General features: G+C 37.8%; 43 protein-coding genes (1 of these 43 running past the window's edge). 30 read left to right on the top strand and 13 right to left on the bottom strand.

Going from position 1 to position 57671, the window contains the following annotated elements:
- From PHV30_02170 to PHV30_02145, 6 genes are all read right to left on the bottom strand, one after another.
- The coding region annotated (locus PHV30_02170) for a hypothetical protein (protein ID MDD5455820.1) crosses the window boundary (this coding region is incomplete at its 3' end): on the bottom strand, window positions 1-11259 show 11259 of its 12925 nt. The annotated region extends 1666 nt beyond the left edge of the window.
- A gap of 164 nt (window positions 11260-11423) precedes the next feature.
- Window positions 11424-12134, bottom strand: coding sequence for a rubredoxin (locus PHV30_02165; GenBank protein MDD5455819.1), 711 nt, complete (start codon window positions 12132-12134; stop codon window positions 11424-11426).
- A gap of 2 nt (window positions 12135-12136) precedes the next feature.
- The gene (locus tag PHV30_02160) at window positions 12137-12652 is read right to left on the bottom strand and encodes a ferritin (GenBank protein ID MDD5455818.1); all 516 of its coding nucleotides are present in this window, start codon (window positions 12650-12652) and stop codon (window positions 12137-12139) included.
- The gene (locus PHV30_02155; protein ID MDD5455817.1) at window positions 12649-13029 is read right to left on the bottom strand and encodes a desulfoferrodoxin; all 381 of its coding nucleotides are present in this window, start codon (window positions 13027-13029) and stop codon (window positions 12649-12651) included. Before PHV30_02155 ends, PHV30_02160 begins: the two co-directional genes overlap by 4 nt.
- Window positions 13030-13144: 115 nt before the next feature.
- Window positions 13145-13720 carry a rubrerythrin family protein gene (locus tag PHV30_02150; protein ID MDD5455816.1) on the bottom strand — a complete coding sequence of 192 codons (576 nt, stop codon included), beginning with the start codon at window positions 13718-13720 and terminating at the stop codon, window positions 13145-13147.
- A gap of 9 nt (window positions 13721-13729) precedes the next feature.
- The gene (locus PHV30_02145) at window positions 13730-13987 is read right to left on the bottom strand and encodes a hypothetical protein (GenBank protein ID MDD5455815.1); all 258 of its coding nucleotides are present in this window, start codon (window positions 13985-13987) and stop codon (window positions 13730-13732) included.
- Between the two features lie 160 nt (window positions 13988-14147).
- Here PHV30_02145 and PHV30_02140 point away from each other — a divergent pair, with 160 nt between their 5' ends.
- Window positions 14148-15965 (top strand): HAMP domain-containing sensor histidine kinase, encoded by a 1818-nt coding sequence (locus PHV30_02140; protein MDD5455814.1) that lies wholly within the window; start codon window positions 14148-14150, stop codon window positions 15963-15965.
- A gap of 7 nt (window positions 15966-15972) precedes the next feature.
- On the opposite strand, the gene PHV30_02135 is transcribed toward PHV30_02140, so the two are convergent.
- Window positions 15973-16095, bottom strand: coding sequence for a hypothetical protein (locus tag PHV30_02135; GenBank protein ID MDD5455813.1), 123 nt, complete (start codon window positions 16093-16095; stop codon window positions 15973-15975).
- 218 nt (window positions 16096-16313) lie between these two features.
- On the opposite strand from PHV30_02135, the gene PHV30_02130 reads away from it, so the two are divergent.
- From PHV30_02130 to PHV30_02090, 9 genes are all read left to right on the top strand, one after another.
- On the top strand, window positions 16314-17171 hold the full coding sequence (locus PHV30_02130) for an SLBB domain-containing protein (GenBank protein MDD5455812.1): 858 nt from the start codon (window positions 16314-16316) through the stop codon (window positions 17169-17171).
- Window positions 17172-17180: 9 nt separating this feature from the next.
- A complete protein-coding gene (locus tag PHV30_02125; GenBank protein MDD5455811.1) occupies window positions 17181-19319 on the top strand; it encodes a GNVR domain-containing protein in 2139 nt (712 codons plus the stop codon).
- Window positions 19320-19325: 6 nt separating this feature from the next.
- Window positions 19326-20153 (top strand): ABC transporter permease, encoded by an 828-nt coding sequence (locus PHV30_02120; protein ID MDD5455810.1) that lies wholly within the window; start codon window positions 19326-19328, stop codon window positions 20151-20153.
- A gap of 2 nt (window positions 20154-20155) precedes the next feature.
- Window positions 20156-21418: an ABC transporter ATP-binding protein gene (locus PHV30_02115; protein MDD5455809.1), complete on the top strand. Its 1263-nt coding sequence runs from the start codon at window positions 20156-20158 to the stop codon at window positions 21416-21418.
- A gap of 83 nt (window positions 21419-21501) precedes the next feature.
- Window positions 21502-22182 (top strand): methyltransferase domain-containing protein, encoded by a 681-nt coding sequence (locus PHV30_02110; GenBank protein ID MDD5455808.1) that lies wholly within the window; start codon window positions 21502-21504, stop codon window positions 22180-22182.
- A 33-nt stretch (window positions 22183-22215) separates the two neighbouring features.
- Window positions 22216-22776, top strand: a complete 561-nt coding sequence (locus PHV30_02105; GenBank protein ID MDD5455807.1) for an acyltransferase — start codon at window positions 22216-22218, stop codon at window positions 22774-22776.
- Window positions 22773-23906, top strand: coding sequence for a DegT/DnrJ/EryC1/StrS family aminotransferase (locus PHV30_02100; GenBank protein ID MDD5455806.1), 1134 nt, complete (start codon window positions 22773-22775; stop codon window positions 23904-23906). Before PHV30_02105 ends, PHV30_02100 begins: the two co-directional genes overlap by 4 nt.
- A 4-nt stretch (window positions 23907-23910) precedes the next feature.
- Window positions 23911-24837: a glycosyltransferase gene (locus PHV30_02095; protein ID MDD5455805.1), complete on the top strand. Its 927-nt coding sequence runs from the start codon at window positions 23911-23913 to the stop codon at window positions 24835-24837.
- A 2-nt stretch (window positions 24838-24839) separates the two neighbouring features.
- On the top strand, window positions 24840-26768 hold the full coding sequence (locus PHV30_02090) for a glycosyltransferase (GenBank protein MDD5455804.1): 1929 nt from the start codon (window positions 24840-24842) through the stop codon (window positions 26766-26768).
- On the opposite strand, the gene PHV30_02085 is transcribed toward PHV30_02090, so the two are convergent.
- From PHV30_02085 to PHV30_02075, 3 genes are all read right to left on the bottom strand, one after another.
- Window positions 26748-27530, bottom strand: a complete 783-nt coding sequence (locus PHV30_02085; GenBank protein ID MDD5455803.1) for an FkbM family methyltransferase — start codon at window positions 27528-27530, stop codon at window positions 26748-26750. The genes PHV30_02090 and PHV30_02085 overlap by 21 nt on opposite strands.
- Before the next feature lie 87 nt (window positions 27531-27617).
- Window positions 27618-28706, bottom strand: coding sequence for an acyltransferase (locus tag PHV30_02080; protein MDD5455802.1), 1089 nt, complete (start codon window positions 28704-28706; stop codon window positions 27618-27620).
- On the bottom strand, window positions 28707-29693 hold the full coding sequence (locus tag PHV30_02075; protein ID MDD5455801.1) for a class I SAM-dependent methyltransferase: 987 nt from the start codon (window positions 29691-29693) through the stop codon (window positions 28707-28709). It abuts the gene before it with no gap.
- 73 nt (window positions 29694-29766) lie between these two features.
- On the opposite strand from PHV30_02075, the gene PHV30_02070 reads away from it, so the two are divergent.
- The 13 genes from PHV30_02070 to PHV30_02010 all read left to right on the top strand — a co-directional run bounded on the left by PHV30_02070 (window position 29767) and on the right by PHV30_02010 (window position 45169).
- Window positions 29767-30657 carry a glycosyltransferase family 2 protein gene (locus PHV30_02070; protein MDD5455800.1) on the top strand — a complete coding sequence of 297 codons (891 nt, stop codon included), beginning with the start codon at window positions 29767-29769 and terminating at the stop codon, window positions 30655-30657.
- On the top strand, window positions 30644-31876 hold the full coding sequence (locus tag PHV30_02065) for a glycosyltransferase family 4 protein (protein ID MDD5455799.1): 1233 nt from the start codon (window positions 30644-30646) through the stop codon (window positions 31874-31876). The genes PHV30_02070 and PHV30_02065 overlap by 14 nt, the downstream gene beginning before the upstream one ends.
- A 6-nt stretch (window positions 31877-31882) precedes the next feature.
- On the top strand, window positions 31883-32953 hold the full coding sequence (locus PHV30_02060; GenBank protein MDD5455798.1) for a glycosyltransferase family 1 protein: 1071 nt from the start codon (window positions 31883-31885) through the stop codon (window positions 32951-32953).
- Window positions 32950-35145 (top strand): glycosyltransferase, encoded by a 2196-nt coding sequence (locus PHV30_02055; GenBank protein MDD5455797.1) that lies wholly within the window; start codon window positions 32950-32952, stop codon window positions 35143-35145. Before PHV30_02060 ends, PHV30_02055 begins: the two co-directional genes overlap by 4 nt.
- A 3-nt stretch (window positions 35146-35148) precedes the next feature.
- A complete protein-coding gene (locus PHV30_02050) occupies window positions 35149-35688 on the top strand; it encodes an acyltransferase (protein ID MDD5455796.1) in 540 nt (179 codons plus the stop codon).
- Window positions 35689-35691: 3 nt separating this feature from the next.
- On the top strand, window positions 35692-36612 hold the full coding sequence (locus PHV30_02045) for a glycosyltransferase family 2 protein (protein MDD5455795.1): 921 nt from the start codon (window positions 35692-35694) through the stop codon (window positions 36610-36612).
- Complete coding sequence (locus PHV30_02040) at window positions 36593-37894, top strand: O-antigen ligase family protein (GenBank protein MDD5455794.1); 1302 nt, start codon at window positions 36593-36595, stop codon at window positions 37892-37894. Before PHV30_02045 ends, PHV30_02040 begins: the two co-directional genes overlap by 20 nt.
- The gene (locus tag PHV30_02035; protein ID MDD5455793.1) at window positions 37872-38963 is read left to right on the top strand and encodes a glycosyltransferase family 4 protein; all 1092 of its coding nucleotides are present in this window, start codon (window positions 37872-37874) and stop codon (window positions 38961-38963) included. The genes PHV30_02040 and PHV30_02035 overlap by 23 nt, the downstream gene beginning before the upstream one ends.
- Entirely contained in the window at window positions 38960-40069 is a 1110-nt protein-coding gene (locus tag PHV30_02030) for a glycosyltransferase (GenBank protein ID MDD5455792.1), read from the top strand. The genes PHV30_02035 and PHV30_02030 overlap by 4 nt, the downstream gene beginning before the upstream one ends.
- A gap of 50 nt (window positions 40070-40119) precedes the next feature.
- Entirely contained in the window at window positions 40120-41187 is a 1068-nt protein-coding gene (locus tag PHV30_02025) for a glycosyltransferase family 1 protein (protein MDD5455791.1), read from the top strand.
- A gap of 4 nt (window positions 41188-41191) precedes the next feature.
- Window positions 41192-41731, top strand: coding sequence for a methyltransferase domain-containing protein (locus PHV30_02020; protein ID MDD5455790.1), 540 nt, complete (start codon window positions 41192-41194; stop codon window positions 41729-41731).
- 16 nt (window positions 41732-41747) lie between these two features.
- Window positions 41748-43664, top strand: coding sequence for a VanZ family protein (locus PHV30_02015; GenBank protein MDD5455789.1), 1917 nt, complete (start codon window positions 41748-41750; stop codon window positions 43662-43664).
- Window positions 43665-43741: 77 nt separating this feature from the next.
- Window positions 43742-45169: a sugar transferase gene (locus PHV30_02010; GenBank protein ID MDD5455788.1), complete on the top strand. Its 1428-nt coding sequence runs from the start codon at window positions 43742-43744 to the stop codon at window positions 45167-45169.
- On the opposite strand, the gene PHV30_02005 is transcribed toward PHV30_02010, so the two are convergent.
- From PHV30_02005 to PHV30_01995, 3 genes are read right to left on the bottom strand one after another with little or no spacing between them, the layout of a single operon-like run.
- Window positions 45166-46230 (bottom strand): polysaccharide deacetylase family protein, encoded by a 1065-nt coding sequence (locus PHV30_02005; protein MDD5455787.1) that lies wholly within the window; start codon window positions 46228-46230, stop codon window positions 45166-45168. The genes PHV30_02010 and PHV30_02005 overlap by 4 nt on opposite strands.
- A 51-nt stretch (window positions 46231-46281) precedes the next feature.
- Window positions 46282-47190 carry a hypothetical protein gene (locus tag PHV30_02000; GenBank protein MDD5455786.1) on the bottom strand — a complete coding sequence of 303 codons (909 nt, stop codon included), beginning with the start codon at window positions 47188-47190 and terminating at the stop codon, window positions 46282-46284.
- Window positions 47191-47194: 4 nt separating this feature from the next.
- Window positions 47195-50815: a glycosyl hydrolase family 8 gene (locus PHV30_01995; GenBank protein MDD5455785.1), complete on the bottom strand. Its 3621-nt coding sequence runs from the start codon at window positions 50813-50815 to the stop codon at window positions 47195-47197.
- 127 nt (window positions 50816-50942) lie between these two features.
- Here PHV30_01995 and PHV30_01990 point away from each other — a divergent pair, with 127 nt between their 5' ends.
- The 7 genes from PHV30_01990 to PHV30_01960 form a co-directional block, all read left to right on the top strand.
- Complete coding sequence (locus tag PHV30_01990) at window positions 50943-52484, top strand: ankyrin repeat domain-containing protein (protein ID MDD5455784.1); 1542 nt, start codon at window positions 50943-50945, stop codon at window positions 52482-52484.
- Between the two features lie 55 nt (window positions 52485-52539).
- A complete protein-coding gene (locus PHV30_01985; GenBank protein MDD5455783.1) occupies window positions 52540-53133 on the top strand; it encodes a hypothetical protein in 594 nt (197 codons plus the stop codon).
- Between the two features lie 5 nt (window positions 53134-53138).
- On the top strand, window positions 53139-53657 hold the full coding sequence (locus tag PHV30_01980; GenBank protein ID MDD5455782.1) for a hypothetical protein: 519 nt from the start codon (window positions 53139-53141) through the stop codon (window positions 53655-53657).
- Window positions 53638-55359, top strand: coding sequence for a V-type ATP synthase subunit A (locus PHV30_01975; protein ID MDD5455781.1), 1722 nt, complete (start codon window positions 53638-53640; stop codon window positions 55357-55359). The genes PHV30_01980 and PHV30_01975 overlap by 20 nt, the downstream gene beginning before the upstream one ends.
- A gap of 12 nt (window positions 55360-55371) precedes the next feature.
- A complete protein-coding gene (locus PHV30_01970; GenBank protein MDD5455780.1) occupies window positions 55372-56667 on the top strand; it encodes a V-type ATP synthase subunit B in 1296 nt (431 codons plus the stop codon).
- 1 nt (window position 56668) lies between these two features.
- A complete protein-coding gene (locus PHV30_01965) occupies window positions 56669-57286 on the top strand; it encodes a V-type ATP synthase subunit D (GenBank protein MDD5455779.1) in 618 nt (205 codons plus the stop codon).
- The coding region (locus PHV30_01960) for a hypothetical protein (GenBank protein MDD5455778.1) at window positions 57283-57671 on the top strand (389 nt) is incomplete at its 3' end. The genes PHV30_01965 and PHV30_01960, both read left to right, overlap by 4 nt.

The raw sequence follows: 57671 nt of genomic DNA, 5'->3' as shown, positions 1-57671 counted from the left end.
AACTTTCCCCCAGTTAATATTAAAAAGCTTATTATAAGATGGAATGGATCTGTTATCGGTAATTATTTCCCAATAATAAATAGCGTTATTTATTGATAAGCCATATTTTATTTGTTTAAGCTGTGAACCACCACTATCGGAAAATTCAATATTAACAGCATTAAACCAGGAAGGCGCGTTCGCATACCATATATTAGAAGATGTTGGGCTGGATTTGACAATAAATTCTGGATAGATAATATCCTTTTTGATATTAAATAACGTGTTATATGTTGTATTTGCGGCGTTATCATTCATGCTGATAATAATGGAATTGATACCGTTATCCAGGTTTTCCCATTTAATATCAAATCCGCTTGAATACGTTGGAGCGTTCCACCCGGATTTGATTATATCGCTGCTGATAATTGTCCCGTTATTGGAAACCACGTAAAAAATATCTTTGATAAAGGAACCACCCTGATCGTAAAATTCAACGTTAACTTCCTGCATCCAGAGCGGTTTTTCGTTATACCATTTGACCAAATCAGGATTGCCGAAATTTATGAAGTAAGGTGGAGTTATATCTTTCTTGATCTTAAATACATAACTGTAAAGTAAATGATCCAGCTTATCATTAGCTGACACATAAATATCATTAATACCATTTTCCAGGATATTCCAGGATATCAACCAGGGCAGTTCGTAAATATTACCGCCATTTACATTGTCACTTATAGTTTTTTCCCTTAATCCGTTATTATCGGAAATAATATAATGAACAGAATTCAATCCCGAATATGTGTCATAGAAATTTATGTTTACGGCCCTGATTACCAGAGGTTCATCCTTATACCATTTACTATCATCAAACGCAAAATTGTTTATCAGGTATGGAGTTGAGATATCCTTTCTTATATAAAACAAATTGTTAAAAGTTGACTGGTTTCCTGCCCGATCGGACAATAGAATGTTTATATTGTTTGTACCCTCATATAAGGATGGCCATGATACCTGCCAGAGTTGATTATAAGTAGTACCCTGCAAGGTGGTCGACAAATACTGTGGAAGCGGTGTATGTCCATTGTCAGATATAACATAAGAAATTGTTACAAGCCCAGAAAATCCTCGGTCAACAAAATTGATACTAAGATGTTTGCTCCATTCCGGTTGAACACCATACCATTGGTCCATTGCCCCATGGCTTAAATTTTCATGGTCATCAATAGTCGGTGACAAAGTATCCTTTAGTATGTGGAAAAACGTATTGCTGATAAATGAGTTATAGGCGTTATCTGTGGCCATAACAATCACATCGCTTGTCCCTTCATTTAATGCATTCCAGTTAATGTCCCAGTTTTTTGTATAAACTTCGCTGTTCATGTCGCTGGAAATAGTAAAGGAATTATAAAGCTGGTTATCATATAAAATGCCGTACCCTATTTCTTTTAAATTACTTGATCCGGTATCATAAAAATTGGCATTTATCTGGCTCATCCAGGCTGGCTTATAATTATACCAGACATCAAAACTGCTCACCTGATTATTGTTGGCCGACGGTGGAATAATATCCTTCAGTATCTGGAAAAGAACAGAACTTGAGGTTTGATTTCTGGCGCGGTCATTGAAACTGACATAAATTTCATTTACCCCGTTGGTCAAAGTTAACCAGTCAATAGCCCAGGGAGTGTTAAATTGCTCTTTGCTTACCAAATTGCCCGTTATAAAATACCAGGACAAACCGGTTTTATTTTTCACACCGTAATATATGTTGTTCAGGCCTGAATATCCTGTGTCATTAAAAGTTACACTTATATGTTCGATCCAGGTTGGATAATTTACATTGCTGTACCACACACCAAAATTACTGTTTTCCATATTGTTATAGCTGGGCGGAATATCATCTTTATAAATTGTGAATAGTTTGTTGCTTGTAGTCAGGTTATTGGCCCTGTCGGTAATTTTAATGGTAATATCGTTAGTTCCGTCTTTCAAATCAGGCCAGTTGATAGGCCAGTTATTAGTATATATTTTTTGTACCACGTTATAGCTGATTTTATACGAATATACCTGATTGTTATTTGATACCACATACTGAAGGTTTTGTAGCAGAGAACCTCCTTCATCACTAAAATCTACATATATATGATTAAGAAAATCCGGTTTGTATTTTAAGCTATACCAAATCTGAAAATCAGGACTACTCGGGTTTTCATGAGAGGAATAGGAAGGAATTATTTCATCTTTAAGGATAGAGAATATTATGTCGGTTGTATTTACGTTTGTGGCATTGTCTTTGATTATGAACTTTATATCATTGGTGCCGTTCGCAAGTTGATCCCAGCTGATATTCCAGTTATTCAAATAATCATTCAATGATGCGGCCGGTATGTTGTCGGATATCGTCGATATGTTAACAGTGTTGCTATTCTGGATTGTTTGATAAAAAATACTCCTTAAACCTGAACCACCTCTGTCATGAAATTCAATGCCCGGTTGGCTGAGCCAGGACGGTGCCGTATTATGCCAAATAACATCCCTGCCCCCGTTATCAAAATAATCAGGTGTTGTAATATCTTTACGTAAGGGTATAACCAAATTCAAAGTGACTGTATTCAAAGCGTAGTCATTAAAAGATACAAATAAATTATTCACACCTTCATTCAAATTGTTCCAGCTCACATTTACTCCGGAATTATATGTTAAATAACCATAGTTAGATACCAGCGGATACCAGTATATGGTAGTGTTATTCGTAGCCAAACCATAATTTATATCATTCAGACCGCTGCCTGCATCATAGAAGAAAATCTGCAGATTATTAAACTGCCCTTTATCCTGGTTATACCATGTATTGAATGTTATATTTTGAGAATTTTCATGGTTATCGAGATGAGGACTTATAAAATCTTTCTTCAAGGTAAATAATAGAGACTGGGTAACCCAGCCACAATTGTCACTAACCATTACATAAATATCGTTTATGTCTTTGGAAACCAGTAAACTCCAGGAAATTTGCCAGTTTTTTGTATAATTGGCTGAATTAACGTTCTGACTAATTAAAACAATATTCTGTATCTGGCCGTTGTATGAGACCATATAGTAAATATCATCTAATAAAGAGTCGTTATCTCTGAAATCCACATCCACACCGTTTATCCAGGCCGGAGCCTCGCTATACCACATATTCAGAGCATCGGCAGATAATACTAAATTATTAATAATTTCCGGGTATTTATCATCTCTCTTTATAACAAATACCAGCTGATTATTAGTATTGCCGGCGTTATCCGTAACAAAAACATTTACTGTATTAAGTCCTCCGCCCAGATCACTCCATTTTATGGACCAGCTTGTAGTATATTCCTCAATATTACCGTTCTCCATCAGGATAGCGGTGGTTGTTGTATTGCCCAGGTTGGTTATAACATATTTAATATCTTTCAAGTGGGATAATGTATCTTTAAAGAAAACTCCTATATCTCCCAATTTATCACTGCTTGTTCTTGTCCAGTTCTGGAAGGTATTAACTTCATTATTTATTATAACCGGCTTAATCGTATCTTTTTTTAAGATAAATTGTTTATCGGAAGTGATAATGTTTTGGGCATTATCTTCTACATAAAGATAGATATTGTTTGTTGTATCCGCGCATTTATTCCAGCTGACGCTCCACGTATATGAATAAAAAGGATCACCGTTAACATTGGATGTAATATTATCCCAGACGGACAATTCGGGATTTGTTGTAATAATATAATATCTAATCTGCTTCAAATGAGAATAAAACTCGTCGGAAAATGTATAATTCAAAGACTGTGCCCAATTCGGCAGTCTGTTATACCATATATTCTGGCTCACCTGTGGTATTGGGCTAACTGTATTATAACTTGGGATTACCGAATCTCTTTTGAGTACAAACAAACTGTTGCTGGTAACGATATTTCCTGCCCTGTCCTCAAGCCTGACGATTATACTATTTGTTCCGTTCTCTACCTGGTTCCAGCTTACTGCAAATGGTTCTGTATATGTTTCCAACCCGTCATCATTTTTTGTAATCGTAATATACTTGATATTTCCGCTGGCGTTAATCAGACCGTAATCAATCTGACGCAAATGAGAATAATCCTGATCGATAAAGTTAATTTCTATTGACTGGGCCCAATCCGGCAAATAGTTATACCATCTATTCTGGCTAATGGCAGGAATATCGCTAATTACATTATAAGATGGCAATCGGGTATCCTTCCGGATAACAAACATAAAATTGGTAATTAAAACATTATTGGCCCGATCCTGAGCGCGGAAATAAATATTATTTATACCGTCACTCAAAGAATCCCAGTTGATGGGAAATAAGGCGTTAAAAGTAGCTATACCATTAACATTCTGGGTTATGATATTTGTTGTTATTACATCCTGATTGTTAACGCAATATTCAACCTTGAGCAAATTTGATATGTTGTCGAAAAAATTTGCGCTTATTTGCAGAGCCCAGGCCGGAAGAGCGCAGTACCAGCTATTTTGACTGACAGACGGAATGTTCATATTGAATTGATATGTAGGATTGGTTATATCTTTTTTTACAAAAAATAAGCTATCGATTGTTGTGCGATTGCCAGCGTTGTCCTCTGCCCTGAACAATATATTATTGGTTCCGTCTGCCAATAAATTCCAGTCCATTGTGGTAATCTTGTCATAAGTCGGTGTGCCCTGATTGTTTGTGGTAACGTTTTTCCAGGATGTATTTCCATTTACGGTACTTACTCCGTAATCAACTTTTTTTAATAAAGAATACTTGGTATCAAACACCTGGACGTTAATCTCTGTAAGCCAGGATGGTTGATAGTTATACCACATAGCCTGACTGGCCACCGAGGGAATGAACACGACATTATATGTAGGTGGAATTACATCTTTTTTTATATGGAATAAACTATTGGTAGTTGTAACATTTCCGGCTATATCCTCCAGGCGAACAAATATGTCATTATAATCATTGGTTAATGAGTTCCAGTTAACAGCCCACTTGTCATAAAATCCCATCATACCATTACTGTTTTGGGTTATTAAAACCGGATTTAATTCTTGCTGACTGCTGGACACAAGATATTCAGCTTTATACAAATTTGAATAAAGCAAATCGGTAAAATCAATATCCAGATCAGATAACCAGTTTGGCGCAGCGCAATACCAAGCATTCTGGCTGCTGGCATTAATCGGTGTGCCGATATTGATGGTAGGAGCAACCCTGTCCAATCTGAAATAAGCCAACGTCTGGCTTTCGGTCTGATTGCCCGCCAAATCAGTGATTCGCACTTTTAAGTCATTCTGTCCGTTGACCAAATAATTTTGAGATACTTTGATCGCATCCAGATATTGTGGAATCCTCACATTGTCCGTAATAACATACCAGGTGCTGTTAACGCCGGATTCTATTTTTTTAATATTGGAATAATCAAGATCATAACAATTTACATTTAAAGTATTTAACCAATCGGGGAAATAGTTGTACCATTTATTCTGGCTGACTACCGGAACAACTATTAAGGAGGTAAAAGTTGGCAGAATTTCATCTTTCAATATCTGAAATAAAACATTGGACGTGAAGCTGTTCCCGGCATTATCTTTAGCGGCAACCTTGATATCATTGGTACCGTTAATTAAATCCGTCCAGAGAATGGGCCACTTAAAGTTATAAACATTCATATCAATAGCATGCGCAATCTCTACCCACTTGGTTGATTCTGTAACTATACCGTAATACACATTGCTCAGTTTCGATCCTTCATTATCATAAAAGCTTACATCAACAGCGCTTAACCAGCTGGGAGATGTGCAGTACCAGTGATTAAAGCCATAATTGCCATTATTATTGGCGCTGGGAACCGTGGTATCTTTTAATATATGAAAAAGTATTGGGGTCTGTAAACAATTTCCGGCGTTATCGGTAATACGTAGTTTGATTTGATTTATTCCCTGATCCAATAAATTCCAGGAAATAGAAAAACTGTTGATTGTTATAGATAACCCACCTAAATTGGAGGTTATAACATATTCTTTAATAGTATTATTACCCGACACTAAAAACGCTATATCCTGCAAACCTGAATATCCCTGATCAAATATTTGAATATTTATAGTTTCAAACAAACCCGGGTCAGGCCCATACCATGTATTAAACTTGCCGGCTGATGGATCTTCCAGCAGATTATAAGATGGCAGCAAGGAATCTTTTCTTATATGAAAGAGAACCGGGCTTGTTACCATGTTTTGGGCATAATCAAAGCCTTTCACCAAAATATCGGATGTACCCTCATCCAAATAATCCCAATTTAAACTCCAACTGGGGGTATATTCATCCTGGTTTAAAGGCGAACTTTCAATCAGGTAATAATTAGTCGTATTATTTGCTGAGATTCCATAGTAAATATATTTCAGTTTTGAATTCCCTGTATCATAGAAATCTATATCCAGGTTCCACATCCAGGTTGCTTTTTCTTTGTACCAGAGATTGAAATCAGCGCTGACACGGCAATTATATGATGGCGCTATTGTATCTTTTTTAAGAGTGAATATTTTATCCAAACGTTCGTTGGTAGCATAGTCGTTAATTGAAATATAGACTTCATTGGCACCATTTGTAATCTGGCTCCAGGTTATATTCCATGAGGTGGTATAATATTTTTGATTCAAATTATTGGTCAGGGTAACTTCCTGAATAAATTCACCATTGGCTTTTATCTTGTAAACGATATCTTTTATATTGGAAATTTTACCTTCATCACCTGTATCCTCAAATTTTACATCCAGGTCGGACAACCAGCCGGGCACAGAATTATTCCATTGGTTATCGGCAGGTACATTGTTAATGATATAGGGAGCTATGGTATCCTTTTTGATAGCAGCAAATGTAGGTGATTGAACGGTATTGCCTGCATTATCAATGGCTTTCACCATAACTTCGTTGTAACCTTCGGCTAAAGAATCAAAATTTATCATCCAAGGGCTGTTCATAGTAACCAAATTCGGATTATTGGTTATCGAAAAAGGGTGTTCATTGGTACTGTAATCATCATAAAGAATGATATATTGGCAATCTTGTAATCGGGACAGGTCCTGATCATAAAATTGTGTTTGAATATCTGAAAACCAGGAGGGGGCTTTATTTAACCATGATGCGGTCGTTACATTTGAAAGCAAATTGGAGTATGTCGGAGGAATTGTATCCTTTTTAATATAAAACAGAACATCGCTTATCACACCGTTCCCGGCATTATCGCTTACGGCTACTCTGATACTATTGGTACAATTGGCCAATGTATTCCAGGAAATAGCCCAGGTAGAATAATAGCTGGTTAAAGAAACATTATTTGTAATCGTATAACGAGCAGAACCGGATACACTGTCCACAATATAATAAATACTTCCGATATTCGAAAATCCGTAATCCTCAAAATCGACATCTATATTATTCAGCCACTCCGGAGCATCCTTATACCAGGGTGAAAATTTTTCATCGATTGATATTTCGTTACAAGAAATAATCGGAGGAATGATATCTTTTTTTATCCAGAAGAGCAGAGAGGAAACATTGCCGTTTTTAGCATTATCCGATACCCGGGCATAAATGTTATTGGTACCGTTGTACAAAACATCCCATGATATAATCCAGGTTTGATTTAAAGTATTATTATTAATGGGGTCGCTGATCAAATACCAGTTTATTGAACTTCCGTTTGCCACTTCATAGAAGGCATTTTTTAGTCTTGATCCACCTTCATCATAAAAATTCACACTCACGGCGTCTGCCCAGGCAGGTTTAAAGTTATACCATTTATTATATGTAGCCACGGGCAAGATCATTTTGTTATCAATTGACGGGTTCAATACATCTTTCCAGACTTCTATGGCCTTGGTTAAAGTCCGGTTGTCGGCATTATCGTTAAATGATATCCATATTTCATTAGTCCCGTTTACCAAATCATTCCAGCTGATATTCCAGTTATTCTGATAACTATATGCGTTCACCTGATGCGCAATTGTTATTGTCTTTTGATAACCGTTTGCTGAAATTATGTAATCGAGATTGTTTAATAATGAATGTCCCTCATCAAAAAAATCAATGTCTACGGATGATATCCAGGAAGGTGGTGTATTTTCCCACACATTTGAATAACTGATATTATTAGCGAATGAAGGAACTAAGATATCTTTTCTGATTGCGAATATTTGAGTATTAACTAAATTTTCAGCATTATCCGAAATAACAACAAAAATGTTGTTTACTCCATTGTCCAACTCATTAAAACTTATAGACCAGTTATTATTATAAGATGCTAAATTAAGATTCGTGGAAATATCCCTGTAAAAAACTCCGCTTTCTCCATTACTGACCAGAAAGCCGACATAATTCAGTTTGGAATCTCCGCTGTCAACAAAGTTCCCGCTGATATGATTCATCCATTCCGGGCTTGTATTGTACCATTTATTGAAATCTGCTGTTTCATCATTAATATAGCAGGGAGGCAGTACATCTTTAAGGATAATAAAGGAAACACTATTTTTTGTATTCCCGGCATTATCATTAAAAGAAACTACATATTCATTCACACCATTGTCCATCCAGTTCCATAAAACATCGTTAAGAGTTTTACTATATGTGTCTTTACCCAAATTACTTGTTAATAAGTGTTCGTGAATTCCGGTATAATTATTGGAAATAATATAGGATATATCTTTTAAGTGAGAGAAACCTTCATCATAAAAAGTATAAGTTATAGATTGTATCCAGTTTGGAAAATTCGAATACCATTTGGCAAATTTGGGATCGCTGGAAATTTCCGTGCAACTGTATGAAGGAATAAGTGGGTCTTTTTTAATCGAAAATAAAACCGGACTTGTCCGATTATTCCCGGCATTATCATTAAAGGAAACTATAATATTATTTGTTCCTGTTTTTAACAAACTCCAGTCAATCGGCCATTTGGTATTGTACGCGTCCTGATTTGTCGCGTTGCTTATTACCCCGGTTGTCAGCGTCCCGTTTGAAACCATGTAGGTTATATCTTTTAATTTTGAATAGCCGACATCAACGAAGGTAACGTTTATGCTGGGCAGCCATGCCGGTGCCTCATGATACCAGGACAAAAATTTTGCGTCCGTCGAATTTTCCTGACAATTATAATTGGGAGAATTTGTATCCTTATAAAAAGTAAAATACAGCTGTGTATAAGAATTGGTAATAATATCATCTACCGAAATAATTATACTGTTGTATCCTTCAACTAAGTTATTCCAGCTTATACCCCAATTATTTAAATAAGTATTTTGTTTTACATTACGGGAAATATCATGCCAGTTAATCCCCGAATTATTAGAGATCGCATATTCTATATTGTTTATACCTGAATTCGGATCATAAAAATGTATGCTGATATCACTTAACCAGGCCGGTTCTTTGTTATACCAGGCCAATAAAACATTGGGGTCACCCATATCATTAGCTATTTGGGGGGGCTGATCATCTTTTATAAAAGTAAAAACATATTGACTGGTCTGGTTCCCTGCGTTATCTTCAGCCGATACATAAACATTATTTGTCCCGGAGATAGTGTCGTTCCACTGTATTCCCCAATTATAATTATAGGAAGATATATTTAAATTATCAGAAATAACTCGGGCACCGTTTATGTTGTTTTGAATTTCGTATTTAACGTTTTTTAGTTTGGAAAATTGCTCGTCTTTAAAATCAACATCAATGTTTTGCATCCAGCTAACCTGTGCTTTGTACCACTGTTTAAATTTAACATCTTCTGAATTCTCATTGTTCTGTATAATAGGTACGGAAATATCTTTTTGCAGATAAAATGCTTTTTGTAAAACTTTATTGCCTGCATAATCATTCACTGACACATAAATTTCGTTAACACCGTTTGTCAGTGAGTTAAAATTAATAGAAAAATCATCCTGATATTGTATTTTCGAATAATTTCTGGTTATTACAACCGAATTTTGAAATTGATTATTATATGAAACCAGGTAGTCTATATTCTGGATCATGGACTGGGTATCGACAAAATCTATATTTATGGACTGATCAAACCAGTTATACCATTTATTTACATAAATTCCGCTATCAACATTATTTATAACCTGAGGTGCTACAGAATCACGTTTGACTGATGCCAGATATAATGAACGACTATTCGCAGCATAATCGTTCGCTGACACATAAATTTCATTTGTCCCTTCACTAAACTGATTCCATGGTATGCCCCATAAACTGTTATATACATTCTGATTAAGATTCGTGGTTATAGACGTCCAGATAAGCTGTCCGTTTGAAGAAACCCCGTAATAAATATTTCGCAGATGCGATCCCGAAAAATCTGAAAAATTTACGCTGATTACATCGTAGAAACCGACATTCGCTGTTTGCCAATCGGTGAAATATGTAGATGAAAAATTTTCTGAAATATTCATACTCGGCAGTTCTGTGTCTTTCTCAATATAAAAAACCGAAGAACTCACAAAGTTGCCGGCATTGTCGCTAACACCTATGCTTATTGTATTTTTGCCTTCATTTAGCGCTGCAAAAATTACAGCAAAATGAGCGGTCATATTTAAAAAGTTAAAGACACCGGGCATTAGTGTCTGTTGAACATTCGGATACTCAAAATAGGCAGCATTGAGGCTGGACCCTCCGCTATCCCAAAAATTAATCGTAATATAGCTCATCCAGTTGGCGGTTGTTTTATACCATTTGTCATAATCCTCTGTAGAAATATCTACCTGAAATGAAGGTTTTATTTCCTCGCTGTAACGAAAAAATACATTTTCGGTGCTCCAGGGCCCGATATTGTTTTGATTATCAATAAATCTTATACGCCAGCTATATGTAACACACCATTGCAAATCGGATGGTGAAAAATCCAATAGCGCGCTTTGAGTATTTGCTGATAATATTCCCGTGACATTTACTGTCCCGCTATCCCAAAGGACCATGGCCGGATTAAATGTTTGTCCGGGTGCTATCTGGATGCGATATGATTTGCAGCTATCATTTGCATCAAGATCATTATATCTGGCTGAAAAATTTACATAATTAGGAGTCAAAGAAGTAGGATTAATAAGACCTCTAACGTTAAGCTGAGTAGGTTCAGTCGGAGGATTGTCCGCAAAAACCAAAGAACCGATTAAAATGCCTGCAACTAAAAAAGATTTAAAGAAAGCAATGCTTTTATTTTTCAAATTAAAATTCCACTTTGTTAACCGCAAAAATATCCCCTGTAATTAATCTGTTTTAATTGTACTAAAAATTTTATTTAAAATTAAGAGAATCGGGGAAAATTATCCCCAAATTAATAACTTATAAAAAAATATTCCCTGTAGAATATCCTTTTAAACATTTCGAGGCTGAAATGCTTGTAAATACTAGGCTTTTATTCTTCCGGATTAAACTGGTCCTTACTTACACCACATACAGGGCAGGTCCAGTTGTCAGGCAAACTCTCAAAAGCAGTTCCTGGCTGAACCCCGTGATCAGGGTCTCCTACCGCCGGATCATAAATATAACCGCACACTCCGCATACATATTTTTTCATATTCATTCCTCCTTTATTTACAATATTTTTTGTTTCCGGGCTAATATAAGTTGGAGCATTTACGGCTGTTTTGCCTTTTTTGATTTCATGGTAATAAGCATAGGTCATGCTCCTGGCACTCTTCAGTTTTCTGGAAAAAACAATCTCTCCCATAAATAATGTATGGCTTGCAGCATCTATCTGTTTTAGAACCTTGCCTTCCAAAACACTGATTGCGAAATCAGTTACCAAAGGAACATTATTAGCCGTAATTAATTTATTTACTTTCTCAAACTTATCCATCTCACGGCCTGACCTGAAGCCGAAATGACCAATAAAAGGCATATCCGCTGCTTCCTCCAGGATTGATATGCCGAACATTCCGCTGCTTTCAATATATTCATGAGTTAAATTTTTTTTGTTGATACATAGGGCTAGTTGTATGGGCTCGGAAGTTACCTGAAACACAACATTGGCTATTTGCGCATTATAACGGCCTTCTTTCTGCGAGCTGACAATATACATGCCGTAACTAATGTCATTCAGAACTTCTCGTTGAATTTCTGCCATAATTATATAGTTACTCCTATTGGAGGTATAAAAGTTCTCGCAGCCAAATCCTTGTCTATCAGGAACCAACCGCTGGCTTGGTTATCAACAAGCTTTAGGCTTTGTATTACCTCTTCAACAGAAGCCTCTTCTTCCACCTGCTCGTTGACAAACCACTGCAGAAACGTGTTGGCAGCATGATCGTGAAGCTCTATAGCCATATCCACCAAACCGTTTATAAGTTTAGTCACTTTTTGTTCATGTTTGGCCGCTTCCGTAAAAACATCCAGAGGGTTATTCCACTCTGCTGGTGGGGTATCAATGGCAGCAAGCTTGACTCTGCCTCCTCTATCAACGAGAAAGGCATAAAAACGTTTGGCATGAGTGAGTTCTTCCATAGCCTGCACACGCATCCAGCTTGAAAATCCTTTTAAATTATTATGATCAAAATAAGCTGCCATTGATAAATAAAGATATGCAGAGTACATTTCAGCATTAATCTGTTCGTTTATTGCTTTCTGAATTTTTTTATCTATCATTGTTCTGCCCTCCATAAACCATGCAGATTACAATATTCTCTGGCCGTAATTTGTTTGGCTTCAACACAAAACAAAGCCTCAGGAGCTTGTCCGGGCTTTAGGTATTGACGGTATGCTTTGCCGTCTGCCAAAAGCTCTATCCATTCTATATAATGTTTCTCTTCCATCGGATGAGGGATACTGCCTATCTTTACTTTATAACCTTCAGCAATTTTTTCTATAACAGGGACATGTTTTTCCCTAGCAGCATCGACAGAATTTTCTTTTAACATAACCATCGGTTGCCCGCAGCAAACAAGTTCTCCGTTCCCTGAATGTAATACCTCAACAATATTTCCGCACAATTCACATTTATAAACACCTTGAAATTCTGCCATTTTTACGCCCCTCTCTATATTTAATAAAGTCCCTCAATTCAGAGCCCCGAGATCCTATGCACCGAGCTCTGAGCTCTGAGCACAGAAAACGAAAAAATTTCGTTTTCTGTATTTTTTACCAGTTCTCACCCAGCATCTCGAAATAATCTTTAGGATGTAAACATGCAGGGCAAGCTTCCGGAGCTTCCTTGCCTTCATGTATATATCCGCAGTTCAGACAACGCCATTTTAAGCTGTCAGATTTTTTAAAAACTGCACCGTTTTCTATATTGGCAGCCAGTTCCTTGTAACGTTTGCCATGCTGTTTTTCGGCTATGGAAATTGCCTCGAAAGCTTTAGCCACGATATCAAAGCCCTCTTTTCTGGCAACTTCAGCAAAACCCGGGTACATAGTGCCCCATTCATAATCCTCGCCCGCAGCAGCTGCTTTTAAGTTATCCGCTGTTTTTCCTATTATACCCGCCGGGAATGTTCCGATTATCTGGGCTTCTCCACCTTCTAAAAATTTAAAAAACCGTTTGGCGTGTTCCTTTTCCTGGTTTGCGGTTTCTTCAAATATCAGCGAAATTTGAATAAAACCCTCTTTTCTGGCCTGGCTGGAAAAATAAGTATAACGATTTCTTGCCTGCGATTCTCCCGCGAAAGCCGTAAGTAAATTTTGTTCTGTCTGTGTGCCTTTTATACTTTTCATTATATTCTCCTATACCATTAATCTTTGAATAATAGACGCAAGCTTTCTATGGTCTACCTGTTTGCTGTCATTTGATGTCAAGAGTTGTTCTTTTATTCTTAACAGCTCAAACTCGGCCAATTTATAACTGCTGAATTTTTCGTCTTTTTTTATCTGTAAGTCGGGATTCTCAATAACCTTTTTTTCATTGGGCTGAATATCCTTTCCTGATTTATTAGAAATATTTTCTTCTCTTTTATTTTTTCCCATAAATAATTCATTCTCCATAACTTAACTCCTTTCTTACATAAGGATACTCAGTTCATAGGTGTGCTTATCATAATACATTTAAACCCCTTAATTCAAACAATTTTTTTAAAAACTGCAATAATCTGCAATTTTATCTTTTTGCTGCCGATAATAATAATGGCTTTTAGTGGAGTATATTATGTTTAAAAAAACTGTTTCTTTACAATTACAAATTATCGCGGATTATCAAAGTCTGAGCAAAACAATTACCCATCTGAAAAAACAGCAGAATTCAAATGTAACTGCTCAATCATATATATATTTTTACAAACAGCTAAGACAATATCTTTGTTCAGTAGGCATTAAAATTTCCTGCGCAAAAAAAGATGGAACCACTTCTGAAAACATTCAGAATGCGGTTTGGTTCGGCGACTCGCATATCCTTAAATTTAGTTTCAGGCAGGGATATTCTGAACAGACGATACAGGATGTCCTGGATTTTTTCCAGGAAAATGTTGTGGATAGTATTTTGGAAAAATATCATGCGTTTATGTCCGCGAAACTAAAACAAACCGAAATCAAGCTAAGACGAATAAGCCGGCAGTCCATCACCGACCAGGAACATCTGGCTAAAGGCTATTTGACTGAAATTGTTAATATAAGTGATTGCTTCATTGCCATTGATGAGCAACAACAATTAAAATTTCATTCTTCATTTAGGGGCGCGATATATCTGGTAGACAAAGCAACCGGTGAATGGGAGATGGTCGATCAGGTGAATCTGCAGGCGGGCAAACTTTATAAAAAGCCCAGACCTGCCAGACAGGACAAAAAATATTTTGAAGATATAGTTAACAATAAAATAAAACCCTTATCGTTAACCAATCAGAAAAAATATAGTGAAATTGAACATGTGTTCTGCGAACCGGGAAACAGAAATAACAGAATCGGTCTTTTTATCAGCAATAGAGGACTTCACCCGAAATTTAAAAAACAATTTCTTTATGACATAGAAGAAAAGAACTTTAAACCGTCCGAATGTACATCCAGTTGTTTTCTGAAAATTGACGAAACTGAAAACCATCAGATGATCCTTATGCTTATCGGTCCGACATTAGTTGACCCCATTGATAACTTTCGTACTTTGAAAAACGCGATATTTGACATCATCGACATCAATAAAGAATTCCGAAAAGATGAAAAGGAAAAAAACTCGCTCAAAATAGCCTTACGCCAGGCCCACCAGGCCAATGAAGCCCAGAAACATTTCAGCAGCATTATTGTGCATGATTTAAGAAGCCCTTCTATGGTTGTCGGAGGATTTATTCAGCAGGTCAGAGCTGTAATAGATAAAACTTTACTGCCCTATTTTGAAGCCCTCATGGAAAATGATGCCAATATTCCCAAGCTTATTGAAAAAATAAAAATGATTTCCTACAAACTTGGCATTGGTATTTCAGAAATCAAAAATATGGAACTTATGATTAATACAATCATGGAATTTCGAGAAATTGAATCTCGAAACTTTACTATTAAAAAAGAAAAGATATCTATGGTTGATATTGCCCATAAAGCTATATCATCGTTTCAAGCTGTTTTGCTGAACAGTCAGGTTGAATTAAAGGCCAACATTAATCCTGACGATGTACCTTTAATTAACGGTGATGCTCACGCTTTAACCAGGGTTTTGACAAACCTGATATCCAACGCCCTGAAATTTACTAAAGAAGGAAGCATTACTGTTACCATGAAAACAGAAAATGACATGCTTAAAATTAATATCATCGATACAGGGATCGGTATGAACCAGATGGTCCAGGAAAAACTCTTTGGAAAATTTCAAAAACATTCCGAGGCAGTAGGAATACAGGTAAAAGGAACAGGATTAGGATTATATATCTGCAAATCATTTGTAGAAAAACATGGTGGCTCTATTTCAGCTTTCAGTGAGGGTGCGGGTAAAGGCAGTACATTCAGCGTATTGCTGCCAATTGACGGAGATGAGAATATCCCCTAACCTCGCACTAAATATCCAGCAATAACTTCAGTTTTAAGTTCCGGTTGATAATTTGCTTCTCAATATCATACTGACTGTTTTTTATACGCGGGTTCAATTGATCCTTGGCTAACAGGTTTTTTTTGCTCATTTTTACCCCCTTATCCTAGGTTTAAGAATAATATTCCCAGTTTTTGCCGGAATTAAACATAACAAAAACCTAATAATTTTTGTTATAGTCTTATAGTTATTGTATTTTTTTTGTTATACTTTAATAAATCAATTATGTTGTTGGGGGATACTATTAAACACATATTTATTGTTTTGTTTTTCTTGTTTGCCTTCAGTTTTGGCGTCACGGACAAATATATGCTGGGCCCCGGAGACAAACTGGATATTTACATTTACTCTATAAAAGACAATGGAGCGCTGGAGAAATTATACAAGAATAAAACCACCGATGAAGTATCTCTCAGTGGATTTATTGAGTTACCCAATCTGGGGCTTGTTAACGCGCAAAACAAAAGCATCGAAGACTTCCGGCAGGAACTCGTCAAAAAATATACCGATTATTTTACCAATCCTTATATAGTAATTTCTTTGGTCACAGCAAAAAAAATCCCTATTTATGTTCTGGGCCAGGTTTTTTATCCCGGTGTATATTATGTAACAGACAGCGATGATGCAGCAAAAAAAATCCTTTTTTTAATCCATGAAGCCGGAGGTTTTACGGAAATCGCCGACAAAAATTATATTACGGTGAAAAGAGGACAACAGGCAATTCCCGTAAATCTCATCGAATCGCTACAGAATAACGTTTCGTCTAACATCTCGTTGCAACAGGAAGATATCGTAATTGTGAACAGCAGGGTAAATAAAGTTTATATACTGGGTGAAGTCAAGGCTCCGGGAGCGTTCACTTATGTTGAGGGAGCTACGTTGCTGGATTATGTTGCTCAGGCGGGCGGCCTTACACAATATGCCGGCGACGAGATTGGGCTTATTTCCGATGCTAAAACAGAGAAAGAGATCCAGGTCGTAAAAGTAAATCCTCAACTTCGTTTGCCAGTCTCCGATGTTCGAGTAAACGCCGGCAGTATTGTTTTTGTACCCAAAGGATTTATCGGCAATTGGGAATTCATCCTGCGGCAGATGCAGAATCTGCGGGATACCTTCTATTATCCGAAGAATGTTGTTGATGTTATCCGCAATACCAACACGGAATAAGGAATACTCATGAAGTGGCTGGATCTTAAATTACTATATAAACTTATTATTCTCAGAATAAAAATGATACTGATTATTGTGGGTATATCCACATCGATTGCCTGTATCTTGCTGTTGTTGGAAAAACCCATATATTTATCAGAGGCCAAACTGCTGTTTATAGAAGAAGACAAAATGGGCTGGCTGGACAAACTGGCACCGTTGGTAGAGGAATCGCGGGCTCAGGCTTCTGAAAAATTCGATACCGAGCTTCAACTCATGAAATCCAAAGATACAATAAAACGAGTTGTAAGTGAAGTAAATCTGCTGGTCAGAAAAGACATTGCCATCAGTGAAGCAAATTTTAAAAACAATGTCAAAATATTCAGACAATCAAATACGAATATCCTCAATGTTCAAGCCATCACCAACTACCCACAGCTTTCTTTTATTATCGCTGATGTATATTCCAAACACATTCTGAAGCAAAATGTGGATATCTATCAGGAAACAAATCGTAAAGTGGAGCTGATGATCCAGGACCAACTGGAGTTTACCAGACATAAAATAATACAATATCAGGAGGATCTCAAAAAAACCCATCTTTCAGACTCTGATGCCAACAATAAAAGGGCTGAAGATCTTTCGAACAAAATAAATTTTCTGGATTCGGAAATTTCCAAGTACAGTATAGATTTGAAAATCGCGGAAAAACGTAAATATGAACTGGACAAAGAATTTGAACAGGGAGGGGAATTTTACATTAAATATCTGCAATCCCCCATCCTCAAAAATATGGTCCAAAAACGGGAAAAAATGCAAAAAAATCATGAGGATATTGCAGAAATCAATAATAAAATTCGCGATGAACTAATAAGTTTGTCCAGAGAAAATGGCAATTCCATATCGGGTTATTATGACAATCTTTTAACTAAAATTAAAAATCAGGTGGATTCTATAAAAGACCTCAAGGACAAAGTTCAGGTATATAGCGAAGAAAGAAGCAAATATTCCCGTGGCCAGTTAGCTGACAATGACAAACAAAATGCCGTTAAACAATTGGAGAAGCTTCTGCAGATTGAGCAGGAAAATTATTTTCTGCTGATAAAAAAACTGCAGGAGGCACAAATATCAAAAGAATTAAATGTAGGGAACCTGAAACTAATTGAAACTCCGGACTATCCCAAAGAAGCAATACATACAGGCCGCAAGCAAAAACTGGTACTGGTCTTTTTTGTAAGCTTACTCATCTCTATCGGTCTGGTTGTGCTCCGTGATTTTTTTGAAAATACTTTTGACGCTTACGAAGAGCTTCTTTATTATAAAGATTTTTCTCTGGCTCTTGGCTATATCCCCCTAAAGTCCAAAAAACAAAAAATTCTAACAGAAGAACTGCCCAGAAGTCCCTTTGTGGAATCATTTAAGGAAATTTCTACTCATATGCGCCTGCATTACTCCAATTACAAAGTAGTTTCTTTTGCCTCCCTTGACAACCTTGACGACTCGGCCTATGTAGCCATAAACTTTGCCATAAATGAAGCCATCAGCGGCAAATCGGTGCTTCTTGTTGACGCCAATTACAGGGCCCCATCTATTGCCCGCAAATTGAATATCCCCAACAAATACGGCCTGAATGAATTTATTAATGGCAACCCGGAAAACGCTGTATTAATTAATGATTTGCCAGTTGAAAAGCTGCAATTTGTAGGTACCGGAGATATTCCCGGGAATCCTATTGACCTCTTTATTAAAGATAAATTTACAGCTTTCATTGAACTTTTAAAACAAAAATATGATTTGATAGTTTTTTATTTGCCACCCGCAAATCTCTATACAGATGCGCTTATAGTTTCCAGCAAAAGTGATGGTATTATTTTTATTGCCCAGGAAGGATTATCCAAGGTAAGCGTGTTTAAAAATATCATCCATAAATTCCAACAGTTGAAAATAAATGTCTTTGGCACTGTAATGTGCAGCAGCCAATTTCTTATGACGGACGAGGTCAAGAAAAAAAGTTTTTTAAGTACTTTATTCTATGTTACTATAGTTATAACACTTATCAGTTTTCTTGCAGGGCTGGGAACCATGGTCCTGGAGTCTATGCAGCAAGAAAAAATGATGAACAATACCAGTATCGATAAAAAATTGCAGGAAAGGTATAAAAAATAGTTCTCAATGCAGAAAAAGCCTGAAACAACCATTGAGCCTCACAAGAAAAACCTCAGGTACTGGAAAGAAATTTGGGCGTATCGTGAGCTTTTCTTTTTCCTATCATGGCGCGATATTCTGGTTCGTTATAAACAAACCGTTTTTGGTATTGCCTGGGGTATAATTCGTCCTCTTATGACCATGATTGTTTTTACTTTCATCTTTGGGAAACTGGCTCGACTCCCTTCTAATGGAATACCTTATGCGTTGCTGGTTTTCTCCGGTTTGCTGCCCTGGCAATTGTTTTCCGGCACCTTCACCGAGGCCAGCCAATCGCTGATTAACAACTCCAATTTGCTGACCAAGGTTTATTTCCCCAGACTAATTATTCCGGCCAGCACTGTACTTATAAGCTGTGTGGATTTTCTGATCTCATTTGCCATTATGCTTGGTCTGATGCTTTACTATCATTTTTGGCCGGGCTGGCAAATACTGCTTTTACCTTTACTTCTTGTTTTTATATTAATAACTTCCATGGGCGCAGGATTTTATATTTCTGCTCTTAATGTGAAATTTCGCGACTTTCGTTATGTTGTACCTTTTATCCTGCAATTTGGTCTATACCTGTCACCCGTAGGCTTTAACAGCAGCATCGTACCGGAAAACTTGAAATTCTTTTATTCCCTTAATCCTCTGGTCGGCATCATCGAAGGCTTTCGCTTCGTGATTCTAGGGCAGTCTTTTTCTATTTACTGGCCGGGATTTATTCTGTCTGTAGTAATTACTATATTTATCTTTTTTTATGGAATTTATTATTTTAGAAAAATGGAACGTGAGTTCGCGGATTTTATATAAATATGACCGAAACAGTTATTAATGTAGAAAACCTCAGTAAATGCTATGTAATAAGGCATCAGCAATTAAAAAATTATTCCACACTCAGGGAAGAAATATCTAAAAAATTTATCGGTCTTAAAAAATTTCTTAGAAACCCTCGAACACTTCGGAAACAAAACGAAACCAGGGAACAGTTTTATGCCTTAAAAGATATCAATTTTCAGGTTCAGGATGGAGACAGGATCGGCATTATCGGGCGCAACGGAGCCGGAAAATCCACACTGCTGAAAATTTTAAGCAAAATTACTGAGCCCACTGCCGGGAAAATCTATATCAAAGGAAAAATTGCCAGTTTGCTGGAAGTAGGAACAGGCTTTCATCCGGAGCTCTCCGGGAGGGAAAATATTTTTTTAAATGGCGCTATTCTGGGCATGACGCGATCCGAAATTAAGAAAAAATTTGACGAAATTGTCGCTTTTTCTGAGATTGAAAAATTTCTGGATACTCCTGTTAAACGTTACTCCACGGGAATGTATGTAAGACTGGCTTTTTCCATAGCTGCGCATCTGGAACCGGATATTCTGATTGTTGACGAAGTGTTGGCAGTGGGAGACGCGCAGTTTCAGGCCAAGTGCCTCGGCAAAATGGAGCAGGTCTCCACTCAGCAGGGTCGTACCGTACTTTTTGTAAGCCACAATATGTCCGCTGTCCAGAGCTTATGTACCAAAGGACTGCTACTGAAAAACGGGCAAGCCCTTGAATACGGTCCTATAAATCAGATAGTTCACCATTATCTGAACCATGAAATTCAAATGATTTCAGAACAGGAGTGGCCAGTGGAGTCAGCGCCGGGCAATGATTTTATAAGAATAAAAAAAATCAAAATAGCCCCGCCCTCACATCTGAACCCCGGACAACCCCTTACCGTAGATACTCCGGTGGATATTGCGCTGGAATTCTGGAATTTAAAACCTGACATAAACCTGAATCTCAGTCTTGTCCTCTGGAAGGTAACCGGTGAATGTATTTTTAATCTGGTTACCGAATCAAAAGTGTTGCCTGAAGGTCTATGTAGTGGGACATGTCATATTCCGGGAAAATTCCTCAATGATGACAAATATTCTCTGGAAATTTATTTTGTGCGTGATCGCGGCACAATTTTATATAAAAAACCGGAAATAGCCTTTTTTGAAATACTGGACAGCGAACAAAGAGACTGGTTCGGCAAATGGATAGGTGCTGTGCGACCAAATATCGATTTCAGGTTGGACACTGCACTATGAATATTATCTCCCGTTTGCACTCTTTATTGAAACCTAAATCTTATCACTGCCCGGTATGCGGATCAGGGATAAGCCATTTTCTGATGTTAGATCAGGGTTATTTAAAGGAATTGGACAAGCAGGGTTTTGTCTATTCACCTTTCCATTTTGAAACCCTCAACATTTTTAATTACCTCTGCCCGGTATGCAAAGCTTCAGACAGAGAAAGACTTTACGCCATGTTTCTTAAAAATAATCTTAATACCAACCTCATTAAAAATTATATTAAACTTCTGGAATTCGCACCCTCCAAAGCCTTAAAAAAATTTATAGTCCGCAATCCACAGCTGGAATATAAAACAGCTGATCTCTATCTGAAACCCATAGACTATCAGGTAGATATTAGCGCTATGCCTGCACTGGCTGATAATTCTTTCGATATAATTCTTTGCTCTCATGTATTGGAACATGTCCCCAATGACAGGCAAGCACTTAAAGAACTTCAACGGATACTGAAACCTCATGGCTGGGCTATAATCATGGTCCCTATTATGCTGGACATCAATGAAGACCTGGAGTATAACCGGTCACTAACTGCTGAGGAACGCTGGAAATATTACGCGCAAGATGATCATGTCAGGCTTTACTCTAGGGCAGGGTTCCTGCAAAAGCTGGTGGATGCAGGGTTTAAGGTAAAAATGCTGGACCAAACTTTTTTTGGGGCTGATGAGTTTGCTAGTAATGGTATCCACCCCAGGTCTGTGCTCTATGTAGTAGAAAAATAAAATAAAGAGTATTATTTGAAAGGGAATAAAATCTTGAAAACATCCTTTTATACAGATTCCGAACTTAGGGAATTAGGGTTAAAAACTTTCGGAAAGAATGTTTTAATCAGCCGTAATGCCAGTTTCTATAATCCTGAGAATATCTCTTTGGGCGATAATGTCCGGATTGATGACTTCTGCATACTTTCAGGCAAAATAACCCTGGGTTCATATGTGCATATCTCTGCTTTCTGCGCCTTGTACGGCGCCAGGCAGATTATTTTTGAGGATTTCAGTGGCATTTCGGCCCGGGTTACCATCTATAGCGCGATTGATGATTTCAGCGGCAGACATTTAACTAATTCCACTGTGCCGGAAAAATATAAACAAATTAGCGGTGGGCCTGTTTGTCTCAAAAAATACGTTCAAATAGGCGCCCATACTGTAGTGCTGCCCGATCTCAACCTGGAAGAAGGAGTTGCTGTAGGCGCAATGAGCCTGGTAAATAAATCACTTCCGGCCTGGGGCATTTACGCAGGTATACCAGCCAGTTTTCTAAAGGACAGACAAAAAAATTTACTGAAGCTGGAAAAACAGCTGGAAGGAACCTTATGAGCCAGGAACCTTTTAGTGCGCCCATCTATATTACCAGGCCTATCCTGCCTGATCTGGACAAAATTAAAAACAGGCTTGCCGAAGTATGGCAGGCCAAATGGCTAACCAATAACGGTTATCAGCATCAGCAGCTGGAAGAACAGCTCAAACAGGTATTAAAAGTACCTTACATTACTCTTTTTAATAACGGGACAATCGCGCTCATTGTCGCCTGTCAGTGCTTAAGATTGTCCGGAGAAGTTATCACCACGCCATTTACCTTCCCGGCCACACCTCATGTGCTTACCTGGAACAACATTAAACCGATTTTTTGCGATATTGATCCGCAGACCATGAATATCGATGCCAGAAAAATAGAATCCATGATCACACCGCATACTACTGGAATCTTGGGAGTACATGTATTTGGAACGCCCTGCGATGTGCAGGCTATTCAGGAGGTTGCCGACCGCTACGGGCTGAAAGTTGTATATGACGCGGCCCATGCCTTCGGCACCGAAATCCATGATCAGGGTATAGGGAATTTCGGGGATATAACCATGTTCAGCTTTCACGCCACCAAGCTCTATCACACAGCCGAAGGCGGCGCCTTAACTATGAAAAACGAGCATTCAAAAAAATTAATCAACCTGCTCAAAAATTTCGGTATAAAAAATGAGGAGGAAGTGGTCATGCCCGGAATTAATGGCAAGATGAACGAGATACAAGCTGTAATCGGGCTGGAGGTACTGAGTTGTATGCAGGCGGAAGTAGAAAAACGTAGCAGGATATTACAGCAGTATCAAGATTCTTTGAAGGACGTTCCCGGTATAAAATTTTTGAACCTGGGTGAAGCCATTAAAAACAGTTACCAGTATTTTGTAATCCGTATAAATGAGGAGGAATTTGGAAAATCCAGAGATTTTGTGTATGCTGAATTTAAGAAATTTAATGTGTTTACACGTAAATATTTCTATCCGCTGTGCAGCGAATATACCTGTTACAAACAAATCCCCTCTTCCTCACCGCACAATCTGCCGGTTGCGCATCAGGTAGTTAAAGAAGTACTGTCCATGCCCTTTTACGGCGACTTGTCTGCTGATGATGTTTGCAGGATTTGCGACATTTTAAAAAGTTTCCGGAACTCGTAGCCAAATGGCCCCAAAAGTTAGCGTCTGTATGATTACTTACAACCATGAGGCTTTTATAGCCCAGTCTATTGAAAGTGTTTTGGCTCAGAAAACAAACTTCGATGTTGAGCTGGTTATAGGCGAGGATTGCTCTACAGACAAAACCCGTGAAATTATTCTCGGATATAAAGCCCAATACCCCGAGCGTATCAGACTACTTTTACCGGACAAAAATATCGGCATGGCCAAAAACTTTATACAGTGCCTGCAAACCTGTACCGGACAATATGTAGCGCTGCTCGAAGGAGACGACTTCTGGAATGAACCGGACAAATTGCAAAGGCAGGCTGATATCCTGGATGCTCATTCAGCCGCGGCCATTTGCTTTAACTGCACCAGAGTTATCTATACGGCCGCGCCGGAAAAATCGACGCTATACCCTGAGCCTGATTTTGCCGAATGGTCCAGCCTTCCTGACCTCTTAAACAAAAACTTTATGCATACCTGCTCAGTCATGTTTCGCAACCGTCTGTTTAAAACTTTCCCTGACTGGTTTGAAAAAATACTCACGCTGGACCATGCGTTACATATTTTAAATGCCCGGTTTGGCGACATCTATTATCTGCCCGAGGTGTTAAGCACATACCGGGTCCATGCCGGCGGTATCTTTTCGCCTCAAAAAACAGAACATTTTGAGAGAAATTGCCTTTCGGCTTTGCTGCTTAATGTTGAGCTGCAAAAACTTTTCAAATATCAATACACGGAAGTCCTTCAACCTAAAATCGATCATTATTATTTTGGGCTGGTCAATCACTACCGGCTGCAAAAAAAATATATGAAAGCAGCCGGACTTTTTTTTGTTTATCGTCCATTTATTAAAGCTTCCCTAAAGCATAGTCTGAAAATGCTGGTTGTACTCATTTTGTATAAACTGAAATTGCTAAAGGAATAAATATGGAACCTTTGTTTACCTTAGTAATGCCCGCTTATAACCATGAAAATTATGTGCAAAAAGCTATAGAAAGCGTATTCACACAAACCTGTAAAAATATCCAGTTCATAGTAATTAATGACGGCTCAAAAGACCAAACACATGAAAAAATTCAGGAGCTTCTGGCAAAGTATCCTCAAGGCTTTGAATATATTAATAAAAATAATGAAGGGGTCAGCACTACGCTTAACCTGGGATTATCCAAAGCCAGGGGAAAATACTTCTATTACCTTGCTTCTGATGATATGCTGCTGCCTGATACACTGACTACTATAGCCCAACATTTCGAGGTTGCCTCTCCCTCTGTCGGACTGATTTACTGTGATGTTTATCATCATGAAAAAGAACTTGCCGCTCACCAACCATTAAACATCGCGCTTGAACCCAGAGGCTATCTTTTAAAAAAAGTACTCTCAAATGAAGCGCAGCTGCTGGGGCCGTCCTGTTTTTTCAGGACCGAATCTTTAAATGCTGTCGGTGGATTTAAAAATGGCCTGCCTCTTGAAGATTTTTATGTTATTCTGAAAATGACTCATCAATTTGAAGCTGGATACCTGCCACAAAAACTTGTCCTGCATCGCCATCATGAAACCAATTCAGCCAATGCTTATAGAAAAATCGGTCCTGCGGCCCTTGAGTCCATTCAACATTTTTTCAAAGAATATCCCAGTGTTGACAAAAAACTGTACCGGCAGTCTCTGGCAATACGCTATCAGTGGCAGGCCTGGGTAGGTTTCGCGCAAAAGGACAGGCCCTATGCCTTAAAAAATTATCTGCGTTTTCTGCTACTCGACCCGGTTAAATTTCTGTCCGACCGTAATTTTGTAAAATCTTTCCTGCGCACTTTGTTTAATAAATTTTCCAAGACCATATATCTTATGCACGCCGGCCGTTCCAAACATTTTTATCAGGTTATAGAATATGACGGCCACTATAAACTGGCCATGTTTTCCTATTACGCTTCCTTAAAACACAGCTGGGCTTATTTCAAACAAAAGAAGCTCAAAGCCTTGCTCTGCAGTCTGGGAGATTATCTGCGTTTCTTATCTCTGAAATATCTCTCGAAAAACAAGACTATTATTTTTTCACTGGAACCCTTTTCAGCAGATATGGATAAAATTAAACTTTTTCTGAACAGACACAAATTAATCTATCAGACCTCCTGGCCTTACTGGACAAATCAAAATCAACCCTTACCCAATGATAACCATGATGTTCTGAACAGTTGGAAAAATATTTTATCCCGGCTAAAAATTGTTACTGTCACAGAAACAGCGAAAGCCGGTTTAGCGGAATTTTTGGGCAAATCAACCTCCATTCAGGTAATTCCGCACGCTGTGGATTATTCTGTGTTTAAAAATTCTGAAACTGAAAAACAGGGAATTTTGTTTGTGGGTCGTTTTATCGCCGATAAAAACTTTTCGTTTTTAAAGGAGCTCGTCACTGCCTTGCCGCAATATCATTTTACCTTTATAGGTGAAGGTCCTGAGATTCAGAGCCTCGAACAACTTTCTAATATAACCGTGGTAAGGTTCCAGCCCACAAAAAAACTGGCTGAATATTATAAAAAGTCCAAATGTCTGCTGCTGCCATCCAGGCCACGTCAAGGATGGGAAGAACTCTTCGGGCTGGTTATCCTGGAAGCCATGGCCTCACGCACTGTTGTTCTTGCCGGACAAAACAATGTGGGGCCAAGGTCTATTATTTCTTCCGGAGAAACCGGATTTCTTCTGCCTCTAAATACTGAATCCTGGATAGCCAAAATCAATGATGTAATGAACTCTGATATGAACTCATTGTTGGGAAAAGCCGAACAGCTGATTAAAGAGAAATATGACTATCCTGTTGTTTTTCAGCAGTGGAAAAAGGTCCTAACCAAACCGGTTATATAAACAGCATACTGTACCATACATCTTTTGCCGGAAAAACTTGCGCAGCAATTCGGCTTCCCCATTATTAATAACCTGTTCGGATTCGGAACAGATCATTTTAATATCCTTGAGATACTCTTCGTTTATTGCCCTTAAAGTTTTTATTTCCGAACCTTCTGTATCGATCTTCAGCAAATCGATCTGCTTTTCCCGATTAATAATAAGTTGTAAAACACTGTTTATATCCTTGCAGTCAACTTTTATGGTTTGCCCCAAATGCTGCTCCAGACTACCATAGCGCCCTGTGCTTTCTATACCGAAATCAAAGGTTCCTGATTCGTTTGATACTGCATATGTTTGCAGCACATACCTGGACTCAAATCCTTTCAAATTTTGTTTCAATTTTTCTACGTTACTGGGATTGGGTTCAAACAGGTAACATTTTACGTTGGGATTTTGAGTTAAAAAATAAAGTGCGCTGATACCGATATTGGAACCAATATCTGCTACTATTTGAATATCAGGCTTTACCTGATAATCTTTCCTGAAAAATATTTCATTTATGGTCAATAAATCATGAGAATTAAATGCCGTTATAGAAATTATCCCGATAGAAGTTTTTACTTTGATTTGGCAAGGATAAGTACCACTGCCGAATAAATATTTATTCAAAAATTCTTTGGGGTTCACTGCTTTAGTACAAATATTGATTAATGCCTTGTAATGCCTTAGGTCTATGAATGCCTTGACAAGTTGTGTATAGCTTCTGGTTCCGAATCTCATATTCAATCTCCTTTTGTATTACATGCTGCGAACTCTGTCTGTGGATCACAACAATTATAACATAATGTTTATAAAATACCTGTGAACTTAAGTCAGAATACCCTTTATTCTGGACGAAAAATTCATGCTAGGTCTTTCTACAAACTTATAAAGAAAATGAGCGGCAATAAATGTAGCAAAGAAAGCCAGTATATACCAGCCCAAAGCCAGAATATGATTGTCCCCTGTTAATTTATAACCCAAACGCATTACAAAAAAAATAACGATGGGATGAATAAGATATAAGCTGTAGGAGATTTTGCCCAAATATTGTAGAAAGTAATTTTTTAAGAAAACAGATAACTTATTAAAATACCCCAGAACGTAGATGGTAATAACCGTAACAAAGCCAGCCAGCAGAATGCTGAGATCCAAACCGCTGTTTTGAATAAAAATCGCAAACAATATATAATAAATATAAATGGTAATAAACAGAAAAAATAACCATTTTGATACTATATGATGTAAGGCCCAGTAACAGAGAACACCGCCTGCGAAAAAGAACCAGTCAAATATAAACCACACAAATTTTGCTGTTCCGGAATATCTGTAAATAATCAGCGAAATTACACCGGTTACAAGTACCAAGCCGACTGAAGCAAAACTTACGCTGGGATTATTTTTTGGTTTGACCAGGCGTATTCCAATGGCCAGCAATATAATAAAGAATAAATAAAATTGAATTTCCAGACATAATGTCCAGGCCACATCCAGAATTTGTGTCGTATCAAAAATCCTTTGTAAATAAAAACAATTTAATAAAACAGCTGATAAACTTGGTAATGGCTGGGTTACCAGGGGCAGGTGCGATTCAACAAATTGATAAAAAAGCATAATAATTATAACGGTCCAATAGGGCGGGTCCAATCTTACCTGTCTGCGGATAATGAACCCAAATATGGATTTAATATTTAATTTGTTGTTGCGTAAAGAATGCGCTATCACGAAACCGCTTATTACAAAGAAGATTTGAACACCATTTCTGCCGTAATCACTTATTATTTTAATAACGATTGGCATTATCTGATAATAAATTCTGGTAAAAACGGTTGTATGAAATAAATGATGCATTACAACGCCCAAGGCAGCAATACCTCTTAAGGCATCAATAAAAACATATCTGTTTGTCGTGCTCATTTAGTGTCTACGATCATTATTATCTTTTTTATATAGATAAAAACAGGCACTGTCACCTTCCTGCTTTTTGTTTAAAACGAGCGCTTTTGCTTTATAGGCTTGCAACTCATCCTGTGTAAAGATCGACATTTCTGGATTGACAGCAAAAGACTTTTCAGACCTCAAAGCGATATTTCGTATATATTGTTCACTTCCCCAAAACTGAAATTCATTGGAATCATAATCAATTTTTTTTACAATAAATCCGGTTTTCTCCGCAAGGATATTGATGCTTTTAACTGTATGCAAATAAAAATGCCGGGGTGCGTCCAACTGCACCCAGTTAGCCCCATATGCCCGAAAAGCATAGGAATCTGCAACCGGGATCCTGATCATCAGATAACTATTAGGACGCAACAAACGATAAACCTGCCGCAAGATCATTTCCTGTTCCTGCATATGCTCAAAGGAATGATTCATCATGATAAAGTCAAATTTACCATGCATTTCTTCTAAACTTTTCTTATAAATGATTAAATTCCGGTCGTATGTGATCTCTTCATTTATAAACGGGTCTGCACCGGCTAAATGCCTGAACCCATCCTTATACATAGACAATAATAAATAACCGGCACCGCATCCTGCATCCAGGATTCTGGACTTAAGGTTTACCCCAGCTTCCTGAAACCATTTTATATAAAAAGGAGCTGGCCATTTGAGCAGCTTAAACATCACATATCCCAAGGGATTAAGGCCATATAAATAGTATTTGGTAAATTGTCGCCGTATAAACTGTTTGAACCGGGACCTTCTGCTAAATTCCAGAGGCTGCAGTGAATAGTATTGGTCAGAATAAAAACCGGAAATATCTTCAGGATATTGTTTGATTTGCAGACAACCGCAATGTTCGCATTGCTGATAGGTAAATTCCTTGCCAGACCCGAACATCATTTCTTTTACTTGCAATTCGCTTTTGAAATTTCCCTTGCAGATACGACAATGTTTCATTCTTTTATTTTAGCCGCTGCCAAGATTTTTTAATAGTCAAATATAAAAATATCAATATAATGGAGATTAGAAGATGCTTGAAAAAACCTTGGTAGTTATTATAAATTTCAACAATATTGAGGATACTCTGGAATGCCTGGAATCCTGTATTAAATCCGGAATTAATAAAAAGCAACTTTTACTTATAGATAATCATTCCTCACAAATTGTGGTTCAAAATATTAAAAATGTTTTACCGTGGTTAAGTATCCTGGAACTTCCAGACAATATGGGTTATGCCGCAGGAGTTAACGCCGGTCTTAATGAAGCACTTAACAGGGGTTACGAGTATTCCTTCATCCTTAATAATGATATTGTGCTCAATTCCAGTACTTTGCCTGAATTAATTTCTGTATTGGAAAGGGATACACAAATAGGGATATGTACCCCCCAAAATATAGTATATGGAACAAATAATGTCTGTTTTGCAGGTGGTTATTATGATCACAAAAAAGGTTTGACACTTCATAACACCCGACCTCTTGCAGGCCCTTTAGAGGTTGATTTTCTTACAGGCTCGGCTATGCTCATACGTAACAACATGTTAGAAAAAACCGGCCTTTTCGATGAACAATATTTCCTTTATTTTGAAGATGCTGATTTTTGTATGAAGGTGAAACATCATGGATTTAAATGTGTTGTAACCCCAAAATCAGAAGTTCAACACAAGGTGTCTAAAACAGCAGCGCTAAACCCATTTATTTACTATTATTGTCAAAGAAACCGACTGCAGTTTTTTGCCAGGTATGGCCGAAAAAAATATATAGTGCTATTTATTTACCATTTTTTTGCTGACAATCTGCGTCTGATAATAAAGGGTTTGCTTAAGCCGGCTAAAAACAAAAATTTTAAAAATATGTCCTATTCTCTCTTGGGAATAATGGATTTTATCAAAGGTAAAAAAGGAAAAAATGAGCGCTTATAAAATTTTGCTCATCAGCCCTGTCAGAGATGTTGATATCTATTGCGGAGATATTGTTTATACCGAGTCAATCTTAAACCGACCTCCTGAAGACATTGAATATACCGATTACGTAACAGCCTTAAAAAATGAAGATATTGTTGAACGCAAACGACTGCGCTTTCTCTGGAAAAACATGAAATATAGCAAATTCTGGATATTTCAGGATTTCTTCCCGGCTTTGATAATCACTATAATTAATATTTTTCGTCGGAAACAGTGGCTTTTCGCTAATCCCTGGAAGTATTTTCATATCAGAAACCATTTTGATCTGGTCCATGTTCATGTCTTCCCTGTAAACCTGAGCGGGAAAGTGCCACCGGTAGTAATAAGCAATGCTCTCACTGCTGGGCAATTTCTGGAAACTTTTCATAACTATCCGGCATGGCGTATTACTGTTATGGAATTTATGGAAAAAGGTCTCTGTAAAATTTTTAATATTATAGAAACTTCTGTCTGTTATAAAAAAGTAAAAAAAATTATATTATTTTCCGAGGTTTTAAAAAATGAATATCTGAAAAAAGGGGCCGATCCGGATAAAATCAGGGTAATTCCAATCGGACTTCCATCTTATCCTGTAAATTATAAAATTAAAGACCCGTCTCAGATAATAATCGGCTTTATTGCCAAAGATTTTTACGCTAAAGGGGGCTGGTATTTACTTCAGGCCTATAAAAAACTTTATCCTGAAAAAAAGAATTTACAGCTATTTATTATCGGTTGTGAACAATTATTTAATAAAAAGGAACTGGAGCCTTACCGGATTGAATGGCTGAATTTTGTTCCCAGAGAAAAGTTACTTAAAGATTATTTCTCCAAGTTTGATATTTTTGCTTATCCCACTGTTGCTGACGGCTTTCCGCTTGTTGTTCTGGAAGCTCTGTCCATGAGCATACCGGTACTGACAAGCGACTTACTGGCCATGCCTGAAATGATAGGATATGGTGAAGCCGGCGAAATATCCGAGGCTCGAAACATCGAATCGATTTACAAAAAATTAAATTTAATGACAGATATGTCTTATCTGGAACACAAAAAAGCAGCTGCTTTAAAATTCTTTAAAAACAAGTATCATATTTATAATACTAACTTGCTGTTGGGAAGATTATACAAGGAATGTATTCTTGATAAAGTTCTCTTCGATTTTATCGACACCCCAGCAACCAAGGATGATCCGGAGTAAATCTGAATGAAAATAGTTTTTGATATAGATGTTATTTCCAGCCAAAAATTTGGTATGACTTATGCTACTCTTGAATTAATGAGGGCTTTACAGGGCCTGAACATCGAGGTAACAAATTTTGCCGCGGGTCGTAAACACTTTCTGAAAGCCCATTGCAGTGAAATGCAAAAATACGGTTTCCAAACAATCTCTTGTCCGTTACCAAGAAAATTTTTTTCTCTGAGTAATAAACTTAAACTGAACATCGAAAATTTATTTTTGAAACCTTATGATTTTTTCATACAAATCGGTTTACATGAAAATCGCCATATTGCACCTGACAAATACATATTGTTTATACATGATACCGTTGCTCTTCGCTATCCTGATGGTGAAAAACCGTTTCCTGCTTACACTTCGGAACTGTTAAACAGATGCAGACTTATACTGACTGTTTCTGAATTTTCCAAAAAAGAAATGGTTAATTTTTTCAAACTTGATCCGGAAAAGATAAAAGTTGTTCCTAATGGCTGTGACCTAAGTAAATTCAAGCCGCATACCAAAGCCGATCAAGAAAAAATAAAGGCTAAATACCGGCTCCCGGAGAAATTTTTTGTTGCATACGGAGGCAGTTCCCTAAGAAAAAATGTCAACTTCCTTCTAAAAACTTATTCAGACTGGAAAGTCGGCAATAAGCCTGGCCTTGTACTGTTTGGCAACAAACCGCAAAACCTGCCGGACTCTGTTATATCTCTGGGATATATTGAAGATAATGATGTCCCCCGAATCCTTTCAGCAGCTTTAGCCCTGCTTTTCCCGTCTTACTATGAAGGCTTTGGCTTACCTGTTCTGGAAGCGTTTGCTTGCGGTTTACCCGTAATCTGTGCAAACACCTCTTCCCTGCCCGAAGTATCTGCAGGTAATGCCCTGTTCTTTGACCCGCAAAACGGTTCCAGTCTTATCTCACAACTATCGGCATTTCTCTCTGATCCATTATGGACAAAAAAACTTTCGGAAAAAGGATTGGAACTTGTTAAAAATAAAACCTGGACAAATAGCGGGGAGAAACTACTTGCCTGCTTAAAGGATCTATTATGAATATCTGGTTATGTCCGAGCGCTTACTATCCTTCTCTGGGTGGAGTCGAAGAGCTTACCCGCAAGCTGGCCGCGACTCTGGTTAAAAAAGGATTTACCCTCCAGATTTTGACTCATAAGCTGCCGAATGCAGGATATACAGACAATATCGACAATATAATCTTATATCGTTTCCATTTTCACTTGCCAGCCAGAAAAATTTATAATATGCTGCGTTTCGCTGTTTTTTTCCCGTTGGAAATGTCAAGACTCGTGTGGCTTTATCATAAGCACAAACCGGACATTATTCATATTCAATGCACCAGTGGACATTTACACTATCTGCGGATACTGGCCTGTATGACCAAAACACCATTGCTTATTACCACACAGGGTGAAACAGTAATGGATTCCACCCAAATATATCAGGACTCCTCTTTTTTACGCAAAGTTCTACGTAAAGGACTTAAACAGGCTGATCATGTAACTGCTTGTTCCAAAGCAACATTAGATGAAATAAATGAACAATACCTGGATGTGTCCTGCAAGTCCTCGGTAATATATAACGGAATTGAACCGAATGAGTTCGAAGTTGCTGTGACACCAGTCCCAGATCGTTATATTTTCGCTACAGGTCGTCTCACCTATAATAAAGGTTTTGATTTGTTGATTAAAGCTTTTTCACTCATCGAAAAAAAATATCCTGAACTGAAACTGTTTATAGGCGGTAGCGGCGAATGTGAAAATGAACTGGCAAATCAAATCATGAAACTTAACCTCTCTGCCAAAATAATACTTTTAGGAAGATTGGACCGTCTGCAAACAGTTTCTTTTATGAAAAACAGCATGTTTGTAGTAATGCCATCACGTTATGAACCTTTCGGTATAGTTGCCCTTGAGGCCATGGCAGCAGGAAAAGCTATTCTTGCCACTAATAAAGGTGGCCCGCCGGAATTTGTATCGGACCGTAAAAACGGCCTGCTTGTTGATCCCTCCGATGTTGGTGAGTTTACAGAAAAATTGGAAGAAATGCTGGGTAAATATCAGATTTTTGAAACAGGAAACATTGAATACGCCAAAAATTTCAGTTGGGACAATATCAGTGAACAATATATAAAAATCTACCGAAAAATTAAGCCCCTGCATCTGGTCTTTATCTCACTGGAGAATTGGGATGAAATCTGGAGACGAAACCAATTTTTTGCCGCCCGGATGATGCGGGATTTTAAGGTTTCCTTCCTTACTCCTGAGGTGCCTTTCTATAAATTTCCCAAGTCGAGGCTAAGACATTTTAATCAAATAAATATTTACTCTCTGCGAAAATTCCTTCCCGAACGTTTTCAAACCACTCGCCTTTGGAATCAAAAGTTATATACTCGCCAAATCAAAAATATTCTCAAACAACCGATTGATATTTTATGGATCAACGATCACAGCAAGTATTTCCTTGTCGATAAGTTGGCTGGTCGAAAAATTATCTATGATATCACTGATGACTGGACAAAAGCGCGCTATAAGCTTCAAGAGTGTGAGCGCGTCCTGGCAGCTGACAGATATATATCAGACAAATCTGACGCAATTATTGTCTGTTCGCAGGTACTAAAGGAAACTAAAAAATCTTATAATGAAAAAACTACTCTAATAAAAAATGGCGTGGATTTATTTGCATATCAAACAAATGAAACTATAGACATGCCCATGAAAAAACCTGTTTTAATGTATACTGGGACTGTACATGAAGAGCGAATTGACCTGCCCCTCGTACTGGATTGCGCTACTTCGTTCCCTGACTGTTCTTTTGTCTTTGTCGGGCCTATATATTTGCTGCAGGAATCCCTAAAAAAAATAAATTTATACTCGAATATCTTTCTTTTAGGCCCTGTTGCCTATCAGGATATTCCAAAATATCAAAACTCCGCGGATATCCTAATCGTTCCGCATTTAATGACTGATTTTACGCAAAGTCTTGATCCAATAAAACAATATGAATATCTCTGTTCCTCAAAGCCGGTCATCAGCACTTCTGTAAGCGGCTTCACGGACTTCAGGGAACTTTTTTCCGTGGTGTCAGACAATCAGACTTTCAAGCAGGCAATTAACGATCATTTGAATAATAAAATACCTTTATTTCTTGATAAAAGGTTAAGGGAAGCGGAAAAGAATTCCTGGGACAGTAGATATGAAGAGGTAAAACGATTATTATATAATATATAAAAGATGAAAAACTTTATTCAAAAATTAGGTTGGGCCTGGCGTTATTTTCTTATCCTTTTTAATAAAAGAATTCAGCTTCGGGGATTTGTAAAAATTGATCGTAACGTTCAATGGATAGTTGAACCAGGTTCAAAAATAATTATTGGAAAGAATGTAGAAATCCGTCGTTTCACGGTAATTGCAGCGCAAGGTGAAGGTGTTCTGGAGATCGAAGATCATGTTTTTATCGCCCATGGAGTAACAATAATGGCCGGTAAGCAGGTTAGGATCGGACAACATACAATGATTGCCGAATATGTTTCCATTCGCGACACAGACCATAATTATCAAAATCATCCTGAAAAACCGCTGAATGAACGAGGTTCGGTTTCATTGCCCACGCTTATTGAAGACAATGTCTGGGTTGGAGCAAAATCCACTATCAATAAGGGCATCCGAATCCAATCCGATGCAATAATCGGCGCGAATTCGGTTGTAACCAAAGATGTACCGGCCAGAACTGTAGTGGTTGGAGCTCCAGCCAAACCAATAAAGGAATATTAGGTTATGAGCCCAGAGCAAAAAACTACTCCGCTGGTCTCTATTATTATTGTCAACTATAAAACCCCGCAGCTTGTAATTGATTGCATAAAATCGCTTTATGCTTATGAAAACAAAATAACTTACGAAATTATTGTGCTCGATAATTACTCACAGGACCAAAGTATACAGCTTATAAAAGATACTTATCCGCAGATTGTTGTGGTGGAAAGTTCAAAAAACCTGGGTTTTGCCGGTGGCAATAATAAAGCAGCACAGACAGCTACCGGACAATATCTGTTATTTCTAAACAGTGACACCCTGATAACCAAGCCCTTTCTGAAATCTTTAATAGTAGTGATGGAAAGTAATAAAAAAATCGGGATTATCGGACCGCGATTGCGCAACAAAGATCATTCCCTGCAAGAATCTGTTTTCAGATTTCCAACTTTATGGAGAGCTTTTTGTGAAAGTTTTTTCCTGTGCAACCTTTTCCCTCGGAGCAAATTTTTCGGTGATTACCGCAAGTTTACCTATAGTGATATGAAACAGGTTGATTATTTAAGCGGAGCATGTTTCCTTATAGACAAACTTCTATTTAATACCATGCAAGGTTTTGATGAAAAATTCTTCATGTACGCTGAAGAGGCCGATCTGGCATTCCGTTTATATAAAAAAGGCTTCCGTTCCTATTTTTTGCCTGCCGGAGATATTATTCATCTGGGTAAAGGCAGTTGGAAAGACCAGGCTGATTTTAACCCACTGTTCTTTCTCAGCCAGGTTATATATCACCGCAAACATTATGGCAATTGGGGATTAAAGTTCTTTCTGATTGTTAAGATCAAAGGGTATTTTCTGCGTAATATTGCGCTTTCCTTTAAGCTCAACTTTAAAAAAATTCGTTTCCACAATCAAATCATCTCTTTTTATGCACGACAATTATTTTAATTACTTTTTATACGTTTTGACTGGGTTGGTGCTGGGCTTACTTCTCACCACTTTTTCCCCTCTTCTTGTTTTACTGGGGTTTCTTGGGTTATGGGGACTGCTTGTTATTTTCTTTAACATAGAAATTGGCGTCACTCTTATCGCTGTCGCGGCCATTATTCCTGTTGCCAGACAAATAGGGCCTGTTATAGTCCCTCTGGTGGACCTGGTTATGCTGGTAACCCTGATATCCTGGCTGCTGCGCACCTTACTGTACAAAGAAAAGTTTGTTTTGCCCAGTGTAGACATAGCCTCTACTGTCTTGCTTATGGCTATGGTCGCTTCATTTTTTGTATCAGGCGACAAAGCGGGTACACTTAAAGAAATTATTCAATACATGGTTTTTGCTTTCCTTTACACTACCATGCTTTTTAATAATATAAAAAATACGCAACACGTAGATCTGATCATGAATATTCTGACAATCGGCACAGCTCTTTTAGGTGGATATGCTTTTATTCGTTTTCTGCAGATCGGACAAGCAGGTTTATATATTTTAGGTTTACATAAAAATGCTTTGGGAGGATTGCTGGTACTTCCCCTGCCCTATTTATATATGAAATTCATGACCAGCGGCAAAAAACACTGGTTGCTGTTTGTGATCCTGAATACCCTTGGACTAATGGCTTCCTTATCCAGAGGGGCCTGGTTCGGTGGTTTCACCGGCACATTAGTTGTGAGCCTGCTTCTTGGTAAAAAAGTATTTTTCAGATATATTCTGGTAATATTGGCGGGCGCGCTTCTTTTTATTTTTCTGCTACCTGCCGGTTTTCGTTCAGCTGCCACCAGTCAGCATACCCTCTCGGAAAGAGGAACCTATTGGAGCATTGCCATTGCCGCTTTTCAGGAACGACCCATTTTGGGTTGGGGTTTTGCCAATTTTCACGAAGCATCCAAAAAATTTATCGGCAACAGACCTTCCTATCTTGTTTCCTACGACCCGCACAATGTTTTTTTAAGATTTGCTTCTGAAATGGGAATTGTAGGTCTGTCCGCGTTTATTTTCTTTATTTTATTCATTTTTATAAAAACGCTACAGGCTATCCCAAAACAATCCGTTTTAGAAAGCAAACTCCTTATTATCGGGCTAATCGGCAGCATTACGGCTTATTTCTCACATGGTGTTTTTGATGTTTTCTGGGTAAGGGGTACCGGGTCTTTGTTCTGGATTTTTTTAAGCCTGATATTTGTGCTCATCGAAAAAAAGGAACTGATTCATAATGTCCAATCAAAATCCCAATAAGGTTCTTTTCCTGATTAATTCCGCGCCGGAATTCGCGGGAGTACAACGTTATATCCTGAACGCAGCCAAAGGACTAAAAACCAGCGACTGGAATGTTGTTGTCTGGCTCAATAAAAATCCTTCTTTTGCCCAAAAACTTAACGAAAATCAGATACCTTATTATGAGTATAGCGGATCTGTTTTATCTCTCAAAAATCTGCTTACGCTTCTTGTCAGCATTCGCCACAACAAAATACAGGTTCTGCATGCCAATCTGGGCGGTTCCGCCATAGCCGGCGCTCTCCTTAAATATCCAGCAGGAATAAAACGACTTGTATTTACCCAGCACTTTTTAAGGCCTGCCAGCTCTCAAAGTAATTTTCTCAAAAAATTCCTGGCTAAAATTATCTTTAAATTCAGCTTTTATTTTTTTGATCAATGCATCGCCATATCTAACGAAGTAAAAAAACAGATGCTGGACAGAAAAGAAGTAAGTCTACAAAAGATTACGGTAATCTTTAACGGCAGTGAGGAGCTGAAAGGTGATATCAACAGGAACAAAATCCCTGATATACTCATTGTCAGCCGTTTGCAAAAAGAAAAAGGTATAGAGGAGATACTTCCGGTATTTACCGCTTTAAAACAACAGGGACTTATCTTTAAAGTAAACATTGTCGGAACAGGAGAACTGGAAACAGTATTAAAAAAGAAATGCCGGGAACTTGGCCTGACGGATATTATCATCTTTGCTGGTCTTGTGAATAATGTAATACCCTATTATTTTCAGTCCTCTATATTTCTTAATCCCACACTCCTGGAAGGGTTCGGACTCGCTATCATTGAAGCAATGTCTGCCCGGCTGCCCGTAATCGCTTATGCTTATGGCGGGCCGCTGGATATTGTGGATGATGGCAAAACCGGATTTCTGGTGCATAATATTAAGGAAATGACGACCAGCCTCAAACAACTGATTGAGGATAAAAATCTCAGAGAACAAATGGGCGAAGAGGGATACACAAGATTTAAATCCCTTTTTTCGCTAGATATAATGATAGAAAAGCTCTTAAAAATATATCAGGGAATACAATGAAAATATTTGTTATCGGTCATAATTTTGTTCTTCAGGAAAATCATAAACAGCTTCATTACCTTTTACAGCAAGGTCGGGATTTGCAACTTATGCTGCTTGTGCCCCCCTGGTGGGATGAGAATACCAGGAAGGTCTTCGCAGAAAAAACTGAAGATAAAACTTACAAGATTATCAAAGGGAAAACACTTTTTACAGGCAATAATGCTCTTTATTTTTACATAAACAAATTGTTCACTGCTTTATTTTCTTTCCAGCCTGACCTTATAGAAATCTTCGAAGAACCTTGGAGCTTGTCGGTTTTACAACTTGTCGTATTAAAAAAAATATTGCGTCTAAAAGCAAAAATAGTCTGTTACAGCGCTCAGAATATTTATAAAAAACTACCTTTCCCTTTTAACTTAATTGAAAATTTTAATTTCAGAAATATCCAGGGGATACATGTTTGCAGCCAGGAAGTGGCGGCTATTCTAAGGCAGAAAAAATACAACGGTGAAGTAAGAAATCTCGGTCTGGGCCTTGATACTGACATCTTTTTTTACAAACCAAAACTCGCCGGCAAGACGCTGGAACTCGGTTATGCCGGCCGTCTGGTAGAAGCCAAAGGCGTCTTCGACCTGCTGACTGCCATGATTTCACTGGATAACGCGGTTTTGACAATTTGTGGTTCCGGACCTGCTGAAAGCCGGCTTAAAAAATATATAAAAAATTATCATCTGGAAAAAAAAGTTGTTCTAAAAGGTCCGCTCAAGCTTCCTGAACTGATTAATTTCTATCACAGCCTAGACCTCCTTGTCGTTCCTTCCAGAACTACGACTGGATGGAAGGAACAATTTGGGCGTATAATAATAGAAGCATTTGCCTGCGGCACAACAACCTTAGGGTCAAAATCAGGTTCTATTCCGGAAATCACCAGTGATTACGGCCTTATCTTTGAAGAAGGAAATATTCAGGATATGCTCAATAAAATAACCGAATACAAAAAAAACTGGGAAACATGGCAAAATAAAAAGCCTGCTGCCAGACAACATGTACTGGACCTTTTTTCCTGGCCGAACATCGCAAAAAAATATTACGCCTTTTACACTGAGGTGATCAAATTAAAGTAGGATTTAATGCACATCTGCTCTCTTTTTCCAAAGACTACCGCGCAACAGGCATAGGTCTATATATAAGAAATCTCCTCTGGGCGCTGCATAAACAAAAATATGAACTTACTCTTTTTCATGCTGAAAATCTGGCTGCTCTTTTTTACTCCGATTTTCATCATGCGGTCAGCAGCCTGAATACCAGCAACCCTAATACAAGAATTTTCTGGGAACAGGTTCTGCAGGCACATGCTTTGCGCAAAAACCATATTGATTTACTGCATAATCCCATGCACGTGGTTCCTCTTATCCTTGATAAAAAAATAAAAACCGTCATTACCATTCATGATCTGGCCAATTTCAGGTTCCCCCAGTATTACAAAGGTGCCAAACAAAAATATCTTACTACCATGACTGCGATTTCCGCCAGAAAAGCAGACCGAATTATCGCTGTATCCGAAAACACAAAAAAAGACCTGATAGAAATCCTGCATATTCCGGAATCAAAAATCGCTGTAGTACATAACGGTCTGAACCTTCAGATCAACTCTATAAAACCTGAAACAGAACAAAATCTTCTGAGAAGGTTAGGTCTTCCTGAAAATTATCTGCTTTTTGTTGGCACCATGGAACCGCGAAAAAATATCGAAGGCCTGATGGATGCCCTCATTTGGCTCTGGGAAGAAAAAAAACAAAAATATCCACTGGTTATCGTCGGTCCAAAAGGCTGGCTTTACAAAAATATTGAACAAAAAATAAGCACTTACAAAAAAATCGGCACAGTAATACAAACCGGCTATCTGGAAGATGATGAATTACAAATTGTCTATAAAAACTCCTCCCTTTTTATTTTTCCATCCTTTTATGAAGGATTCGGGTTCCCTATTCTGGAAGCAATGGCTTGTGGTTGTCCAGTGCTTTGCAATAATTCGTCTTCCTTGCCTGAAATAGGCGCGGCTGCCGTGGAATATTTTTATCTGTCAAATATCCGGGATTTGGGAGAAAAAATATCCTGGCTATATAATGACTCGAAAAAACTCGAACAAATGCAAAAAAATGGTAAAGAAAGAGCAAAAAATTTCTCTTGGGAAAAAGCTGGCGCAGAAACTATTCAGATTTATCAATCTATTATAAACTAATACTATGTATGAAAAACTTAATCTAGGCTGCGGAACAGATATAAAGCCAGGGTATGTGAATCTGGACATTGCGTCTATGCCCGGTGTAGATGTGGTACACGACATAAATGTGCTGCCTTTGCCTTTTCATACCGAATGTTTCAGCGAAATAATCTGCCAGGATGTACTGGAACACCTGGACTATATAAACCTGGTACAGGACCTCTACCGCATTCTGAAACCGGGAGGAAAACTTGTTATAAGGGTCCCGCATTATACATCCCGCAATAATCATGTAGACCCAACCCACAAAAAAACTTTTTCTCACAGGACCTTTGAATTTTTTGTAAAAAACTCCGGTTTTGGTCGTCAGTATTATTTTAAATTCCCTGGTTTTGCCAAAATAAACAGGGCTGACATCCTTTTTGAAAAAAAATGGCTGTTATATAATTATTTACTGGAAACGGTTATCAACATCCACCCTAAAATAAAAAGTCTTTATGAGGCTACTTTTCTCTGTTATATATTTCCAGCTGAAAACATTATTGTAGAATTACAAAAATAACGTTAAGATAAAATTTGTGGGGAAGAGCAAGGCTTCTAACGGAAGAAAACGTTTTTATTTTTTAGCATTCCTTCTGATGCTGATTTTTGCTACGGTTATGTCTGGATTCCCAAATATTCAAACACATACATTTTTACCCGATGAATATCTGAAAAATTTATTTCATTTTGCAGTATTCTTTTTTCTGGGTTTATTTTTTTTGAAATCCTTTACAGTCTACACCCAGAGAAAACCTTTTTTCAGCATAATTTACGCTGTTCTGGGAATTGTTTTCGCGGCTGCTAATGAGCTGCAGCAAATACTTGAACCTTCAAGGATTGTTAGTTTCACCGACTTTCTTTTCAATCTAAGCGGGCTGCTTCTTGCCTACTCTCTGGTGCTTTATTTGGCCATTTCCAAAATGTCATTTAAGCGCAAATCCAAAAAAAAAGTCCTGGTAATCTCTTCAAAAAAAACGGCCGAAGCAATTTATGATTATTTATACCATGACCATAATTCCGAGTATTCCTTTCAGAAAATACTCATTTGGGACGATGTCTCTATAAAAAAAGACAGTATTAAAAATAAATTTTTCAGCAGTTTTGAAGATATCTATCAAACAGTTTATTTTGAAAAATGGGACCAGATAATAGTTATAGAGGATAAGAAAGATAAGGAAAAAGACAGCATAATCAGAGAGCTTGCAAAAAAAATAAAAACTGATGTGCTTTTTATTGAAACCACTCACAAACCTAGAATAGCGATTGTTCACGATTTTCTCAACCAGCAGGGAGGGGCGGAATTTGTGGTTTCGGTTCTCCATGAACTTTTTCCGGCTGCGCCGATTTATACATCTTTGTATAAGAAAGGAGCCAGTTGGAGTGTTTTTGACAAAGCAATTATCCACACATCCTGGATGCAAAAACTTCCTTTTGTTTACAAACTTTTTAAAAAACTTTTTTTTCTGTATCCTTTAGCTTTTGCTTTTTTTGACTTAAAAAAATACGATGTGATCATCAGCAGCAGTTCTGCCTATGCCAAAGGCATTCCTGTAAAACATTATCAGGAACACATCTGCTATATGCACACCCCTGCGCGTTTTTTATATAGAGCCGAGGAGTATGTACAAAGAGAAAGGATCAACCCTGTACTTCGATTCTTTCTCCCTTATTTTCTGACTGCGCTGCGTATTTGGGACCGCTATACAGTCAGGCATATTACGCACCTCATTGCCAATTCGGATAATGTTAAAAACCGAATAGAAAATATTTATAACCGGTATTCACTGGTTATTTACCCTCCGGTTGATACCTCCAGATTCCCTCAATCTGATGTTGCCGGTGACTACTTTTTTATTGTTTCCAGACTGGTCGGTTATAAAAGGATAGATTTGGCAGTGAAAGCCTGCACCAAAAGCGGCAAGAGATTGGTCATCATAGGTGAAGGGCCGGACATGGAGCATCTCAAGTCATTTGCAGGAGATAATATTATTTTTATGGGCAGACAACCGAATTTTATTGTAGAAAAAATGATGGCCGGATGTTTAGCATTTATCTTTCCAGGCGAGGAGGATTTCGGCATTTCTCCGGTGGAAGCCCAGGCGGCCGGCAAACCGGTGATTGCCTTTCGGAGCGGCGGAGCGCTGGAGACTATAATAGAAAACAAAACCGGATTATTCTTTGATGAGCAGACGCCCGAAGCCCTGGAAGAAATGCTGTTCAAGTTTGACACTATTGCTTTTGACAAAGAATTTATCAGCAATCACGCCATAAAGTTTTCCAAGGAGCGCTTTAAAAAGGATATACAAAAAATTATTAATAATATTATGAATGTTATTAATGATCCCAATTATCAGCGCCACAAATATTATTTTAACGATCAGCGTATTAACCCCAAAGAAGCATCATTCAGCGAAATACTCAAAGAATACAGAAAAAAAATGAAATTAACATAACAATATCGATAAATTTATTGCTAATTCCCGTAATAAATATATAATTATTAATTATATTCTAAAAAAAGTTCGTCATAATGCTGAAAACCTATATTGCTACCATAACCTATTTTAATCGCGCGATAGACATTCTAATTAATTTTTTATGTTTTTTGTCGGCTTATTTTATACATGAACACTTCTTTGTAGGGCTCATCACCCAAAAAACAATTATTTCTCCTTTCCATTATCTACAGTTGTTTCTTATTTGTATATTACTTGTTAATATTGTCGGTACCAATAATGATTTTTACGGATATGACCGTTTTTACGATTCACAGGTTATAGTTAGAAAGTGGCTGTCAACCTATATTCAGGCCTTTGCTTATACCATGCTTATTTTTTATGTTTTCGAACGTTATGTTCCTTCTCGCAGTATGGTTATGATCTATTTTACTGCTACCCTGGTTTTTTCTCTGATATTCCGTTATATAGAAAGAAAAACTCTGCATCGATTATATGCCAAAGGTAAATATCTTCAAAATGTATTGGTAGTCGGCACGGGGACAGAAGCAAATATGGTAATTTCTGAAATCAATACAAATGGACACTGGGGCTTTAAATTAATCGGAGTTTTAAGCCGGATGACCGAAATTGATGTAAATTTCAAGTATAAAGAAATGGTAAGGGATAATATTCAAAATCTGGAAAATTATTTAAAAACCAACATTGTCGACCTGGTTATATTTGCCATTAATAATGAAGAAGTTAACAGTGTACGTAGTTTCATTTTTCTCTGTGAAAAGATGGGCATTATGACCATGATCAACCTGGATAATTTCGAGATGAAGATTGCGAAAACCCATGTGGAATATCTTGGAGTCATACCCATGATAACATTTACAACTGTTCCGATTAAACATAGGCTTATTCTTATCAAATATGCACTGGATAAAATTTTTACCTTTTTCTCGTTGATTGTATTTATACCCTTTTTGTTTATTCCCATAGCTATAATATTAAAACTGACATCCAGCGGTCCGATTATTTTTTCTCAGGAACGAGTTGGATTAAACGGACGTCGTTTTAAAATGTACAAGTTTCGTACCATGATAGAAAATGCTGAGGACCTGCTGGAAGGTCTTAGAGACCGCAGTGAGGTTGACGGGCCAACATTCAAAATGAAGGATGACCCAAGGATTACTCCGTTCGGAAAATTTCTGCGTCGTTTCAGTCTGGACGAACTCCCCCAATTATTAAATGTGTTGAAAGGTGATATGTCCATTGTCGGCCCAAGACCGCCTATCCCTTCCGAAGTAGAACGTTACGAGAATGAATTTCGTCGTCGTCTGTCCATGAAACCGGGGCTCACCTGTCTCTGGCAAATAAGCGGCAGAAGTGATGTTGATTTTAAAACCTGGATGGATATGGATATGAAATATATCGATGCCTGGACATTAATCGGCGATTTGGTAATTATCGTAAAAACCATTCCTGCTGTATTCAGCAGAAAAGGCGCTTACTAATTTAAGAACTCCGGTTTTTCATTATTATACTGAAAAATCCAGTCTCCTCGACATTTCTTATTATCCTTGTTCCTTGCCATAACTGACAGGTTATAATATTGCTTGCGCGTAAAAGCATATGGCATTTCATAATATCCGTTACCCCAATTATATACAGGCTTTTTCTTTATTCCTGAAATATATAGTTCTACACTTTCCGCCAAATAGTTCTGCTGATTTTTCAATTTAAAACGTATTATCTGGTTTTGCTCAAATATACGACTCAGGTTTACCGGATGACAATCTTCAAAATATACCGGATTTTCCATGGCCTTTGCCAATACATTTTTTGTAGAATCCGTGCTCATGACCATAATCCGGTTATAGTTAAAAGGGTCAGACAAAGAATTATTATTCATTCCGTGAACATTAAAGGCCATTCTATAACCACTCTTTTTAATCTGTTCATAAACTACACTGTCCATTGCCCCAAAAGGAATAGCCAGGTATTGCACCGGTTTACCCAATTTCTCCTCAATTTTTTTTCTGGAATCAACCAGTTCAAAATCAAGCCACTTTTCATAGGCTGCCGCGGACTTAATTGTTTTTGGGGGGATTGATAAGATAGGGTGGGTGTAGGTATGACATTCAATATCTACGCCGTTGTCCGACATCTCTTTTATTTCCTCCCAGTTAGCGAACCTTAATCTGTGTCCAGCTGTTGTGGCTCCCGCATAGATGAAAACCACAAAGGGTATCTTCAGTTTTTTTAATATCGGATAAGCGATAGTATATGTATTCAAATTTCCGTCATCAAACGTAACCAGTAATGAATGATCCGGTATGGCAATATTCTTATAAACATAATTATCCAACTGTTTTAAAGTGATAAAACTAAACCCGGCTTGTTTTAAAGTATTCATTTGTTCGATAAAATTTGCGCTCTTCACAGAATAAGGAGTTTTCTTAACAGGATCATAGTCCAGATGATGATAGGATAATACTGTAATCTGAGGCGCGGCAAATAAGCTGCCTGCATAAAATAGCAGCAACCACACAAAACATTTCAATATATTTTTCATAATTGTAAAATTATAACCTGAAAGACAAAATCCGACACTCACCTGTACAGTTTATAACAAATAATCTATGGAAAATTTAAACGTATCCCCTAAAGATTCAATATTCGCCGGTTCATAAGCGCAATCCAACTCCAGTCCGTAAATTTTTATACCTACACCGACTGTAATATTATTCTGATTGTTCACTCCATCATTTGAGATTGAGTTGTGATAACCGCCAAGCCGTAAAAATAATGTGTTGACTATGGAATATTCGATCCCAATTGATAATTTGTTATATCTATATCCATCCAATTCATATGCCGAAACAATCAGTAAACTATTATTAATAAAATAACCCATACCGATCTTTGTTCTTTTTGTCATGGATTCTGCCTGACCGGAACTATTCCACAAAAAAGATGGAGATATAGCATTATATTGGACCAGGCCTATTTTTAAAGCATTGCCGATGCTGCCAGCCAGGGCCAGATCCGCACCTTGTCCCCAGGCTGAATAATCAGCAATCCTCTGGTTAATGACTTTATAAGTAACTCCCCAGTTAACTTGAATGTTATAATTTTTATTGGAAAAAAGAGGAGCTGCCCAACTTAAAAAAAACGCTCTGTTATTAAACCCGAAGTCCGCGCCTGATATTACAGGTTGCCCTCCCGTATAGCTGGTGTTTTTGAATCCGAAATCCCCATTATCTATATAGACAGCGCCTATGTATCCGTTAAATAAAACCATTTGAAAACCCGCATATGAAAACTGTACATCCTCTATTTGTTTAAAAGAGGCAAAACTCAGTTGTGAATTCCCTGTTAAACATGCGGGATTGGACAAAGCTGCCCAGGCATTTCCCAGAGTGGAGATATCAGCGCCACCTAAGGACTGAGACCTTGCGTCCGGCTGCACATCAAGCCAATCTCCGGCAAACAGCAAGCTTAACAAAAAAATTATTAAAATACTTTTCTTCATCAGATTACCTTCTTACCACTGCAATTTTTATAAGATTTTTTACTTTTTCCTGGCTATCATCAGCGATTAAATAAGCATAGTAACCTCCACTGGGAACAAGCTTATGAAAAGTATCATATCCATCCCAGAGAAACTCGTTATAACCGGTTGAAGCCATAATAGTATTGTTATATACAAGCTCCCTGTTTAATGAATGAATATACAGCTTTATCGTACAATTCTTGTTAACATTAAAACCTATATGAGCCACCTCAGTATTTGGGTTAAACGGGTTAGGAGCAGACAAAGAACCGGTTACAATTAAGGGTTGGTAAGCTTGAACATAAAAATACGGAGATGTACTGTAAGCAATCCGGTCATCACCGTCGGTTAACTTACAGCTTATCTGATAGCGTCCGTCATCCAGCTTGCAGGGTGTCTGCAAATTTATAGTTATTGATGGCTCAAGTGGGATCTGAATTTCATCAGTTTCTATATTTTGCTGATCATTGAACCCATCTTTTATAACCGATAATTGACATGATTTTATCAGCCCCTCTTCACTGCCGGCGATTAGAGTAATAACCGGCTGGCTGCTCTGCACAAAATCATTTTCAGCACATACTTTACCGTTCACTAATATCCTTACATTAAACGAGTTTGTTTCATAAAAATCCTGCGTTCCGTTTTCCTCGGTTATAGAAATATTGTTAGGCTTTCTTAAAGAATAAAGTGTCTTCACTTCCGAAGCTGTCAAAGACTTATTATAAATTCTTACTTCGTCCATTAAACCTGAATAGTTGTATGCGGTATAAGGCAGCCAGGCTCCAATCATCAGTTTTGTTCCTGAACCGATTCTCGGACCGTTAATTAATTTCTCAGCATAAGAAATTTCACCATTAATATACTCTATAAAATTTGTCCGGTCGTAAGATAAAACCAGATGGTTCCACTGATTTGCGACAAATCCGGTATAACGCCTAAAATTGCTGTTTTTTCTTATAGACACTCCACGTTCAGCCCAGGCTTCAGGATATTGTGTGCCCAGCATCCACCCTGATCCCGGCGGCCACAAGGCTGTGCTGATTAATTTGTAATTCTCAGACGGAGCAGTAGTTTTCAGCCATAAAGAAATAGTAATTTTATCCCAGCCTGCTGTAAAATTGCTTGTTGTTAAATACTGCTGTTTAGTGAATTTCAAAGACTTACCTGCGACAGCATCAGGGTATGAATAATATAGAGTACCGCTTGCTTTTAGGTCTCTTTTATAGCCGGATTTGTCCTTAATATCTCCGTCAAAAGGATAGTAAGCGTTAAGATTTTTGCTGACATCTATATTTTTAGTTATAATCGTATTAACCGGATAAATATTGGGGAAACAACCGGTAAGCATAAGGCCGGACAAAATGCCCAGGCAATGATTGTAATAATTATATTTAGTGTTAAAATCTATTTTTTCAGGTTGTCCGGGCCTTTTTGCTCCCAAAAAAGAATCCAGCCCGTTCTGCGCCAAATACAAATAATCATCATAAGCCAGCTTCCATTGGCTGCGATAAACATTATCCGTTGTTCCCATTGCTCCGGCGGCAAACATGGAAACATAAGAAATATCCGTATAATTAAAGGCGTTTCCTCTTGTTAAATAAGAAAGGCTTCCGTTCATCTCCAAAGGTTTTATTTCGGCAGGCTTTAAAATGCCTCCCCAGCCTTGAAAGAGCTGTCTGGTGCTGGTTAAATAATCTCTGGCCTTGGGTTCTCCGAACCATAACCAATCTGTAGCAAGACGCCAATATACCCGAATTGCATCTTTGCCCAGCATATAAGCATAAAACCAGTATTTTTGTTCCAGACTATTACCCCAGAAATCGCACCAATCAGGAGCTATAGGCTTTTTATACTTATTCACCCGATTTATAGTCTTATAGCCCCAGTCAATAATTGCCTGCCAGTCATGGTCAATCTCTTCATAAGAGTCAAATATTCTATACCAGGCCGGCGCAAAATAGGACAAATTGGTTTCATTCTCAACTTCAGTAAATCCCTTGCCATCCGGGCCACTTTCGTCGCTGGGGAGCAAGAACATACCGAATAAAATACCCTGATCATAAATAGCATTAATAAGCTGTTGCGCGCATCCATAATAATTTTGTCCGGTATTTTTCCAGACACCTTTCTTTAAAAGTGTATCTGCCAGTATCAGGCTTATTGCGATATCCTGATCAGCATCTATCGCGGAATTAGTATCATTTCCCAGGAATGTCGCGTCTGTTTTAATATTCCAGGTGAACAAACCTGTGGATGTATTTTTATGCATTTTGCTCAACCAGGTAGCCCTGAAAATTTCATCAAATGTTTTTTGATCATTCATATAAACAGCCATTAGCAATGCATATCCGGATCCTTCAGACTTGGCTATGTCCGCTGCTTCTATTTTGGTTGGTGATATTCCGGTATAAGTGTCCCAGACCAGGCCTTGCAAATTCTTATTAGGAGCCACTATATTTTTATAACTATCAATAAATCGATATTTATAACCGTTCCATAAATGTTGCAGTTGCTTTCTATAATTTAACCCGCCTATAAGCGGACTGTAATTTTTATATTGTTGTGTGTTTAAAACATCGACAAGCAAGGTGTTTAATGTGCCCGTGGTTAATTGTCTGCTATCAAGACGTATATTAGCCAAAACTAATTTTTGCGAAGTGTTATAAAGCGGTTCAGCGGCCTGAAATAAAATTTCAGAAACATTCTTTATGTTAAAATTCCCGGATAGAAAATAGTTCATACTGATTTCGTACTCCGTGAAATTATCAGAAGAAATATTAAAAATCTTATACCTGGAAGATTCTCTTCCGGCTGTATCTTTGAAAAAAATCAATGCCTCGGAATTGTTGGCTTTTGCCTGAAAAAAAAGTCTGGAATATGGTTTCAAATCTTTATTCTTCGAAGGTGTTATACCGATCCAGAAGCCGGAATTGCTGTTGGTAAATTCCAACTGGTGATAGAAGTTTTGTGTTATCTGGAAAAATGTATAAGTACCACCCCAGGCCCCGTTACCCCATGGGACACTATCAGCCCCTTCTTTTAAATAAAATGTATCTGATATCAATTTAATGTTTCGGGCGATAAAATTATTTGTTCCGGAATTATTATTAAAATATGGTTCAAACAGTATTTCTTTAACTTTTTTCATATCAAAACCAGTGGTTAGAAAAGAATTCACAGATATTGTAAAATTTTTATATTCCGCTGAAAGTTGATATAAAGAAATTTTATTGGTTATGTTATTGCTGATGTCTTTTAGATAAACTATAGTTTGGCTGTTATTGTTTCTGGCATCAAAGTTTATTCTGTCATAAGTTGTTAAATCCAGAGTATAATTTTCTGTAGCGTTGATTAGTCCTATCCAGATACCTCGATTACCAGGAATATTAGTAGAAAATTTTAGGTCATGGTAATAATTACCGGTTATATTATAGTTATTATATGAAGACCCCGGTCCCCAACATCCGTTACCCCATTGTCGTAAAGATGCGCCGGATTTTATTTCCAATGTTTCCGTGCTAAAGCTCAAAGTGAATAGGAAGATAATAAATACGTCTTTAAAAATTCTCTTGTAATCCTTAAACAATATTAATCTATTCATAAATTAATCCTCTTTTTTATGTGGCAATTTCATTACTAAACAGTATGCCATAATAGTGGTAAAAATAATAAGTAAAGAAATTCGGTGAAAAGTGGGGTAAAATGATATAAAAACCGATATATTATATATGACAATATCCTTTGTATGTAACGATATTAAGAAATATCTTGATGAATGGCCAAATAAAAACAGCCCTAAAGAGCAGATAAAACGCTGGCCAAAGGCCATTTCTTACGAGACGCTTGGCAAAAATCAGCCCGGGCATATCTGTTTGCCTGACGAGAATAATGAACTCTGCCAAGATGTTTTTACAGTCACTCAATCCACAATAAACAAATTCCTGAATCCTGATATCGGACATCCTTTATATCCCAACATAACCGATCTTTTGAATTTTTCACAGTTTATGAACCTGGGATTAAACAGGACCATACATCTGATTTTAAAAATGTATTTTGAAAAATCACTGGTCAAATATTTAAAAAAGAAAAATCAAGACATAAGATCATATTATGATATTCAAAAATACACTGACGATATTACTTTTCACAAACAACACTTCAATTTGAATAGTTTCAAGGATATAAGCTATGACAAGTTATATGAACTGATTAAAGAAACAAAACGTTTCCAGGAACTTAAACTCCTGAGATCGGACTTCGAACCCCTTATAAATCATCTGATAAGTCTGGTCGAGCTCTCCAATCATGATTTCAGAATAGCTGAGCTGGATTCTGTTAAAGAACAACCGCTTATGACGCTGGCTAAATCTAAAAAAAATTCCGGAAAAAAAGTATTAATTATTACAATTTTATTAATAATATTTCTAGCTGGTCTGTGGTTATTTGTTCCTAAATCAGACAATACCAAATTAATAAAGAAACCCTCAAAAAATGTGGTTTTGAATGATGATGAGTTACTATTGGATGCCGCTGGTAAAGGTAATATCAAGACCCTTCTTTACCTGATCAGCAAAGATGTAAATTTAAACAAAGTAGTAAAAAACAAAACCCCCTTAATGGAATCTGCTTACTACGGTCAATTGGATGCCGCAAAAATTTTACTGAAATATGGTGCTGATGCCAATGTCAGCAACAATGTCGGCTGGACCCCTTTAATGTCAGCAGCAGACCAGGGATATGCGGATTGTTTGCAGCTGCTTGTCAACCATAAAGCCAATGTTAATGCGGCCAGAAATGACGGCTGGACGGCGCTGATGTCAGCCGCGCATAACAATCATGTGGAAGAAGCCCAAATCCTTCTCAAAAATAAAGCCAATATCAATGCTAAAACCTTCGATGGTTGGACAGCGCTGATGTCGGCTGCTAATAACGGGCATAACGCGATCATCGAATTATTTATGAACTATAATGTTAATATCAATGCCAGACGTAAAGACGGCTGGACAGCGCTAATGGCTGCAGTTAATAACGGACATCTGGAAACCGTCATGCTGCTTTTGAACAATAAAGCCAATGTAAACGCTACCACCAAAGACAAGTGGACACCATTAATGGCTGCAGTTAATAATGATGATAATGAAATGGTAAAAATACTAATGCAATACGGAGCTGATATCAATATAAGCAACAATAACGGTATTACAGCCCGTATTCTGGCTGACATGAAAGGTTACAGAGACATTTCCAAAACACTTGCCGGATTATAATGACTTCTACATAACAATATTGCCTAATAAAAATTAATCCCCTATACTAACAAATATGGATATTCAGCTGCAATCGTTAATCGACAAGATTAAAGCGGATGGAGTACAGGAAGCAGAGAAACAAGCTCAGGAAATCATCCTCACGGCACGGGAAGATGCCGATAAAATTATCCGGGATGCTGAATCCAGAAAAATATTATTAATAGAAGAAGCACAAAGTCAGGCCATAAAACTAAAAGAAACCGGTGAAGAAGCCCTCAAGCAGACCGCTCGAGATATTATTCTGAATTTAAAAGACAACCTTATTAAAATGTTTGATGTAGTTTTAAACAAACAAATCGCAGAACAGCTGACCCCCTCTGTAATGAAGGACATGATCCTCAAAATAGCCGAGCATTTTCAGAATAAAGGCGTAATCGATATGGAGGTTGTTCTGAATAGTAAGGACAAAGATGCTTTGGAAAAACTTCTTTATCAGGAAGTTAAAAAAGATCTATCAAAAGGTCTTACCATAAAGGTTTCAGATAAATTTCAGCATGGTTTCAGAATTGGCAAAAAGGGCAATAACTCTTACTATGACTTTACTGCCGAATCTTTGACTGAAATTTTTAAGGATTTTGTTAACCCTAAAATATCAAAAATTCTCTAGTTTTTATGAACAATAAATACTACTATCTAATCGCTTCCCTACCCAGCTTAAAATTTAACACCAAGCCCCTCATTAACAAAGAAACTTTTTTTGAAGAATGCCGGAAATGGCTTACCTCGCAGGATTTGTTAATCCTGAATACCGTTGACACTAATGTTAAATTCATCAATATTATTAATAATAATTTTTTAATAAACTGGTATGATTATAATCTGAAACTAAAAACAGAACTTGCCATACTGCGGGATCCTTCCAGAAAAAACATGGACAGCGTAAATGCCTCAGCCGAAAGCAGAAAAATCATGGAACAGGTTAATCCTTTGTTAAAGGAAAAAGCTTATGAAAAATTCCGCTGGGACTTCCTGGACTCGGAAGAAACCAAATATAATTTTGATCTGAATATTTTAATAATCTATCTGGAAAAACTAAAAATTCTGGACAGGCTGTTTTTATTTAATAAGGAATTGGGTTATAAAAAATTCGAGGTTTTAAAGGAAACATACTATGAGCACGCAATCAGGTAAGGTCCAAGCTGTTAACGGCAATATGATCGCTGTCAAATTCGAAGGCGATATTATGCAGAACGAAGTAGCCTATGTAGTCAGTCGGGGACAAAAACTTAAATCTGAAGTAATCAAAATAAACAAAGATGTCGCTTATATGCAGGTTTTTGAATACACAAAAGGTATAAAAATTGGCGACAAAGTTGAATTCTCGGGCAATTTGTTGTCTGTACAACTGGGGCCTGGACTTCTCAGCCAGATTTATGACGGCTTGCAGAACCCACTGGCAGAGCTGGCTGCGGAATTCGGTTTCTTTTTGCCGGTCGGTGTAGAAAAAAATGCCTTACCCAAAGATAAGTCCTGGTTATTTAAACCTGTCGTAAAAATAGGTGATACAGTCAGGGGTGGCAGTGTATTGGGAACTGTGCCTGAAGGCATATTTCAGCACAAAATAATGGTGCCTTTTTACCATACTAATGATTATACTGTTGAGTTTATCTGTCCTTCCAAAGCCGTGACTCTGCATGACAAAATCGCAGTTATTAAAGACAGCCATGGCAAAACAACCGATTTAACCATGTCTTTCTTCTGGCCTGTAAAAATTCCAATAAGCGCCTATTCTGAAAAATTACAGCCGACTGAACCTTTAATTACTAAAGTCCGGATCATAGATACATTCTTTCCTATTGCCAGAGGTGGCACCTACTGTATACCTGGACCTTTTGGGGCTGGCAAAACAGTATTACAGCAACTCACAAGTCGCTATGCTGAAATTGATATAGTTATCATCGCAGCCTGCGGTGAAAGAGCCGGAGAAGTTGTGGAAACACTTAGAGAGTTCCCGGAATTAACCGACCCGCGAACCGGAAAATCGCTAATGGACCGTACTATAATTATCTGCAACACATCCTCAATGCCGGTTGCGGCCAGAGAATCATCAGTCTATACCGCTACGACCATGGCTGAATATTACAGACAAATGGGGTTGAATGTACTGCTGCTGGCAGATTCCACATCACGCTGGGCCCAAGCCATGCGTGAGATTTCCGGAAGACTGGAAGAAATTCCGGGTGAAGAGGCTTACCCGGCCTATCTGGAATCTCGCATAGCCAGCTTTTACGAAAGGGCTGGTCTTGTCAGATTATTTGATGGTTCAAATGGAAGCCTGACCATAGGAGGGACAGTAAGTCCTGCCGGAGGAAACTTCGAGGAACCGGTTACTCAAAGCACACTAAAAGTTGTAGGTGCCTTCCACGGTTTATCAAGAGACAGAGCCAATGCCCGAAAATTCCCTTCCATAGATCCGTTGGAAAGCTGGAGCAAATACTCCAGCATCATTTCCTCCGAACTTGTTGAAACTGCCAAGCAGATACTGCGCAGAGGGAACAATGTTTATCAGATGATGAAGGTAGTGGGAGAAGAAGGCACTTCCCTTGATGACTTTGTTGTATATTTAAAGAGCGAATTCCTCGACGGTGTTTATCTGCAACAAAACGCGTTTGATGAAACAGACGCTGCCACAACAGCCGAAAGACAAAAATATGTTTTCAGACTGCTTGTTACTATTCTGGATAAAAAAATTGAATTTACTGACAAACAAACTGCCAGAAATTATTTTTATAAACTGCGGCACACTTTTATTGATTGGAATTATAAAGCCTGGGGTTCTGACGAATTTAAAGAACAGGAAACTGTAATTAGCAAATTATTAACTGAGGTTTGAGGTGAAAATTTTGTGAAAAAAGTCTGTACAAAAATTTTGAGCATGTCTGGCAATGTAATCACTGTTAAGGCTGAAGATATAGCCTATCAGGAATTAGCAGAGATCACATCCGGCCAGCAAAAATCGCTGGCACAGGTTATCCGTCTGGACCATGATATTGTTCACCTTCAGGTTTTTTCCGGGGCCAGAGGTATCTCCACAGGTGATGAAGTAAGGTTTCTGGGACATCCCATGCAGATTGGCTTTTCTGATAACATGCTGGGCAGGATTTTTGACGGAAGCGGCAATCCCAGAGATAATGGCAGTCCCATCACTGAAAATCTGATCGAAATTGCTGACCCTTCGGTTAATCCTATTAAACGTGTTATTCCCAGAAATATTGTGTTAACCAATATTCCCATGATCGATGTATTCAATTCGCTGGTAGAATCGCAAAAACTGCCTATTTTCTCGGTTTCAGGGGAACCATATAACGAACTTTTAGCCAGGATAGCCATGCAGGCACAGGTTGACATGATCATTATGGGAGGAATTGGTCTCAAATATGATCAATATTTGTATTTTAAAAATACACTGGAAGAAGGTGGCGTTCTGAGCCGTACGATCTTTTTTGTCCATACAGCTGCAGACCCGATAGTTGAAGGAATTATGGTTCCTGACCTGGCACTGGCTGTGGCAGAAAAATTCGCCTTAACCGGCAAAAAAGTTCTGGTTCTTTTAACCGATATGACAAATTATGCTGATGCTCTTAAGGAAATAGCTATAACCATGGAACAGGTTCCTTCTAACCGCGGCTATCCCGGAGATTTATACAGCCAGCTTGCTTTCCGTTATGAAAAAGCTGTTGATTTTGAAGGCGCCGGCTCCATAACAATTCTTGCTGTTACTACCATGCCGGGGGATGATGTTACACATCCTGTTCCTGATAATACCGGATATATTACTGAAGGGCAGTTTTATTTAAGGAACGGACGTATTGAGCCCTTCGGTTCGCTCAGCCGGTTAAAGCAGCTGGTCAACAAGGATACACGCAAAGATCACAGAGCCATTATGGACGGTATGATCCAGTTATACGCACAGTATAAAGAGACTGAAGAAAAACGGTCCATGGGTTTTCGTATGAATGAGTGGGATAATAAACTTCTAAGATATGGGAAACTGTTTGAAAGCCAGATGATGAACCTGAAAGTTAATATCCCTCTGGATCAGGCTCTGGATAACGGCTGGAAAATACTCAGCCAGTGTTTCTTGCCGCAGGAAACAAATTTTAGAAGCGAACTTGTCGAAGAATTCTGGCCCAAACAATAAAATGGCCGCCATTAAACTCACAAAAAACGAACAGAAAAAGCAGAAAGACGACCTGAAAAGATATATCCAGTATTTACCCACACTGATCCTGAAAAAACAGCAGCTGCAAATGGAACTGGTCAAGATACTTCACGAAGAAGAATTGTTCTGTCGTAAAAAAGAGGAATTTCTTTCAGATATCCAGCAATGGATAGATGTTTTCCATGAGGACTATCCTCTAAACGATATTCTGCAAGTAACGGAAGTAATCATAAGAACAGGCAATGTGGCTGGCATAGATATACCGGTTTTTGAAAATGTTCGTTTTATAGAAAAACCTTATGATTACAAATATACTCCCCTATGGGTAGACAAAGGCCTGGAAGCTCTAAAAACCCTGCTGACGCTTACTCTTAAAGAAAATGTTCTAATGAAACAAAAGGAATTGATCCGTGCGGAACTTACCACCACCACTCAAAGGGTTAACCTTTTTGAAAAAGTAAAAATACCTCAAACCAGAGATCATATAAAAAAAATCAGCATCTACCTGGGCGATATGCAAACGGCGGCTGTGGTTACAGGCAAAATAGCCAAAGCTAAAATCCAGGACAATCGGGTTTTACAAGAGGTGGAATTATGATTGAAAATATGAAAAAGATATCTCTTTTTCTCAGCGACAAAACCCGGAAAGATTTCGTACAAAAGCTCAAGGAATCAGGAGTATTGCATCTGGCTTATCAACAAACCCCGGACAGCGAAGAAATATCGGATGTAAGGGAGGTTATAAGTAAAATCGACGAAGCTGTAACAATTCTGGGGGCTTTTGCTAAAAACACGCAAAAATCTTCCAGCCATCCTATGGAAGAACTTATAAATATTGCCGACAAAATAATTAAACAAAAAAAATTACAGGATGACCTTCTTGGCGAAAAAAACAGACTGGAAAAAGAAGCATCCTTCTACGCAGACTGGGGCATGTTAGAACCAGGGGATATCACCTTTCTGAGATCAAATAAAATCCACGC

The sequence above is a fragment of the Candidatus Margulisiibacteriota bacterium genome, from assembly GCA_028715625.1.
In the GTDB taxonomy this organism is placed as follows: domain Bacteria; phylum Margulisbacteria; class Riflemargulisbacteria; order GWF2-35-9; family GWF2-35-9; genus JAQURL01.
This window is presented reverse-complemented; position numbering and strand designations above follow the sequence as displayed.

Bases quoted from the DNA above. Each gene is read 5' to 3' on its own strand.
- PHV30_02035 (MDD5455793.1), top strand. From the start codon at position 37,872: ATGTCCAATCAAAATCCCAATAAGGTTCTTTTCCTGATTAATTCCGCG.
- PHV30_02140 (MDD5455814.1), top strand. From the start codon at position 14,148: ATGTTTAAAAAAACTGTTTCTTTACAATTACAAATTATCGCGGATTAT.
- PHV30_02115 (MDD5455809.1), top strand. From the start codon at position 20,156: ATGACCGAAACAGTTATTAATGTAGAAAACCTCAGTAAATGCTATGTA.
- PHV30_02070 (MDD5455800.1), top strand. From the start codon at position 29,767: ATGCTTGAAAAAACCTTGGTAGTTATTATAAATTTCAACAATATTGAG.
- PHV30_01985 (MDD5455783.1), top strand. From the start codon at position 52,540: ATGGATATTCAGCTGCAATCGTTAATCGACAAGATTAAAGCGGATGGA.
- PHV30_02010 (MDD5455788.1), top strand. From the start codon at position 43,742: ATGCTGAAAACCTATATTGCTACCATAACCTATTTTAATCGCGCGATA.
- PHV30_02085 (MDD5455803.1), bottom strand. From the start codon at position 27,530: ATGAGATTCGGAACCAGAAGCTATACACAACTTGTCAAGGCATTCATA.
- PHV30_01965 (MDD5455779.1), top strand. From the start codon at position 56,669: ATGGCCGCCATTAAACTCACAAAAAACGAACAGAAAAAGCAGAAAGAC.
- PHV30_02075 (MDD5455801.1), bottom strand. From the start codon at position 29,693: ATGAAACATTGTCGTATCTGCAAGGGAAATTTCAAAAGCGAATTGCAA.
- PHV30_02150 (MDD5455816.1), bottom strand. From the start codon at position 13,720: ATGAAAAGTATAAAAGGCACACAGACAGAACAAAATTTACTTACGGCT.
- PHV30_02005 (MDD5455787.1), bottom strand. From the start codon at position 46,230: ATGAAAAATATATTGAAATGTTTTGTGTGGTTGCTGCTATTTTATGCA.
- PHV30_02030 (MDD5455792.1), top strand. From the start codon at position 38,960: ATGAAAATATTTGTTATCGGTCATAATTTTGTTCTTCAGGAAAATCAT.
- PHV30_02040 (MDD5455794.1), top strand. From the start codon at position 36,593: ATGCACGACAATTATTTTAATTACTTTTTATACGTTTTGACTGGGTTG.
- PHV30_02090 (MDD5455804.1), top strand. From the start codon at position 24,840: ATGGAACCTTTGTTTACCTTAGTAATGCCCGCTTATAACCATGAAAAT.
- PHV30_02080 (MDD5455802.1), bottom strand. From the start codon at position 28,706: ATGAGCACGACAAACAGATATGTTTTTATTGATGCCTTAAGAGGTATT.
- PHV30_02110 (MDD5455808.1), top strand. From the start codon at position 21,502: ATGTTAGATCAGGGTTATTTAAAGGAATTGGACAAGCAGGGTTTTGTC.
- PHV30_02155 (MDD5455817.1), bottom strand. From the start codon at position 13,029: ATGGCAGAATTTCAAGGTGTTTATAAATGTGAATTGTGCGGAAATATT.
- PHV30_02045 (MDD5455795.1), top strand. From the start codon at position 35,692: ATGAGCCCAGAGCAAAAAACTACTCCGCTGGTCTCTATTATTATTGTC.
- PHV30_01980 (MDD5455782.1), top strand. From the start codon at position 53,139: ATGAACAATAAATACTACTATCTAATCGCTTCCCTACCCAGCTTAAAA.
- PHV30_02130 (MDD5455812.1), top strand. From the start codon at position 16,314: ATGCTGGGCCCCGGAGACAAACTGGATATTTACATTTACTCTATAAAA.
- PHV30_02125 (MDD5455811.1), top strand. From the start codon at position 17,181: ATGAAGTGGCTGGATCTTAAATTACTATATAAACTTATTATTCTCAGA.
- PHV30_02050 (MDD5455796.1), top strand. From the start codon at position 35,149: ATGAAAAACTTTATTCAAAAATTAGGTTGGGCCTGGCGTTATTTTCTT.
- PHV30_01975 (MDD5455781.1), top strand. From the start codon at position 53,638: ATGAGCACGCAATCAGGTAAGGTCCAAGCTGTTAACGGCAATATGATC.
- PHV30_01990 (MDD5455784.1), top strand. From the start codon at position 50,943: ATGACAATATCCTTTGTATGTAACGATATTAAGAAATATCTTGATGAA.
- PHV30_02120 (MDD5455810.1), top strand. From the start codon at position 19,326: ATGCAGAAAAAGCCTGAAACAACCATTGAGCCTCACAAGAAAAACCTC.
- PHV30_02100 (MDD5455806.1), top strand. From the start codon at position 22,773: ATGAGCCAGGAACCTTTTAGTGCGCCCATCTATATTACCAGGCCTATC.
- PHV30_02145 (MDD5455815.1), bottom strand. From the start codon at position 13,987: ATGGAGAATGAATTATTTATGGGAAAAAATAAAAGAGAAGAAAATATT.
- PHV30_02000 (MDD5455786.1), bottom strand. From the start codon at position 47,190: ATGAAGAAAAGTATTTTAATAATTTTTTTGTTAAGCTTGCTGTTTGCC.
- PHV30_02095 (MDD5455805.1), top strand. From the start codon at position 23,911: ATGGCCCCAAAAGTTAGCGTCTGTATGATTACTTACAACCATGAGGCT.
- PHV30_02060 (MDD5455798.1), top strand. From the start codon at position 31,883: ATGAAAATAGTTTTTGATATAGATGTTATTTCCAGCCAAAAATTTGGT.
- PHV30_02160 (MDD5455818.1), bottom strand. From the start codon at position 12,652: ATGATAGATAAAAAAATTCAGAAAGCAATAAACGAACAGATTAATGCT.
- PHV30_02065 (MDD5455799.1), top strand. From the start codon at position 30,644: ATGAGCGCTTATAAAATTTTGCTCATCAGCCCTGTCAGAGATGTTGAT.
- PHV30_02135 (MDD5455813.1), bottom strand. From the start codon at position 16,095: ATGAGCAAAAAAAACCTGTTAGCCAAGGATCAATTGAACCCGCGTATA.
- PHV30_02020 (MDD5455790.1), top strand. From the start codon at position 41,192: ATGTATGAAAAACTTAATCTAGGCTGCGGAACAGATATAAAGCCAGGG.
- PHV30_02055 (MDD5455797.1), top strand. From the start codon at position 32,950: ATGAATATCTGGTTATGTCCGAGCGCTTACTATCCTTCTCTGGGTGGA.
- PHV30_02165 (MDD5455819.1), bottom strand. From the start codon at position 12,134: ATGGCAGAAATTCAACGAGAAGTTCTGAATGACATTAGTTACGGCATG.
- PHV30_01995 (MDD5455785.1), bottom strand. From the start codon at position 50,815: ATGAATAGATTAATATTGTTTAAGGATTACAAGAGAATTTTTAAAGAC.